This window comes from Mammaliicoccus sciuri (assembly GCF_002901825.1).
In the GTDB taxonomy this organism is placed as follows: Bacteria; Bacillota; Bacilli; order Staphylococcales; family Staphylococcaceae; genus Mammaliicoccus; species Mammaliicoccus sciuri.
Map to the genome: position 1 here is coordinate 1 of NZ_PPQD01000002.1, position 57,671 is coordinate 57,671.

Below are 57,671 nucleotides of genomic sequence, written 5' to 3' on the forward strand. Positions count from 1 at the left end.
ACCCGTGTTACCGCCGTGAAAGGGCGGTGTCTTAACCGCTTGACCAAGGGGCCTCTGTTTAACACAAGATTGATTATAGCATGACTAATATACAGAAGACAAGATTTTATTTTAAATTTTTTATATAATAAATATAGAAGTACTAAAAAGGGATGATAATATGGAACAAGCACAAGCTATTAGAAAAGGACATCGTAAATTACGTAAAGGAGAAATCCTCAAACGATTCATATTTATCACCATCGGCAGTATATTAATGGGGGTAGGGTTAGAATTATTTTTAGTTCCTAACAATCTACTAGATGGTGGCATTGTCGGTATCGCAATTATTTTGAGTCATCTCACCAATTTAAAGCTTGGAATATTTATCTTTCTACTAAATATTCCGTTTTTCTTTTTAGGATACAAGCAGATTGGTAAGACATTCACGATTTCTACAATTTACGCAATTACAATATTATCTATTACAACAGCCTACTTACATCATTTTGATCCTTTTATTAAAGAAGCGTTTTTAGTAACGATCTTTGGAGGCGCAATTATTGGTTTAGGTGTAGGCCTCGTAATACGATATGGAGGATCTTTAGATGGATCTGAAATCAGTGCTATCTTAATCAGCAGTAAAGCACCATTTTCAGTAGGCGAAATCGTCATGTTGATTAACTTCTTCATATTTACAGCTGCAGGATTTGTATTCACTTGGGAATCAGCGATGTTTTCCGTTATTGCTTATTTTATAGCTGCTAAGATGATTGATGTAACCGTTCAAGGATTTGATGAATCAAAAGCCGTATGGATCATCAGCGATACATATAGAGATATCGGAGAAGCCATCAATGACCGACTTGGTAGAGGTGTGACATATCTGAATGGAGAAGGCGCATATACAGGCGAAGATAAAAAAGTCGTATTCTGTGTCATCACACGATTAGAAGAATCCAAACTAAAAGATATCGTAACAGAAATAGATAACACCGCATTCCTATCAATTGGTGATGTGAGCGAAGTAAAAGGTGGACGCTTTAAGAAAAGAGAAATACATTAAATCACAGTAAAATGCATAAGAATTTATGATTTCAAAGTATAGATAGACGTCTATGATTGCGGACAGTCTTAATTAGGAAGCCTGATTAAGTTAGTGTCTAGAGCGCAGTTGGTAGACAAACTTGAAATGATAAGTTTTTATGCTTTTTTTGTTGGGGTGGATGTATGTGGTTGAGGATGTATGGGGAGAGTCGGGCGATGTATGAGGGACGACGGGTTAGGATTGAGTTGGGTCAAGGTGAGGTTGATTTAGGGTTCGCGGAAAATCTCATGGCTTTACTCAGGACTTAAGCTAAGACTTGTGTGATCTCTTGGCTTTATTCAGGCATTAAGCCATGACTTGGACGATCTCTTGGCTTTACTTAGGACTTAAGCTAAGACTTGGACGATCTCTTGGCTTTACTCAGGACTTAAGCTACGACTTGGACGATCTCTTGGCTTTATTGGGAAGTTAAGCTACGACTTGGATGATCTCTTGGCTTTACTTAGGACTTAAGCTAAGACTTGGATAATCTCTTGGCTTTACTCAGGACTTAAGCTACGACTTGGATGATCTCTTGGTTTTATTCAGGACTTAAGCTAAGACTTGGATGATCTCTTGGCTTTACTCAGGACTTAAGCTAAGACTTGGACGATCTCTTGGCTTTACTCAGGACTTAAGCTAAGACTTGGACGATCTCTTGGCTTTACTCGGGAGTTAAGCTATGACTTTGAACAGAACTCAAAAATATAAACCTTAATGAGTCTATTATATGTTTCATGTAGTCCCTTAATGACCTTTATTTTTTCTGATTGTTGCTTCCATATATATCGGTCAAGGCCTGTAACTTTTTTTGATAGGCTATACCTGCCTTTAACGTCTCATTTTCATTTCTAAGTCTTTCAAGTTCTTCGCGTTCATTTTCATTTAAAGGTAAATTTTTCTTATTTGATTTAGTTCGTTTTTTAGCCATAGTTCAAGCTCCTCCTTTTGTTTATTATCTTGTCTAAATTTTAAAACAGATAATTTAAATTCGCTAGTATAAACAGTATTTCTACTTTTTACACTCCCAAACAATCAATTATGTACATTTTTACATTGACATTTAACTCACATGTTCATCAATCTCGTGAGTTTATTCCGCCTTTAACTCACATCTGCCCCCAATCTCGTCCGTTTCCCTAAACACCCCCAACAACTCAACTCACTCCAAACCTTACAACACCTTTTCCCAATATGAAAAAACCAGCAGATACGCTACATATCTGCTGGTTTCTCTTTATTTATTAGTCCCATAAGTTTTCTAGTAGGTTTGTTTGGTTTCTATCTGGTCCTACTGAGAAGATAGAAATTTTAACGTTACATAATTCAGAGATGCGTTCTAAATAACGACGTGCGTTATCTGGTAATTCTTCTAGTGAACGGCATCCTGTAATGTCTTCTTCCCAACCTGGTAGTTCTTCAAAGATTGGTTTACAACGTTCTAATTCGTTTAAGTTTGCTGGATATTCAGTGATTTCAACACCATCAATTTCGTATGCTGTACAGATTTTAACTGTTTTTAATCCTGTTAATACGTCAATTGAGTTGATTGATAAATCTGTAATACCACTTACACGGCGTGAGTGACGTAGAACTACTGAGTCAAACCAACCTACACGACGTGGTCTTCCAGTTGTTGTACCGTATTCACGACCTACTTCACGGATATGGTGACCATCTTCATCAAATAATTCTGTTGGGAATGGACCGTCTCCTACACGAGATGTATAAGCTTTACATACACCAATTACTTTAGATACGTATGTTGGACCAACACCGCCACCTACTGTAACGTTACCTGCAATTGGATTACTTGAAGTAACGAATGGATATGTACCGTGGTCGATATCTAACATAACACCTTGAGCACCTTCGAATAATACTTTTTCATTGTTTACGAAAGCATCATCTAATAATTTAGCTGTGTCTGTTACATAATCTTTCAAACGTTGTCCTGCTGCATAGTAAGTTTCAAAAATTTCTTCAAAAGTGAAACCTTCAGCGTTGAACATTTTTTCGAATAATTCATTTTTATATTCAAGATTTTCTTTTAAGCGTTTTTCAAATGTTTCTTTATCTAATAAATCAGCCATACGGATACCGATACGTTGTGCTTTATCTACATAAGCTGGACCGATACCTTTTTTAGTTGTACCAATTTTGTTATCACCGCGTTTTTCTTCTTCTAATTCATCTTGTTTAAGATGATATGGTAAGATGACTTGCGCACGGTTTGAAATTCTTAAATTGTCTGTTGCAACTCCGCGTTCATTTAAAGCATCTAATTCTTTCAATAAAGCTACTGGATCAACAACTACACCGTTACCGATAACACTTGATTTCTCTTGATAAAAAATACCTGATGGTACTAAATGTAATTTATAAGTTTCCCCATCAAATTTAATTGTGTGACCTGCATTGTTACCACCTGAAAAACGTGCAATAACGTTTGCATCCTCTGCTAAGAAATCTGTGATTTTACCTTTACCTTCGTCTCCCCATTGCGTCCCAACGACTACGATTGATGACATGTGAGCACCTCCGCTTTTTCTCATTAACCATTAAGTATTCTATCAGTACTATCCTTAAATTGCAAACTAAAAACGAACATTGATTACGAGTGTTAAATTACAATTCTCATTCATACCGGAATTGCTAAAAAACACCTTAACCACAGTTTTTAAAAGGATTATAATTGTTTTATTCATTTTCAAAAACACAAACTTAAGCACATAAGTGTTACTTTACACAAAACAAAAGACGTACATTTTTGCTTAACATGCAATAAATGTACGTCTTTTAGCTCAAAAACTTTTTTTATCCAAATTCCATTCCAGCATGTTGATAGTCAATATCGGTGAATTTGTTATATTGTTTCATGAAGTGTAGTTTAACGGTTCCTGTTGGGCCGTTACGTTGTTTAGCGATAATGATTTCAATTTCACCATTCTCGTCTTGTGCACCCGCATCAACCGCTTCTCCGTCTTCATCTTCGCCACCTCTTGAATAATAGTCATCTCTATATAAGAAGGCAACGATATCTGCATCTTGCTCAATCGAACCAGATTCACGAATATCACTCATCATTGGTCTCTTATCTTGTCGTTGTTCAACACCACGAGATAACTGACTTAACGCAATAACAGGACATTCTAATTCTCTTGCGATTGCTTTAAGCATACGAGAAATTTCTGATACTTCTTGTTGTCTATTATCTGAGCTACGAGAACCACTACCTTGAATTAATTGTAAGTAGTCTATCATGATCATATCTAATCCATGTTCTTGTTTGAGCCTACGACACTTAGCACGAATATCCGTAATTCGGATACCTGGTGTATCATCAATAAATATTTTCGTTCTAGATAGTTTACCTACTGCAACTGTAAACCTGCTCCAGTCTTCCTCGGTCATTGAACCTGTACGTAATCTATTTGAATCTACATTTCCCGTACTACATATCATACGTGTAGCAAGTTGATCAGCACCCATCTCTAAAGAGAAAATGCCAACTGAATACAAATCTTGGTGTGTTGCAACTTGTTGTGCGATATTTAATGCGAAGGCAGTCTTACCTACTGATGGACGTGCCGCAATAATGATTAAATCATTTCGGTTAAACCCTGCTGTCATTTGGTCTAAATCTCGATAACCAGTTGGTATACCTGGTGTTTGTCCATTATTTTGATCGAGCTGTTCGGCATTATCAAACACAATACTTAATACATCTTTAATATCTTTGAAGCCTTCCGTACCTCTTGAAGCAGAAATCTCTAAAATTCTCTTTTCTGCATCTCCTAACAATGATTCTAAATCAAGTTCAGGATTATACCCATCTTCAGCAATACTATCCGCCACACGAATGAGTTGGCGTTTCACTGCATGTTTAAACACAATATCTATGTAGAAATGTATGTTTCTTGTTGTTGGGACATTATTTGCTAATTCTGCTAAATAGGCTGGACCGCCCGCTTCTTCTAATAATGATTCTGCTGCTAACTGATCCATCAATGTAACAGAGTCAATTTCTTTATTCTGTTCATTTAGCATTAACATCGCTCTAAATATGTGTTGATGATTTGCACGATAGAAAGCTTCAGGTATTAATGTTTCACCTGTTGAGTTAATCAGTTCAGGATCAATCAAGATTGCACCGATAACAGATTGTTCAGCCTCTATACTATGGGGCATTTGTTTTGGGTTCATCATATTATCCATACCATCCATACTGATTACTCCTTTCCATTTTTTAATAATTTTTATTATAACGCATTAAAATAGGTCGGTAAATCAAATACCGACCATTTTATTGATGCCTTTATTCTTCAACAACATGTACTTTTAATGTGCCAGAAACTTTGTTGTGTAGTTTAATTGGTACATTTGTATAACCTAAACTGTGAATGCCATTTGGTAAGTCCATTTTACGTTTATCAACTTTGATTTGGTGTTGTTTATCTAATGCTTGCGTAATTTGTTTCGTACTTACTGATCCAAATAATTTACCGCCTTCACCTGTTTTAGCCGGAATTTTAACTTCTAATTCTTTAAGTTTTTCCGCAAGTGCTTTAGCATCTTCTATTTCTTGTTGTTTGATTTCTTCTTGACGTTTGTTTTGTTGTTCTAATTGTTTTAGGTTTCCAGGTGTCGCTTCTACAGCATAATTATTTTTAATTAAATAGTTTTGGCCATATCCTACTGGTACGTCTTTCACTTCACCTTTTTTACCTTTACCTTTAACATCTTGTGTGAAAATAACTTTCATTATTCTTCCACTCCTTTTTCATCTGATTCAACAACCTGAATTAATGACTCGATTGCTTTTTCTACTGTTGTATTTTTAATTTGTGTTGCAGCATTGGATAAGTGGCCGCCTCCACCAAGCGCTTCCATCGTTAATTGTACGTTAACTTCTCCTAATGAACGGGCAGAAATACCAATTGTATCTTCTGACCTTCTTGCTACTACATAAGATGCTTCTACACCTTCTAAGCCAAGCAACTCATCTGCTGCTTGTGCAACTGTAACGGGGTGATACGTTTCATGATCTTCACCATGCGCAATTGCGACACCACCGTGGAATAATTTAACCGTCTTAATTAAGTCTGAACGTTTAATATACGTATCGATATCGTCTTTTAAGAAGTGCTGGCAAAGAATGGTATCTGCACCATGACTTCTTAAAAAGCTCGCAGCATCAAATGTTCTTGATCCTGTTCTTAATGTGAAATTACGTGTATCCACAATAATACCGGCTAACATAATCGTTGATTCGATTCTCGTTAAACGATGTTCTGTTGGTTGATATTCTAACAACTCTGTAACAAGCTCAGCTGTTGAACTTGCATAAGGTTCCATATAAACAAGTAATGGACTTGAGATGATACTTTCGCCTCGACGATGGTGGTCAATAACGACTTTTCTATTTGCTTTATTAAGCAAGTTCTCATCAATTACAAGTTCAGGTTTATGTGTATCCACGACAACGAGTGTTGTACGAGGTGTCATTTCATGCCAAGCTTCTTCTGATGTAATAAATCTTTCTTTCAAATCAGGCTTCTCGTCTATTTCAGCCATCACACGTTCTAATGTACTATCAATATCCGAATCGTTTAATACAATATATGACTCAAGATTATTCATCTTCGCAATACGTGATACACCGATTGCTGCACCGATTGCGTCCATATCTGGTGATTTATGACCCATAATGATCACTTTGTCGCCTTCAATTAAGATATCTCGTAACGCATGGGATATCACACGCGCACGTACTCTCGTTCTTTTTTCCATCGGGTCAGTCTTACCACCGTAGAATCTCACGTTACCATTACTATTTTTAATGGCTACTTGGTCACCACCACGGCCGAGTGCTAAGTCTAAACTTGATTGTGATAGTTCACCTAACTCAATTAAGTTCTCACTACCTTCACCAATACCGATACTCAGTGTTAATTGGTGACCGATGTCTCTTGTCTTATCTCTTAAATCATCTAATAAGTTAAATTTCAACGTTTCGATATCTTCTAATATACTCTTGTTTAATAACGCTATAAATTGATCAGCACTATAACGTTTAATAAACAATTGATAACGTGATGACCAGTCATCTATAACACTTGTAATCAGACTATTGATTTCTGAACGTTGAGAGTCATTCATGTTCTGTGTAATTTCATCAAAGTTATCTAAGAAAATAGTTGCTATGATTGGTTTTTCATTTTCATATAATTCATATACACGGGAAGATTCAGTAATATCAAACAGATAAATAGACTGTTCATCTTCAGTATAAGTGACTTTATATTTGTATGATCCTTCTTCAATCTCTACTTCTGAAGTATTTTCTAATCTTTTTAAGATATTCGGAAATACTTCGTTAATTGGTTCGTCTAAAACGTCTCGTTCTAATCGTTTATTAACAAAATTATTAATCCATTCGATATGGTCATTTTTGTCTAATAATATGACGCCTATTGGTAAGTCACTGACTGCACTTGTTTTACTTTTCGTAATTCTACCGGCTAAACTCCCAATATATAAATCTAATTTCAAAAAGCTCTGTCTAACAAAAAATATGCTTACTGCAATTAGAATTATCGTAGCAACCGTCGAAATAATCGCCCAAAATATTGAATTAAAAAAACTGAATACGACTAGCACCAAAGCTAATATCATCATAATAATGTACGGAAATATTAGGGCTTTTTTAACAGATTGACGGTTCATAAACTCACCTCAATTTACTTTTTTATACGTTGTTTCAAGTTAAACCAAATGTCCATTAATCCGAATAAGTACGCAAACGGTTTAAATATAAATGCCAATACAAAGATGATGACACCTACTATAATTGGTAATTTTTTAACTTTTACAAATAAATGGAACAACGATAATGCTTGTATAAATATAACCCATTCTAACACAAATTGTAAGTTAGTGACTATGCCATACGCCACTACATTATCTTTCGTTACAAACAAACTCACAAGTACTGTAATCACAAAAACGAATGCAACGCTCCTGTTAATTTGCCACATAAATAATGGTCTGAACACAGGTGTTGCGACTTTGAATTTTCTTAAAATCGGAAACGTCACAACTAAATTCACAAGCACTAATAAGAATACCCATAATACTATATACCCAGGAATGCTCGCTTGTAATATTTCTAATGAAACTTGTAAAGATTCTTCAATTTCAGTTGTTATATTACCACCCATTTGAAAATACGACACTAATACATCATGGTACTGATTAAAGAACTTGCTCGTTAAAGGTAAGTTTCCCGTAATTTGTAAAATTAACACACTACCTATCGTTAAAATACTCATAAATGTTGTCACTAAGTACAAAATACGTTCTTTAGATGTACGCTCAATAAGTAACTGCCCAATAAATACACTCATAAAAATAACAAGTGTCATGGCAGTTAATAAGAATACATGATTAAATAACACAGTTGCACATAACGTTATGACAACCGTCACAAAAAAGGACGGTTTAGAGCGATACCAAAGAATCGTTCCTGGTATCGTAATAAATGGTATGATCAATATTGCTAATAATGGTACAAAATTTATAATAGCGGCACTTAGAACTAGTATAAGTGTTGCTATGATTGTCGCTTTTATATCGACTTTAAAAGACAAATTTTTCACTTCCCAATCTAAATTAAACATCTTTCTCTATTTTACAGATTTTTATCCTTTAAAACAATGTAGGTGACTTTTAAGTTGATATCAGCGTGCTTTAAATTTATATAATTTTAAGAAATGATAAACGTTAGGTGCCCAATCTCCAAAATTCAATAAAAACCCATCATGGCCCACGTTGTCTGGCACATAGAAATGTCTATGATACTTAAAGAATCGACCTAAAGCTCTCACTTGGTCATCTGGATATAATAAATCATCCGCAAATCCTAATGTTAATATTTTCGTTTCTAGTTGAAGTAGACGTTCCTCAACATCATCTCGTCCTCTAAATATGTCGTGACTGTCTAAAACATCTAACAATGTTAAATAGCAGTCTTTGTTAAATACTTCTTTAAATTTATTGCCTTGATATTTTTGGTAGCTTACAACATCATCTGCAGAAAATCTTGATTCGTAATCTTTACTTGAACGATACGTTAAAAAGCCAAGTTGTCTTGCGATGCTTAAACCATCTTGTCCGTTCATATGAATGACTTGTCTTGCAATCTCATTAAACGCTCTACTATATGATGAAGTCTTCTCTGTAGCAGCTAATATGACTGCTTTTTTCACTTCAATCGAACCGTCATAAAGCATTTCTAACGTTTGCATACCACCTAAAGAGCCACCAATTAATACATCAATTTTTTCGTAGCCAAATTGTTTCAATCCTAATATGTTTGCTTTCGCAACATCTCTCATCGTCAAATGTTCCGGGAAATTTGGAGTATTCAATCTTGAACTTGATCCATAAGGACTGCCAATTACATTAAATGTTATAAATTGATAATCATTAATTGAAAGGTAACCGCCATCTATAATTTCACGCCACCAACCTGCATGCTCATCATCACCATATGTTAAATGGTTGCCTGTTAGCGCATGACAAACTACAACGAGTGGCTGGCCTTTATAACCCACATACTCATATTGAAGTTTCAAGTTATCAATCACTTCACCAGATTCTGTTTCAAAATGTCCAAGATCTACTATGCCTGTTTCTCGAGAAATAATCACATTAAAACCCCCCTCTTAATTAAATTGAAAGACTTCTTACTCGTCAAAGAAGTAAGAAGTCCTCATCATCCTTATTATGCGAGTATACTCGTTGGTAGTAGCACCGTATCTATTATGACCGGTTGCTGAAGTGTCGTCGGGCCAATTCCCTCAACTTCTCTGAATAAGCTTTGCTATGTAATTTATATTAAGAATACTAGAAATGAGCATTTCTTTCAATAAGTTAACGAATGAAATTAAAAGACTAATCTCACAATCGCCATAATAAACATACCAGCTATAACTGTAATCGTTAAACTTCTAAATATGAGTGCTATTAGAATTGTTGGTATCGCGACTATAATACTCTCAAAATTTAACGTAAACCCCGCATTGCCTTCTTGATTTAACATGCCTTCTAGTATTAATGCCGTAAAGAGACATACCGGCACATATTGTAACCACTTGATCACACTTTCAGGTAAGTCCGCTTTTGATAACAATACAAATGGAGAAACACGGATAATCCAAGTTAAAACAAAACAACTTATCGTAATTAAAATTAAATACATCGATATACTCATTTATCAAACACCACCCCTACGACAGAAGCAATAATTGTCGACACAATAATGGATAAATAAGTTGGCATAAATAATGTCAGAATAAGCATGCATACAATCGTTAATAGAATTAAATAAATATATACTAGAATTTTGCTTTTATGTATTGTTTCAAACTGAGCAATCAATAAAAATATAAACATCGCTGTCAAAGCATAATCTAGTCCAAACATTTCAGGTTTAGGTATTAAGTTTCCGATTAATCCGCCGATAATAGATGTCACAATCCATAATAAATATGCTGAAATGTTTAAACCATGCATCCAAATCGCATTGAGCGATTTCTCTTTCGCATATTTCGTAATCGCAACACCGAATGACTCATCCGTTACAAGTGTGCCTATTCCTATATTCGACCAAAAACCATTACCTTTAAATGCTGGAACTAAAGCCAAACTTTGAAGAAACATTCTTGAATTAACAAAAAATACCGTCAATAGAATTGCTGAAATAGGGGAATGAATGGCAACCAACGCACATATAATAAATTGAGCAGCACCTGCATAGACAAATATAGACAACAATGCAATTTCCAAAATAGATAAACCAGATGAAATACCGACGATACCAAAAGCTAATGCAACACTAAAGTATCCAAGCATAGTTGGTATACAATCTTTAACACCTTGAAGAAACAAACCTTTATTCGTAATACTCGTACTTGTCACAACGATGCCTCCAATCTACAGTTAAAGGTAAGTCTAACGTTTGTCTAACCTCAATCTTACTTACCTCTAAAGAATTTTAATATGTATTAGTTTTATCATACCTATATTACTTTATCAATAACACTTGATTAAATATTCGGAAAATAATTAATCAATTTGATACTGGATTAATCATTTGGGCTTAGATGGCCATAGATGATCTAGTCTTCGTGCGTTATGCCCTTATTTTGTACCTTAGCGCACGATATCTCTCAGTCTTCGTGCACTTATATTTATATCTCAAACCATATAAAAAACAGCAGAAATTCAATTGAATGAATTTCTACTGTTTGATTATCTATATAAATTATTCACTTAAACCGAATTCTGCACTTGCTTCGAATTTAACATCTCTACCGATCATCACGCCACCAGTTTCTAATGCTTGGTTAAATGATACGCCGTATTTTTCACGGTCGATTTTACCAGTTACTGCGAAACCTGTTACTGTTTCACCATTTAATGGGTTTTTACTTACGCCGTTGAAATCAACGTCAAATGTTTCTTCGTGTGTTACGCCAGCGATTGTTAAATCACCTGTAATTGAATCTTCACTGATTGATTTTGATTCAAATGTAATATTTGGATTTTCATCTGCACTAAAGAAGTCAGCTGATTTTAAGTGAGCGTCACGGTCAGCGTTTTTAGTATTGATTGAATCTGCTTTTATTGTAACTGTTGCTTTTAATGTAGAAAGGTCATTAATATCTCCTGATACTTCTACGTTATAATCTTCAAAAGTACCTTTAACGCGAGATACCATTAAATGTTTTACTGTAAATTCTAAACTACTGTGTGCTTTGTCGAAATTGAAATTAGTCATCTGTCAAAACTCCCTTTATTTATTTTGTATACTTAGTATATCAAATATAAAAAGTATATTCAAGCATTAAATCAAAAAAAGAGTAACCAATATATGATTACCCTTTTTGTGAGATTTAACTCACTTATAATTCAATTGTTTTTAAGCCGCCCATAAATGGTACTAATACTTCAGGTACAGTGATTGTACCGTCTTCATTTTGGTAGTTTTCAACGATTGCAGCAAATGTACGACCTACTGCTAATCCACTTCCGTTTAGTGTGTGTACGTATTCTGGTTTCGCATCTTTGCTTCGTTTAAATCTTATATTTGCTCTTCGTGCTTGGAAATCTGTCATATTTGAACATGAACTGATTTCTTTATAATCGTTGTAACTTGGTAGCCATACTTCTATATCATATGTTTTAGAACTTCCAAATCCAATATCCCCTGTACATAAGTTCACAGTTCTGTATGGTAATTCTAAAGCTTGTAAAATATTTTCAGCGTGTTGAGTTAATTCTTCTAGTGCTTTAAATGAATCTTCAGGTCTTTCATATCTCACCATTTCAACTTTATTAAATTGGTGTAATCTAATTAAACCCCTTGTATCTCTACCTGCTGATCCAGCTTCACTTCTGAAACATGCAGATTGCCCTGTAAATTTAATTGGGAATTGTTCATCTTGTAACACTTCATCACGATAGAAGTTTGTTAAAGGTACTTCAGCAGTTGGAATTGTATATAACCCTTCTTTTTCTACTTTAAATAAATCTTCTTCAAATTTAGGCAATTGGCTAGTACCAAACATAGAATCTGCGTTTACAAGTTGAGGCACCATCATTTCAGTATAACCATGTTGCGTTGTATGCATTGTTACCATGAAGTTCATAAGTGCTCTTTCAAGTTGTGCACCTTGACCTGTTAAGAATACGAAGCGTGCACCTGATACTTTAGCAGCTCTTTCAAAGTCTGCCATCTTAAGATTTTCAACTAAATCCCAGTGCGCTTTAGATTCAAAATCAAATTGACGTGGTGTACCCCATTTACGTACTTCTACATTATCATCTTCATCTTTACCGACTGGTGTTTCATCACTAATTAAATTGGGAATTCTTACTAATCTGTACGTAACATCTTCATTTAATTGATTTAAATTTTGGTCGATTTCTTTAATTTGATCGCCAACTTGACGCATTTCTAAAATAACATCGTCTGCATTTTCTTTATTGCGTTTCTTCTGCGCAATTTCACCGCTTACTTTATTACGACGTGATTTAAGTTCTTCTGTTTGAGCAATGAGTTCACGGCGTTTTTTGTCTAATTCTAAAATTTCATCGATGACCTTTGGATCGTCACCTCTTTTGGCTACTTTATCTTTAACAAATTCCGGTTCAGACCTAATTAATCTTATGTCTAACATAATATTTCCTCCCTCTTATACTATAATTGTTTAAGAAAAAAGCACCACGTTCCTCGTTGTTACACAAGGGACGTGGTGCTTACGCGTTGCCACCCTATTTAACAGTTATTAAAAACTGCACTCTAAGTCATATAACGGTTTCTACCGATTGTTCTTCTTAAAAGGATAGATTCGTTTAAGTTTCATGACTTGTTTACACCAACCACAAGCTCTCTATACATGTACGCTTAAATTACTTATTCCTAAACAATATAGTTATTAAATTAACATAAATATATCAAATTGATATCATATTTTCAAGCTATACTTATGATTCAGTCAAGAGACCTGCGTTTTCATAGACCTTTTTGCCGTTAATGATGACTGTTTCGGCATGATTTACACCGTAATGATATGGTAAATATTCATGGTTTGGAATATCCCATACAACTACATCAGCTTGATCGCCAACTTCAAGTGTACCTGCTTCTGCATCAATTGCTTTAGCTGCATTAACTGTAACAGCATTCCAAATTTCATTAGGCGTAAGCTTAAGCTTTAATGCCGCAATGCTCATTACAAGTTGAAGATTGTCCGTAACACAGCTACCTGGATTGAAGTCTGTCGCAATTGCAACAGCACCATTATGATCAATCATACCTCTTGCATCTGCATATTGATCTTTACCTAAATAGAACGTTGTGCCTGGCAATAATACAGCTACAGTGTCACTGTCTTTTAACGTTGCCTTATCTTCTTCACTAGAAGCTACGAGATGGTCTGCAGATATTGCACCTTCATCTATCGCTAACCCTAGTCCACCAAGTGGATCGATTTCATCAGCATGAATTTTAACTTTTAAACCTTTATCTTTAGCTGCTTGCATATAACGTCTTGATTCATCAATTGTGAACACACCTGTTTCACAGAAGATATCCGCGAAGTCAGCTTTATCTTTCACATCATCTAATAAATCAATCATTTCTTGTAAGAATGTTGAATTGTCTTTCGCATCTTTAGGCACAGCGTGTGGTCCTAAAAATGTATGTTTCATTCGAATCGGTAAGTCTTGCGCTAATTGATGTGCCACATTTAATTGTTTTAATTCAGTTGCTTTATCTAAACCGTAACCACTTTTAGCTTCTACAGTTGTCGTACCGAATTGAATCATTCTAATAATTTCTTTTTTAGATTTTTCGTATAGTGTTTCTTCACTTGATTCACGAGTCGCTTCAACCGTACTTAAAATACCGCCACCTTGTTTCAAGATATCAAGATAACTTACCCCTTGTTGTTTAAGTGCCATTTCATGTTCTCTAGATCCACCAAACACTAAGTGTGTATGTGCGTCTACTAAGCCTGGTGATACGACTTTATGAGTGGCATCAATGACTTCTTTAGCTTCAAATTCTTCAGTATGATCACCTGCATAAACGACTTTACCTTCATTTATAACAACTGTGCCATTCTTGATAATATTTAATTCATTTAAAGCTTTCCCTTTAAGAGGTCCGTCAGTCTTCTTCGGTAAAATTAATTCGCCTATATTTTGGATTATGATATCATTCATGGTTATCTTTCTCCTTTAACATTGGAATATCTACGTTTCTTTCTTTTGCAGTATCAATTGCAATGTCATACCCTGCATCAGCATGTCTTGCTACACCCATACCTGGATCAGTTGTTAATACTCTGCCTAGTCTTCTATCAGCACGTTCACTACCGTCTGCTACAACGACCATACCAGCGTGTAATGAGTATCCCATACCTACACCGCCACCATGGTGAACTGAAATCCAAGAACCACCTGCAGCTGTGTTTACAAGTGCATTTAAGATTGCCCAGTCACCTACAGCATCTGACCCGTCTTTCATTGATTCTGTTTCTCTGTTTGGTGATGCTACTGAACCTGAATCTAAGTGGTCACGTCCAATAACGATTGGTGCTGATATTTCACCTTTTCTAACAAGTTCATTTAATGCTAATCCCATTTTTGCACGTTCGCCATAACCAAGCCATGCAATTCTTGAAGGTAAACCTTGGAAAGCAATTTTTTCACTTGCCATATCTAACCAGCGCATTAATTTTTCGTCTTCAGGGAAGAGTTCGCGCATTAATTCGTCTGCTCTTTCAATATCTTTAGGGTCGCCACTTAAAGCAGCAAATCTAAATGGTCCTTTACCTTCACAGAATAATGGACGGATATATGCAGGTACAAATCCTGGGAAATCAAATGCATTTTCTAAACCTTCATCTAATGCTACTTGTCTAATATTATTACCATAGTCAAATGCAACAGCACCATTTTTTTGGAATAATAACATTGCTTCTACATGTTTTCTCATAGATGCTGAAGACAATTCTACGTATTTTTTAGGGTCACTTTCACGAAGTTTATCCGCTTCTTCAAGTGAATATCCTTCAGGCACATAACCGTTTAATGGATCATGTGCAGAAGTTTGGTCAGTCACGATATCAATTTTAAATCCCCTATTTAAGATTTCATGATGAATTTCAGCAGCATTACCTACTAAACCTATTGATAAAGGTTTACCCGCTTTTTTAGCTTCTTCTGCTTTTTCTAAAGCTTCATCTAATGAATCTGTCATAACATCGCAATATCTTGTTTCGATACGTTTTTCAATTCTAGACGGATCGACGTCTACACAGATAGCGACCCCACCATTCATCGTTACAGCTAATGGTTGCGCACCACCCATACCGCCTAATCCAGCTGTTAACGTAATCGTACCTTTTAATGATCCTCCAAAATGCTGGTTCGCACATTCAGCAAACGTCTCGTAAGTACCTTGAACAATACCTTGAGAACCGATATAAATCCAGCTACCAGCAGTCATTTGACCGTACATCATAAGCCCTTTTTTATCTAATTCATGGAAATGTTCCCAGTTAGCCCATTTAGGTACTAATACAGAGTTTGATAATAATACACGAGGTGCTTCTTCATGCGTTTTGAAAACAGCAACTGGCTTACCAGATTGAACAAGCATCGTTTCATCATTCTCTAATCTTCTTAACGTATCAACAATCGCGTCGAAACTTTCCCAGTTACGCGCAGCTTTACCAATACCACCATATACAACTAACTTCTCAGGATGTTCCGCAACCTCAGGATCAAGGTTGTTGTATAACATTCTTAGAACCGCTTCTTGTTCCCAACCTTTACACTCAATTTCTAAACCTTTTTTCGCTTTAATTGCTCTAGACATATCTCATTTCCCCTTTTCTAAAATATTAATAAACTAAATGGTATTGCAATTAATAAAGTAAGTGCAACACGGATAAACCAAATCACTACTAACTTCCATATTGGAATTTTGATATCTGTTGCTAAAATACAAGGTACCAAAGCAGAGAAGAATATAATTGCTGAGATACTTGTAATTGCTGTAACAAACTTCACTTCAATTGATGCTTTAACAACTAGAAGAGAAGGTAAAAACATTTCTATAATTGAAATCGTTGAAGCTTTTGCTAATAACGGTTTATCATCTATTGGAAAAATATAAATAAATGGATAAAATATATAACTTAGCCAATCAATAATAGGTGTGAAATTAGCTAATACTAAACCTAGAAATCCGATTGATAGGATAGAGGGTAGTATAGCCATTGTCATCTCTATACCATCTTTTAAATTGGTCATGATATTTTTAAATAATGTTAATGATTGGTGTGATTGTCTTTTTGCTTCTGCATAAGCTGTTTTAATATAACTACCTTGGACTTTTACTTCTTTTTGACCTTCTTGGTTATTGTAATATGCTTCCGATTCTCTTGAAATCGGTGGTAGATGTGCAGAAATTGCAGTCACAGCAAATGTAATAACTAATGTCGACCAAAAGAATAAATTCCACATATCCATTATATTTAGTGTCCTTGCGACAATTACCATAAATGTTGCTGACACTGTAGAAAATCCAGTCGCAATGATAACTGCTTCTTTCTTGTTATACATGCCATCTTTATACACTCTATTTGTGATCAATAAGCCTAATGAGTAACTTCCAACGAATGAAGCTACTGCATCAACAGCAGACTTTCCAGGTGTCTTAAATATTGGTCTCATAATAGGTTGCATAAAGACCCCAATAAATTCTAAGAGTCCATAACCTACTAAAAATGATAATGCAATGGCACCTACAGGAATCAATATACTTAGTGGTAACATTAACTTTTCAAATAAGAATGGCCCATAGTTAGGCTGAAATAATAGTTTCGGTCCTATATTAAAGACGTACATACACCCTATTATTGCACCGATGATTTTCACGACAACTAAAATAAAATCTGTCACTGACTTTTTAAAATCCATTCTTATGATAGGTAATATTGCGCCAATTAATATAATGATTAAAGCATAATAAGCAGTATATCCTCCTAATAATGAACGCAATGATAAATGTATATGGTCTACTAGTATCGTATTATTCTTACCAATCGTTATAGGAACAAAAAATAATATAATTCCTAATAAACTAAATACATAAAACCTCCACATATCCTTACCTTTGTTGTTTAGTTGTTGATTATTCATCACAACACCCCTTTGTTTGTTAAATGATTATCTTAAATATTCACAAACTTTCTCTATATCATGATGGAATACTCTATCTTGTGTTATTGAAGGAACAATCGCTCTTAATTCATCGTATTTCTCTTTTGTCTTAGGCGACAGTTTCTCTACCCCTTTAATTTCTACAGCTTGTAAAGCGATGATACACTCTATTGAAATGACTCTTCTTACATTTTGGATTATCTGATAAGCATGTCTAGCACCAATCGTTCCCATTGATACATGGTCTTCTTGGTTTGCAGATGATGGTATTGAATCAACGCTTGCTGGATGTGCTAATGTCTTATTCTCTGAAACGAGTGATGCTGCTGCATATTGCATAATCATAGCACCACTTTGTAATCCTGGCTCTGGACTTAAGAATGCTGGTAAGCCTCCATTGAGTTGTGGATTAACTAATCTTTCAAGTCTTCTTTCTGATACATTCGCTAACTCAGCGACACCTATTTTTAAGAAATCAACGGCAAATGCAATGGGTTGCCCGTGGAAGTTACCACCTGATATTACAAGAGTTTCATCATCATTATCAAAAATCAACGGATTATCATTAGCTGCATTCATTTCAAATTCTAATTTTTCTTTTACATAATTCAGTACTTGGAAGCTTGCACCGTGAATTTGAGGTATACATCTCAATGTGTATGCATCTTGCACGCGCACTTCACCTTGTTTAGTTGTTAATTTAGAACCTTCTAACCAATTTCTCATACGCTCTGCTACTTCAACTTGTTCGTTAAAGTTTCTTACGATATGCACATGTTCATCATATGCGTCTACAATACCGTTCAGTGCTTGATGCGTTAAAGCAGCAATCCATTCTGCATGATGCGCAATATTTTCAGCTTCAATATATGCAATCACACCTTGAGATGTCATAGCTTGTGTACCGTTTATAAGGGCTAATCCTTCTTTTGCTTGTAATGAGTGTGGCTCTAATCCTACTTCGTGTAAGACTTCTTTCGCATTTCTTGTTTCACCTTTATAATGGACATCTCCTTCGCCAATTAAGGCTAAAGCTAAATGAGATAATGGCGCTAAATCTCCTGAAGCACCTAATGATCCTTGCTCAGGTATGACAGGGATAATTCTTCGATTAATAAATTCTACAAGTAACGCTACAAGTTGCTCAGTAACACCTGAATGTCCTTTTAACATAGTATTTAACCTTAAAACCATCATGATTAATGACACATTATCAGGAAATGGTTTACCTGTACCACATGAATGAGAACGAATTAAATTGACTTGTAAATCGTTATATTTTTCTTGTTCTATTAGCACATCACTAAATAATCCGAAACCAGTCGTAATACCATAAATCGTTTCTTTATTTTTAATGATTTTTTCAACTGTTTCACGACTTTTTCTGACATTAACTAACGCCTCTTCTGAAATGGATATTTGACCATTTTCTTTTAAGAATTGTTTAATGTCTTGAATTGTTAACTCTTTACCATTCAATACTAAATTCACTGAAAGCACTCCTTTTTAGGACACAAAAAATACAACAAACCTAAATTTGTTGCACCTTTCTTCTATCTAGTATCTAATAGGTGTTTCTATGTCTTATATATGATTAATACCTAATCCAATTGTTTCATGCTCTTTACCTTTAATAGGTGCGCCGATTGTGCCATATAAACTTACAGCTATCCATTCACCTTCTGCTTTATCTTGGTAAGGATAACCTCTTACTATTGAAAATTTCAAACCAACCGTTCGCATAATTTCACCAATAGATAATTCACCTCTTGTAATACCATTCACCGCTTCTAAAATCGCATGGTATAACGCGTGTGTTTCTCTATACTGACTTTCCGAAATAATCCCTTGTCTTCTAGCTGCTGTTTCAACAGATGAAATAATTTTATTTAATGACATCGTACCAATTTTGCCTACAATAAATCGCATGTCATGACATTGAGGCATTAACTGCTTTGCTGTTTGTTCATCTGTGATTGTTAATAACGTAGCATACTTGCCAATTGATATTTGTTCAGTCATGTGAAAGCTCCTATCTTATCTAATAACTAATGTCTATATTTATTTTAAGTATACGCTTTCGGAAATTTTCTGACAATACTTTTTAGAACATCCATAACTCAGTGATTGATTAATATATTAGTCTGTTAAAGTAATTTCTTTGTGATCTTTTAGAAAATACACTGTTCAATTTCAACTTTAAGTGGCATAATAAATCGTACAATTATTTGAAGGTGGGTTAATATGAAGACTATTTCATCTGTCACAATTCCAAAAAGAGAACAAGAATCTCACAAAGGGGATTATGGTAGGATATTATTAATCGGAGGTAATGCTAATTTAGGTGGGGCTATTATTTTAGCAGCTAGGGCATGTGTTTTTAGTGGTAGTGGGCTTATAACCGTTTCTACACATTCATCAAATTTTGCTGCATTACATTCAAGATGTCCTGAAGCAATGGTTTCAGATATCACTGATTTAAAAAAGCTTTCTAAATTAATTGAGCAATCGGATTGTATATTAATTGGTCCAGGTCTCGGTTTAGATTTTAAAGGGAATAACACATTAACATTTCTATTTCAGAATATTCAGCCACACCAAACATTAATTATTGATGGAGATGCTATTACAATTTTAAGTAAGTTAAAGCATACTTTACCTGAATGTGAGATTATCTTTACACCTCATCAAAAAGAATGGGAAAGACTGAGTAATATCCCGATTGAAGAACAAACATATGAAAACAATAAAGAAGCGGTTGATGCTTTAAATGCAACAGTCGTATTGAAAAAACATGGTACTGAATTATTCTTTAAAGATCATGAATATAAATTATCTATCGGTACACCTGCTATGGCAACAGGTGGAATGGGAGATACGTTAGCAGGTATGATCACAAGTTTCGTTGGACAATTTGAGTTAGAAGAAGCGGTTATTAACGCAACTTATATTCACAGTTATATTGGTGAAAAGCTTTCTAAAGATATGTATATCGTACCGCCATCCAAACTTATAGATGAAATTCCATATGCTATGAAATCATTCGAAGCATAAATATTCAAAATAAAAAAGCATATCACGCTACTGATGATGATCAGTAAGATTGTGATATGCTTCTTTTATATATTATTCTTCGTTATTATCTTGTTCTTCGATGTCTTCATTCACACGTTCAATGAAGTCTTCTCTTAAATCTTCTTTACCATCTTGTGTTTCAGTTTCAACAACTTCAGTCTCTGTTGTTTCTTCTAACACACCTTCAACTGGTGATTCTGCAATTTCATTTTCGTCTGGTTCAACTTTAGCTACTGTTGCCACATGTTGATTATCACCTAAACGAATTAATCTTACACCTTGAGCACTTCTACCATTTTGAGAGATATCCGCTACGTGTAGTCTAATAATAACACCTGAATTTGTAACAATCATCAAGTCTTCGTCACCGTTGACAGTTGTGATACAAACAAGGTTACCATTCTTCTCAGTTAGAGTGGCAGTCTTAATACCTTTACCACCTCTATTAGAAATACGATATTGATCAGCTGAAGTACGTTTACCATAACCTTTTTCAGTTACGATAAGTATTTCATCTTGTTGATCTTCATCTGTTACATCTAATCCAATAACTTCATCATCTTCTCTTAATGTAATACCCTTCACGCCAGCTGCTGTTCTTCCTAATGGGCGTAATTTAGATTCATCAAAGCGTATCAATGATGCATGTTTCGTACCAATAATGATTTCTTTCGTACCATCCGTCAGTCTAACCGCAATAAGCTCGTCGCCTTCTTTAAAGTTGATTGCAATTTTACCGTTTTTGTTAATTCGTGAGAAATTAGATAATTTAGAACGTTTAACTGTACCATGTTTAGTAGCAAAGACTAAGTAATCTTCTTCACTTGATAAGTCTTTAACAGCTATCATTGTACTAATCATTTCATCTTTATCGATTTCTAAAGCATTAACGATTGGTAAGCCTTTAGATTGTCTAGACATTTCAGGAATTTCATAACCTTTAAGTTTGTATACACGACCTTTATTCGTAAAGAATAAGACATTATCATGTGTACTTAAAGTTACGAGTTGGCTAACAAAGTCATCTTCTATCGTATTCATACCTTGTACACCACGTCCACCTCTATTTTGTGAACGATATGTAGATACCGGTAATCGTTTAATATAGTTGTTATGACTTAATGAAATAACGATTTGTTCTTCTGGGATTAAGTCTTCATCTTCAATTTGATCAAGACCCGCTGCCGTAATTTCTGTACGACGCTCATCACCATATTTATCTCTTATTTCAGTAATTTCTTCTCGGATGATTTCTAGTAATTTTTCTTCATCACTTAAAATCTCTTTTAATTCTTCAATAAGTTTAAGTAAATCTTGATATTCTTTTTCGATTTTGCCGCGTTCTAAACCAGTTAAACGACGTAAACGCATATCTAAAATCGCTTGCGCTTGTCTTTCAGATAGGTTGAAACGATTTTGTAAACCTTCCATCGCTTCTGAGTCACTTTGTGATTCACGAATTAATGTAATGATTTCATCGATATGATCTAACGCAATTCTTAATCCTTCTAGAATATGCGCTCTATCTTGAGCTTTTTTCAAGTTATATTTCGTACGTCTTGTTACGACATCTTTTTGGTGTTCTAAATAATGATATAGAACTGCACGTAAGCCTAATAATTTAGGTTTACCATCAACTAGTGCAATCATATTCACACCAAATGATGTTTGTAATGGTGTTTGTTTATATAGATTGTTCAGAATAACATTAGCATTTGCATCTTTTCTAACTTCTATAACAATACGTACACCGACTTTTAAGCTTGTTTCATCTCTTAAGTCTGTAATACCTTCAATTTTCTTATCACGCGCTAATTCAGCAATTTTCTCGATTAATCTTGCTTTATTAACTTGGTAAGGTATTTCAGATACGACGATACGTTCCTTACCATTTTTCATAACTTCAATTTCAGAACGAGCTCTCATTAAGATTGATCCACGACCAGTTTCGTATGCACGTCTAATTCCGCTTCTACCCATAATTAAACCAGCTGTTGGGAAGTCAGGACCTTGAACGATATCCATTAACTCATTTGTTGTAATTTCTGGGTTATGACTAAGCGCTAATACGCCGTCTATAACTTCATTTAAGTTATGAGGTGGAATATTTGTTGCCATACCAACTGCGATACCTGATGTACCATTCACCAATAAATTAGGGAATCTTGCAGGTAAGACTACCGGCTCTCTTTCATTTCCATCGTAGTTGTCTTGGAAATCAATCGTATCTTTATTGATATCTCTTAATAATTCACTTGTGATTTTAGCCATACGTGCTTCTGTATAACGCATTGCAGCAGCACCATCACCATCCATAGAACCAAAGTTCCCTTGGCCATCTACTAATGGATATCTATAACTAAAGTCTTGTGCCATACGTACCATTGCTTCATAAATAGATGAGTCACCGTGTGGGTGATATTTACCCATTACGTCACCAACAATACGTGCAGACTTCTTGTAAGGTTTGTCTGAAGTCATACCTTGATCATTCATACCATATAAAATACGTCTATGAACTGGTTTTAAACCGTCTCTAACATCGGGTAATGCACGAGATACAATTACACTCATTGCATAGTCTAAGAATGATTCTTTCATTTCTTTACTGATGTTACGTTCACTAACTCTTGATTGTGGTATTTCAGCCATTAATCATATCCTCCTTAAATCGTAAATGATGCTTTATATATCTAACGTTGCGTATTCGGCATTTTCTTCAATAAATTGACGACGAAACTCAACAACATCTCCCATAAGCATTTCAAAAGTTTCGTCAGCTTCTATCGCATCTGTTAGTGTTACTTGAAGCATTGAACGATGTTCAGGATTCATTGTTGTTTCCCACAATTGATCAGCATTCATCTCTCCAAGACCTTTATAACGTGCTATAGACAATTTCGGCGTTGAGCTAAGTTCTTCTTTTAATTTATCTAATTCTCTATCGTTAAATACATAATATTTTTTCTTACCTTGTTCAACTTTGTATAAAGGTGGTTGTGCAATGTATACATAACCCGCTTCAATAAGCGGTCTCATAAATCTATAGAAGAATGTTAATAATAACGTTCTAATATGGGCACCATCGACATCGGCATCTGTCATGATAACTAATTTATGATATCTCGCTTTACTAATATCAAACTCTCCACCAATACCTGTTCCTAGTCCTGTAATCATGGCACGAATTTCGTTATTACCTAAAATTCTATCTAAACGTGCTTTTTCAACGTTTAAAATCTTACCACGTAACGGTAGAATCGCTTGTGTCTTAGAGTCACGACCTAATTTAGCAGAGCCCCCGGCAGAGTCACCCTCAACGATATATAATTCACATTCTTCAGGTTTCTTACTTGAACAGTCTGCAAGTTTACCAGGTAAGCTTGAAACTTCTAATGCAGATTTACGTCTTGTAACTTCTCTCGCTTTTTTAGCGGCAAGACGTGCTCTAGAAGCCATGACACCTTTATCAACAATAATTCTTGCCACGTTTGGATTCTCTAATAAAAATCGTTCAAAGAGTTCAGAGAATAATTTGTCAACGATTTGACGTACTTCTGAGTTACCTAATTTAGTCTTTGTTTGACCTTCGAATTGAGGATCACCGTGTTTAACAGATACAACAGCAGTCATACCTTCACGTACGTCTTCACCAGAAAGTTTTTCTTCTCCTTCTTTAAGAAGTTTATTCTTAATACCATAGCTGTTAATAACACGCGTTAATGCACGTTTAAATCCATCCTCATGCGTACCACCTTCATAAGTATGAATGTTGTTCGCATAAGTTAATAAATTTGTCGCAAAACCGTTATTATATTGAATTGCAATTTCAACTTCTACGTCATCTTTAGTATCGTGAATATAAATTGGCTCATCATATAGTACTTCTTTAGATTTATTTAACATTTCAACATAAGATTTAATACCGCCTTCATAGTGGTATGAATCTTCTTGAATGTTTTCGTCATCTCTTTCATCTCTCAAAGAAATTTGGATACCTTTATTTAAGAATGCTAATTCACGAATACGTTTTTGTAATGTTTCATAGTCATATTCAGTTGTTTCAGTAAAGATTTCACCGTCAGCTTTAAAGCGTATTGTTGTACCTGTATGATCTGTGTCACCAATGACTTTCAAATCAAATGCTGGTACACCTCTTTCATACGCTTGGTGATAAATTTTATTGTTAAGGTGAACGTAAACTTCTAAATTAGAAGATAACGCATTTACGACAGATGAACCTACACCGTGTAAACCACCAGATACTTTGTATCCGCCACCGCCAAATTTACCACCGGCATGAAGTACTGTTAAGATAACTTCTACAGCAGGACGTCCCATTTTCTCTTGTATATCAACAGGTATACCTCTACCGTTATCTGTTACTTTAATCCAATTGTCCTTTTCTATTACAAGTTCAACATGATCTGCATATCCAGCTAATGCTTCATCGATACTGTTATCTACAATTTCCCAAACGAGATGATGTAATCCTCTTGCAGATGTAGAACCTATATACATACCAGGGCGTTTACGGACTGCCTCTAAACCTTCTAATACTTGTATCTGATCTGCACCATAACTTGAAGCGTTATTTTGTTCTGACACGTATTTCCACCTTCACTTTCATCTACTCAATAATATTGCCTTTAGATACGTTAAATACCTTGGCATCTTTCATAATCTCATGCTCTATTCCATCAACAGATGTTGTTGTTACAAACGTTTGTACCTTCTCTTGAATTGTACTTAATAAATGGGTTTGTCGATTATCATCAAGTTCACTTAGCACATCGTCTAACAGTAGAATTGGATATTCACCAACAACTTGATTAATCAACTCAATCTCAGCAAGCTTTATGGATAATGCTGTCGTACGTTGCTGTCCTTGAGAACCATAAGTTTGTACATTCATATCATTAACATGAAAACTAATGTCGTCTCTATGCGGTCCAAACCGTGCACTTCCACGCTCAATCTCTTTATCCATTGAATCATTAAGCAACGAACAAAAAGCATTTTTAAGTCCAGATACATCTTGATATGTTTCTGACAGTTTAATATTCGGCTCGTATTGAACCTTTAAACTTTCTTTTTCGCTCGTAATGCCTTGATGAATCACTTCGGCAATCTTTTCTAATTCACGAATAAAGTGCGCACGTTTCAAAGTCACATTTGCTGCCGCTTCTGAAAATTGTTCATTGAATACTTCTAACATCGTTCGATCTTTCATTTTCCCAATTTGTAATTGTTTGAGGTAATGATTTTTTTGTTTAAGTAATCTTTGATAATTAGATAAATGATTTAAATAGACCGCAGACATCTGACCGAGTTCCATATCAATAAAACGTCGTCTGATTTGCGGGCTACCTTTTACAATATTTAAATCTTCTGGTGCGAACAACACCACATTTAAGTGACCAATATACTGCGTTAATCGGCTCTGTTCTAGATGATTAACTCTCGCCTTTTTGCCTTTTTTCGTAATGATTAAAGAAATAGGCATTGAGCCGTGGCGATAACTTAGTTCACCTTCTATTTTACCATACTCTTCACCAAACTGTATGAGTTCTTTATCATTCGAAGTCCTATGACTTTTAGCTAGTGCTAAAGTATAGATAGATTCTAATAAATTCGTCTTACCTTGCGCGTTCTCACCAATTAATATATTAACATTGGAATTAAAATCAAGTGTACATTTATCATAATTTCTATAATGAGTTAAAGTAAGTTTCTGTAATATCATAATCTATTCACTGAGATGGTTAATACGAAATTGACCTTCAGAAGGAATTTCGACTAAATCACCATCATGTAATTTTTTGCCACGACGAGTTTCACGTTCACCATTTATTAATACTTCTTCATCTTGGAGGAACCATTTAGCCTGACCACCCGTTCCAATGACGCCTTCATTTTTTAGGAATTGACCTAAAGTAATATCGTCTTTTACTGAGATATCTTGTACCACTATCTTCACTCCAATCTTAATTAGTCATCTCTATATTATACCTTTTTTTCACCAAAAAATCATGCTTTTACGCACAATTCATTTTAAGATAAATTAATCTTCAAAATATTTATATTCTAAGTGAAAAATTAAGTCCGGAACTTAAACATTATTTTCATAATAAAATCAAAAAAGTATAGCTAACGAGCATAGTGAGATACTATGGCGCCTGTTAGTTACACTTCACGCGACTTTTGTTACTATAGACGCCCTATCCTTAAACTTTCACACGAAAAAGCTGAGACAATGATCTTTGTCTCAGCTTTCTAAATATTTATATTACTTTATCTTTCTTTGTAAAAATTAAAATCAAACTGATTAACAGGAATGCTGTTCCTGCTAAAAATGGAATTGTGATGAAGCCAAATACATTAATATACTCTGATGAACATGGAACACCTTGTGTACATGGTTTGATTTCTGCAAATCCTGGTACTTTTTGCTCTAAGTAATGCCATGTGGATATCAATAGTCCAATGATTGATAACGGTAGGGCTATTTTTTTAACATTAAAATCATTTTGGAATGAGCCAATTCCGAGTATTAACACGAGTGGATACATACAGATTCTTTGATACCAGCACATTGTACATGGGACAAATTGTCGTATCTCACTAAAGTATAAACTACCTAACATAGCTACTAAAGCTATTACCCAGGAAATAAATAGTGCATATTGTTGCTTCAAATATATCACCTATTTTTATTTATTTTTCTTTTCTATAGCTTGATCGATTGCTTTAGAAACTTTGTCGTAATCCATTGGATCTGATAATACTTTACCATCTACTACAATTGTAGGTGTAACGTCTACATCGTATTTATTTGTTAAATCTGAATCATTTTTCATTTGTTTATAAGACTCTGAATTTCTATCTTTCACTAATTTCATGATTTGATCTTTTTTAGATTTATTAATATCTAATCCGTCTACTGCTTTTTGGACTACTTTAAGATCTAACCATTCGTCATCTGTTTCTGCATTGTGGTCATCTGGTTGTGCTTCAAATAATGCTCTATGGAAATCCCAATATGCATCAGGTGCGATTTTATAAACAGCATGTGCTGATGCACCACCAATTTCAGATCCTTCACCGTGGAATGGTGCGTTCACAAATCTATATTCCACTTTGTCTTTATCGATATAATCTTTTTCTATTTGATCCATGTAATTCGTTTCAAATGCTTTACATGCTGGACATTTAAAATCTCCAAATTCAACTATTTGAACTTTAGCTTTATCTTTTTTATGTGTTGGATTGTCTTTTGTCTCTTTTGATAAGTCTGTGGCTTTAACAGTTCTATCAAATAGACTATCTTCTTTGTTGTCACTTCCGCTTCCACCAAACACAACAAGCAATACGATACCTACGACAACAACAAGTATTGCTATCATTAAAAACATAATATTACTGTTACTATTTTTATTCGCCATATTAATCCCTCAATCTCTTTTGTTGATAATATAAATTTTATACTATCACTTAAAGAAATTCTATATCATTCAATAAAAATTCATTAAGGTTTTGTGACAAAATGGTGATTAATATTTTCGTAAAAATTATTTAGTAATTTTTAATGCATTTTTTAAATTTTTGATAACGCCTTTTTCATAAGTGAGCACGCTACCACGATACGTTTTCGCTGCAAACACCAGTAGAATGATACATGTAACGATTGAAATGACAATTCCTAAAAGTAAATGCCATTCAGGTGTTGATTCTGATGTAGTTCTTAATAACATGACCATTGGTGATAACATCGGAATGAAGCTTGTCACTTTTACAAGCATTGTATCTGGGTTTGAAATACTAAATATCGCAATATAGAATGCTGCTAATGAAATAAATGTAACTGGCATCATAGATTGAGCAAGATCTTCTATACGACTCGTTAATGCCCCTAGAATAGCCGCTAATGAAATATAGGATACAACACCCAAAATTAAGTAAACTGCGCCATAAATAATGATTCTCGTCGTCTCAGGGCCATATTCAACTCCAGCTGACTCAAATAATCCTTTCAAATCAAATGCGAATATACTAATTACAATCGCAAGTATGATAAAGAATATTTGTGTAAAGGCTACTGCAATGATTGCGAGTATTTTCGCGGATACATGAATCGACGGTTTCACACTTGTAACGATCATTTCAATCACACGTGTTGTTTTTTCAGTCGCAATTTCTGAACCGATTTGGTTAGCGTAATTGATTGTGATAAAGAATGATAAGAAAATGATGATGTAAACAACAGCTGAGTTTAATGCTTGAACTTTCGGATTAACATCACTAGATTGTTTTTCATCATTCGATTTAATTTCTTCTGTCTTCACATCACTTGGTGTATTTAACGTTTTCAAATCTTTTTCTGATAGATTTAATTTTTGTGCTGTTAATGATGATTGCATTTGGCTAAGCGTTGATTGTAAGGTCATTTTCTCACTTTCACTTACATTGCCTTTTTCATAAATTGTGCCATCTACTTTTTCACCATTCACGTTTACTTGAATTAAACGTTTATACTTTTCGTCTTTAACACCTTTTTTACCTTTTTCGAGTGAAACTTTTTCTACTTTTTCAATATCATCGTTTTGTTTATATTGCTTTTCTAATACTTTATAGATCATATCGTTATCTGTTTGTATCGCAACAACTTTACTATCGTTATCAAAGAAATCAATAATTTTGTCGATGTTACTTAATGCAAAGATTAAAATCATAAAAATTGCAGTCATGATGATAAATGATTTACTTTTCACTTTTTGTATATACGTTAAATTAAATGTCGGCCAGAATTTATTCATGCTTATCACCTACCTTAGCTATAAAGATATCGTTTAGAGATGGTTCTGCAACTTGGAATCGTTTGAGGTAACCTAACTTCGTCACATTTTGATAAATACTTTCTGCATGTTTTTCATCAGAAATTGTGATTTTAACGCCTTTTTTAGTCGTTTTAAATGCTTCTACACCTTCAAAGTCTTTTAAGAATCCTAAATCGTAGTCACCTTCGATAAATACATCTTTCTTACCAAAGTCATCTTTAACTTGATCAAGAGAACCAGCAACGACTGCTTTACCTTTATTCATAATGCAAATATAGTCACAAAGTTCTTCTACATGTTCCATTCTATGTGAGCTGAATATAATCGTTGTGCCTTGTTCTTTTAAATCTTTAACAGCAGCTTTAAGCAATTCAACATTGACTGGATCAAGTCCACTAAATGGTTCATCAAGAATTAATAATTCAGGTTTATGAATGATTGCAGCAATCAGTTGTACTTTTTGTTGATTACCTTTCGATAATGCTTCGATCTTTTTTTCTTTATTTTCAAATGCATCAAATCGTTTCAACCAATAATCTAATGCTTCTGAAATATCTTTTCTTTTCATGCCTTTTAGTTCAGCTAAATATTGCACTTGCTCCCAAACTTTTAATTTTGGATGCAATCCTCTTTCTTCAGGTAAATAACCAATCGTATTGGTCATATTATAGTCAATTGGCTTGTCGTTAAATGTCACAACTCCAGTTGTCTTTGGTAATAAACCTAAAATCATACGAAATGTTGTCGTTTTACCTGCACCATTTCCGCCTAAAAATCCATACATCGTACCTTTAGGAACTTCCAAATTAACATCATGTACAGCCGTAAAGTCATTGAATTTTTTGGAAACATCTTTAATTAGTAATGTCATAATGTTTACTCCTTTTCTTTAGATTCTATTTCTGAAATATCTATATTCTCGTCTTCTTCGAAAATAAATAATTCATCTATAGATACTTCGAACACTTGAGAAAGCTTATGTGCTAGTACTAACGTGGGATTGAATTTGTAACGCTCAATAGAATTGATTGTTTGTCTAGACACTTTAACCAATCGAGAGAGTTCACTTTGTGTCATGTTTTTCTGTGTGCGATATTCATAAACTTTGTTTTTCAATTCATCACTTCCTGTCAAGTTAACTTTACAATATATGAATTTTTACACCGTGTCAAGTAAACTTGACACAAAAAAATAGCTGAGACCCAAATTAGGTCCCAGCCATTACATGTTTATTAATATGTTCTGATTGGTAAGATAAGTTGTACGACAGTTTCGTCGTCTTTAGGTTTAAGAATAAACGGTCTCATTGTACCAAAGAATTCTACTTGTACTTCATCGTTGTCGATAGCTTTTAATGCATCCATCATGTATTTAGAGTTAAATGAGATTTTTAATGATTCACCTTCAACATTGTCTGTAGATACATCTTCTTTAACTGTACCGATTTCTGGTGAAGTAGATGATAATTCAACTTTATCAACATCCGTAGATAATTTAATGACGTTGTTACCACCCTCACGTGCTAATAGCGATGCACGATCTATTGCATGATAGAACTCACTATTATCTAAGATGATTTTAGTTTCATAGTTCTCTGGGAATAGTCTTGTTGTATCTGGATAGTTCCCTTCAAGTAATCTTGAAATAAAGTTAATGTGACCAACTTTAAATAATACTTGGTTACTTGCAAAGAAGATATTGATGTCTTCCTCAGAATCAGAAACGATTTTGTTTAATTCAGATAAAGCTTTACCTGGGATAATAACATTTTTATCATCGATTTCTTCGTCTTCTAATTTTAATTTTCTTAATGCAAGTCTGTGTGAATCTGTTGCAGTACAGATTAGTTCATTGTTTTGAATAAGCCAGTTAACACCTGTTAATACAGGGCGTGTTTCTGACGTGGACACTGCAAAGTTCGTTTGTGCGATAATGTTCTTTAATACTTTAATTGGTAATTTAATTGCATCGTCTTCAGATACTTGCGGTAATAATGGATATTGATCTGGATCTAAGCCACTTACGTTAAATTCAGAATGTCCTGATGTGATCAGTGTTTTAAATTGATCATTAGTTGATAAATTAACGGTTTTACCTGGTAATTTTTTAACGATATCTACAAAGAAACGTCCTGGAAGTACTACAGAACCTTTTTCTTCAATATCTACAATTTTTTCACCATCAATATTTTGATTTATTGTTATTTCTATTGATATTTCAGAGTCTGATCCTGTTAAGATGATGCCTTTATCTGTAGCATCTATCTTGATTCCTGTAAGTATCGGTAATGTAGTTCTTGGTGAAATTGCTTTTAATGTATCATTCAATTGATTAAGAAAGTAATCTCGTTGAATTGTAAATTTCATAACTTATAAAACTCCTTCCAGTCGTTATATATTTAATTATATATCTTTTAAAATCATAGTAATAGTCATAGGGGCTGTGGATTGGTGGATAACTCGCCTTAAATGGTGATATAAAAGTTATTCACATGTTGATAAACTGTGTATGAATGTGCACAACTTATCAACATTATCCACGAATTTGTTTTTCCAGTTGTTCTAAATCATTTTTGAGTTCTGGGTTATTTTCTAAATCTTTTTTAATTTTATCATGTGCATGGATGACAGTTGTATGATCTCGTCCACCAAATTCTTCACCAATTTTAGGTAATGAAAAATCAGTAAGTTCTCTTGATAGATACATAGCGATTTGTCTCGGATATGCAATTGATTTTGTACGTTTCTTAGCAGCAAAGTCTTCGATTCTAACGTTATACATTTTACCAACAGCTTGTTGAATGTCTTGAATCGTGATTTTAGTAGATCTTGGTGATGAAATAATATCTTTAAGTGCTTCTGCTACTAAATCTGTATTAATCGGTTTATTTCTAAGTTTGGAGTACGCTAATACTCTCGTTAAAGCACCTTCTAATTCACGTATATTGGATTGAATTGAATTAGCGATATAAGTTAAAGCTTCAACAGGTATATCTAAGTTTTCTTCTTCGATTTTCTTTTGTAAAATAGCCATTCTCGTCTCAAAGTCAGGAGGCGTAATATCTACTATTAATCCCCATTCGAAACGTGTTCTTAAACGATCTTCTAAAGTTGGAATTTCTTTAGGCGGACGGTCACTTGAGATGACGATTTGCTTTTTATTTTGATGTAAATCATTAAAAGTATGGAAGAATTCTTCTTGCGTTTGTTCTTTCTTTTGAATGAATTGAATGTCATCTATTAAGAGCACATCGATGTTTCGATACTTGTCTCTAAAGCTTTCCGTATCGTTCATACGTATAGACTTAATAAATTCATTTGTGAATTTTTCGCTAGATGTATATAGAACGTTAGCATTTGGATTTTGTTCAAGCACATAATGACCAATTGCATGCATTAAATGTGTCTTTCCTAAACCGACGCCTCCATATATGAAAAGCGGATTATAAGCATTGGCTGGTTCTTCGGCTACTGCTAGTGAAGCAGCGTGCGGGAACTGGTTACCAGGTCCAATAACGAATGTATCAAAAGTGTTATTACTGTTCAGCTGACTATTTGTAACTTCTTCATATGCTTCAGTTTCTTTAGGTTTTTCTGGCTGTTCAGTGAAATCTTCACTTTGTAAATCTTCTTCTGATATAAATTTAACTTGAACTTTGTCTCCAATCACTTCATATATAAAGTTTGTGACGTGTTCATGATATTTATTGGTTAACCACTCAGCGACAAAAGGACTTTGTGCAACAACTATTGCGCGCTTACTATCAATTTGATGTAAGTAAGTCCCTTTGAACCATGTATTATAACCAGCAGAAGCGATTTGATCTTCAGCAATAGATAACACTTGCTCCCAAATTTCTTCTTTTGAATTCATAAAAGTCCTCTTTCTCATTTAAATTTATTGAGTTATACACATAAAATAAGATTGTTGATAAAGAAAATCACAGGTTGTGAATTATTATCCACAACTTACACACAAACGGTGGATAACTACACTTTATAATTCTCTTGTCCACAATCTTTACACGTAAATATTTATGAAATAATCACAGTAATATCAATGCTTTGTATAACTTATCCACACAATTATACTTTTAAACAAATCGAGTTGTCAAATACCTGTGAATATGTGCAGTTTGATGAGATTGTACTGTGAATAAGAATATATCTTAATCAATTTATCCACAAAAAGTTGGTTATGCATTGTGAATAAGTGGATAACTTAATAAATAGAAGTTGTAAATTTCTTCTTGATTTTTAAAATCTGATTTGTTATAGTTTAGTAGTTATTGAAATTGTGACAAATCACACGTATGGTATAAATAATTTTGAAACTAATCTTCTGATATATATAAATGAATATCATACAAATGATAATCTAATGTAGAATTAGATGTTAAGAATAATTAATGGAGGTGTTCTTAAATGGTAAAACGTACGTATCAACCAAATAAACGTAAACATAGTAAAGTACACGGTTTCCGTGCACGCATGAGTTCTAAAAACGGCCGTAAAGTATTAGCTCGCCGTCGTCGTAAAGGTAGAAAAGTATTATCAGCTTAAGATCACTGAAGAGCAGTGGTCTTTTTTTTGTTTTAATTGAAGGAATTGTTTTGTATAATAAACAATAATTAAGTGATGTATTGTGGAGTGGATGTTTGTGGAAAAGGCTTATCGAATTAAGAAAAATAATGATTTTCAAAGAATTTATAAAAAAGGTAAGTCAGTCGCTAATAGACAATTTGTTATTTACACAGCTGAAAATGATCTTGATCACTTTAGATTAGGTATAAGTGTTTCAAAGAAAATGGGTAATGCTGTTACAAGAAATAGAATTAAAAGGTCCATTAGAGAATGTTTTAAGAATCATAAAGAAAATATTATTCCTAAAGACATCATTGTTATCGCTCGAAACCAAGCTGTTGATTTAAAAGTCATTGAAACACAGAAGAGTCTAGAGCATGTATTGAAGATTGCTAAAGTTTTTAATAAACGTATTCCCTAAGTATTGATATATTACTAGGAGGTTGCAGCATGCTTAAATCGCGCTATGAAGGACAATCAGTAGAACAAGCACTACAACAAGGTTTAGAAGATTTGAATGTTCAAGAACAACAAGTAAGAATTGATGTTATTAATGAAGGTAAAAAAGGTATTTTTGGATTTATGAAACAAGATGCACAAATTGAACTAACTGTAATCGATCCAGAACTTAAACAGTTTGAATCAATTGAAGCATTAAAAAATCGTCACGAGTCGGTCGAAGAGGACGATAGCCCATTAACAGATGAAGTGACACATCAAGAAGACACAATAATAGAAGAAAAAGATATTCAGTCAGAAACAGGCATACGTGAAGATCGCAATCAGAAAAAAGATTCATTAAATGAAGTGGCACAAAACACTTTAGATTATGTACTTAATATCATAAGAGAAATGGATATTGATGTAGATGGTTCATATGAAATTAAGTCTAATACAATTTATATTAATATGACTTCCAACAATGCTGCTTATATAATAGGTAAGCGTGGTCAAATTTTAAACGCCTTACAAATAGTAGGTCAAAATTATATGCATCAATTTGTTAAAGGTTATTATACGCTTATATTAGATATCGAATCATATCGAGAAAAACGTAAAGAAACGTTAGAAAAATTGGCGCTTAATATGGCTAAGAAAGCAACTCAGACAAAGAGACCGGTTAAATTAGAACCTATGCCAAACTTTGAACGTAAAATTATGCATCAAGCAGTCAGTAAAATTGAAAATATCGAAACATACTCTGAAGGAAGAGAACCACATCGATATTTAGTCATTAAGAATAAATAAAAATAGTCGGAGTGAGTCATCTCGCTCCGCATTTTTTCGAACAATATATTCGAAAAATATTACAAAACCATTTACAATCAATAGAATAGTTATCAATGGTGGAGGAGAATATCATGGATTTAGATACAATTACAAGTATCTCAACGCCTATGGGTGAAGGTGCAATAGCAATCGTACGATTAAGTGGTCCGGATGCCTTAAATATTGCTAATCGTATATATAAAGGTAAGAAACAAATTACTGAAGTGGCATCACATACAATTAATTATGGTCATATTATTGATTCTGAGACTGATGAAGTCGTAGAAGAAGTCATGGTTGCTGTTATGAAAGCACCAAAGACTTTTACGAGAGAAGACATCGTTGAAATAAATTGTCATGGTGGTTTAGTAACAGTTAATCGTGTACTTGAGTTAACGTTATCTAATGGTGCTAGAATGGCAGAACCAGGTGAGTTTACGAAACGAGCATTCTTACACGGACGTATTGACTTGTCTCAAGCAGAAGCGGTTATGGATTTCATCCGTTCTAAGACGGAACGCGCATCGAAGGTAGCCTTAGGTCAGATGGAAGGACGTCTAAGTAGTCTTATTAAAGGCTTAAGACAGTCCATATTAGAAATACTTGCTCAAGTAGAAGTGAATATTGATTATCCTGAATACGATGACGTAGAAGAAGCTACGACTAAATTCTTATTAAAAGAATCAAGGCATATTGAAAATGAAATCGATCAATTATTAAGAACTGGCCAGCAAGGTAAAATTATGCGCGAAGGTCTATCAACAGTCATTGTTGGGAAACCAAACGTAGGTAAAAGTTCTATGCTTAACAACTTGATTCAAGATAATAAAGCGATTGTTACTGAAGTAGCTGGTACAACAAGAGATGTATTAGAAGAATACGTCAATGTTCGTGGTGTACCATTAAGATTAGTGGATACTGCAGGTATTCGTGAAACAGAAGACATCGTAGAAAAAATAGGTGTAGAAAGATCAAGAAAAGCTTTATCAGAAGCAGATTTAATTTTATTTGTTCTTAATTATAATGAAGCATTAACGGAAAATGACTATCAGCTATTTGATGTCATTAAGGATGAAGATGTGATTGTGATTATAAACAAAATGGACTTAGAACAGAAGTTAGATATTGATGAATTAAAAGCAATGATAGGTGACCATCCTTTAGTTCAAACTTCTATGGTTGAACAACAAGGTATTGAAGAACTTGAACAGAAGATTTCAGAGTTATTCTTTGGTGGACAAGTACAAGCACAAGATATGACATATGTCTCAAATTCAAGACATATAGCATTATTAAAAGACGCTAAGACATCTATAAATGATGCAATTCAATCTGCTGAAGACGGTGTACCTATAGATATCGTACAAATAGATTTAATCAAAACTTGGGAATTGCTCGGTGAAGTAATTGGTGAAGAAGCAAGTGATTCACTAATTGACCAACTGTTTAGTCAATTCTGTCTCGGAAAATAAAAAGGAGGAAAAATTTTGACACAAAAATATGACGTTATTGTTGTCGGCGCTGGACATGCAGGTGTGGAAGCTGGTTTAGCTTCTGCAAGACGTGGTGCAAAAACACTAATGCTTACAATTAACCTTGATAGTGTAGCATTTATGCCATGTAATCCATCAGTTGGTGGTCCAGCTAAAGGAATTGTTGTAAGAGAAATCGATGCGCTTGGTGGTCAAATGGCTAAGACTATCGATAAGACACACATTCAAATGCGTATGTTAAACACTGGTAAAGGTCCAGCTGTAAGAGCATTACGTGCACAAGCAGATAAAGTATTGTATCAAGAAGAAATGAAACGTGTGATTGAAGATGAACCAAATCTTGATATTATGCAAGGTATGGTTGAACGTTTAATTATAGAAGATAATAAAGTTAAAGGTGTAGAAATGGTTATCGGCTCAACTTATGAAGCGGATGCTGTTGTATTAACGACAGGTACATTTTTACGTGGTGAAATTATTTTAGGTAACTTGAAATATTCAAGTGGACCAAACCACCAAATGCCATCTATTAAATTAGCTGAACACTTGAAAGAATTAGGCTTTGATATCGTGAGATTCAAGACTGGTACGCCTCCACGTGTTAATGGTAATACAATAGATTACAGCAAAACAGAAATTCAACCAGGTGATGAAGTAGGACGTGCGTTCAGTTATGAAACGACAGAATACATTTTAGATCAATTACCTTGTTGGTTAACATATACAAATGAACAAACGCATAAAGTTATCGACGATAATTTACATTTATCTGCTATGTACTCAGGTATGATTAAAGGTACAGGTCCAAGATATTGTCCTTCAATTGAAGATAAATTTGTTAGATTCAATGATAAACCAAGACACCAATTGTTCTTAGAGCCAGAAGGACGTAAGACACAAGAAGTATACGTACAAGGTCTATCAACAAGTTTACCTGAACATGTTCAACGTAAAATGTTAGAAACAATTCCAGGACTTGAAAAAGCAGACATGATGCGTGCCGGTTACGCAATTGAATATGATGCAATTGTGCCAACACAATTATGGCCAACACTTGAAACGAAAGTCGTTACAAACTTATTTACTGCGGGTCAAATCAATGGTACTTCAGGATATGAAGAAGCGGCAGGACAAGGTTTAATGGCAGGTATCAACGCTGCTGGTAAAGTATTAGGTAAAGAAGACGTTATATTACGTCGTTCAGATGCTTATATCGGTGTGTTAATTGATGATTTAGTTACAAAAGGTACGAACGAACCATACCGTTTATTAACTTCTAGAGCAGAACATCGTCTATTATTAAGACATGATAATGCAGACTTAAGACTGACAGATATCGGTTATGAAATTGGTATGATTTCTGAAGAACGTTACGCTAAATTTAATCAAAAACGTGAAGCAATTTCAGCTGAACAAGAAAGATTAAGAGGTATTCGTATTAAACCGAATGCACATACACAAAGTGTTATCGAAAGTCGCGGTGGAACAGCGCTTAAAGACGGTATATTAGCTTTAGATCTATTACGTAGACCAGAAATGGATTACGCAGCTATTATGGAAATCTTACAAGAAACTTCACCAGTAGATGAAGACGTACAAGAACAAGTAGAAATTCAAACGAAATACGAAGGTTATATCCAAAAATCATTAGCACAAGTTGAAAAAATGAAACGTATGGAAGATAAAAAAATTCCTGAAAATATCGATTATGATGCAATCAATAGTTTAGCGACTGAAGCACGTCAAAAACTTAAAGAAGTTAAGCCACTTGATATTGCACAAGCTTCTCGTATTTCAGGTGTAAACCCTGCAGATATTTCGATTTTACTTGTGTACATTGAACAAGGTAAAATTCAGAAGGTGAACTAACATGAATGAACAAACTTTTATTGATACGTTAAAAGATTCAGGTATAACATTATCAGATAAACAAATTAGTCAATTTGAAACATACTTTGAGATGTTAGTAGAGTGGAACGAAAAAATTAACTTAACAGCAGTTACTGAAAAAGAAGAAGTGTACTTGAAACACTTCTTTGATTCAGTGACACCAAGCTTTTATATAGATTTTAATGAAATTGAAACGATCTGTGATGTAGGGGCAGGCGCTGGATTTCCGAGTATCCCTTTAAAAATCGTATATCCACGCTTGCAAATTACGATAGTAGATTCATTAAATAAAAGAATTAAATTTTTAAATGAATTAGCTGCATCATTAGACTTAGATAAAGTAAACTTTGTACATGATAGAGCAGAAACATTCGGTAAATCACAACAGTACCGAGAAAGCTTTGATCTTGTAACTGCAAGAGCAGTAGCACGATTATCTGTATTAAGTGAATTATGTCTACCTTTAGTGAAAAAGGGCGGTCAATTTGTAGCATTAAAAGGCTCACAAGGTAATGAAGAGTTAGAAGATGCACAATTTGCAATTTCTGTATTAGGTGGAGAAGTAAAAACAGTAAATGAATTTACGCTACCTCTTGAAGAAAGTATGAGACAGATCATTACGATAGATAAATTAAGACAAACACCTAAGAAGTATCCAAGAAAGCCAGGAACACCAAACAAAGAACCTTTAACAAAATAATTCCTGGGAAATATGTATGAACGAAAGTAGGTATATTGAGATGAAAAAGCCTTTTTCTAAATTATTTGGACTTAAAGACAAAGAATTAGAACACATAGAAGAAGCACGAGCTGAAGGTAATGTGGCAGTCATATCAACAGAAAGAATAGTGCCAAACCGTTATCAACCGAGAAAAGTATTCGATGAATCTAAAATTAAAGAACTCGCACAATCTATAAAAGAACATGGATTATTACAACCTATTGTTGTTCGTCCAATTGAAGAAGGTATGTATGAAATCATAGCAGGTGAGCGAAGATTTCGTGCAATGAAATATAACGATTTACCAGAAACTGAAGTTATTATTAAACCATTAAATGACAAAGAAACAGCAGCCGTTGCACTAATTGAAAATATACAAAGAGAAAATTTATCAGCTATAGAAGAAGCGGAAGCCTATAAGAAATTGCTGGATTTAGAAGATATTACACAACATGATTTAGCAGTTAGTATGGGTAAGAGCCAATCATTTATAGCCAATAAATTAAGACTGCTCAAATTATCAGAACCTATTATTATTTCATTACAAAAAGGTGAAATAACAGAAAGACATGCAAGAGCATTGTTAGGTTTAGATGATGAAGGGCAGCAAGAAGTCTTAACATCCATACAATCTCAGAACTTAAACGTCAAACAAACAGAAGATCGCGTTAAGAAAATACGCGGCTCTGAAAAAGTAAAAGCAAAACAATTTCAATTCGAACAAGACATCACAGAAGCACTAGATTCACTCGGACAAAGCATTAAAAATGTTGAAAAAGAGGGTATTAAAATCAAGCGAATTGATGAAGAACATAAAGACTTCTATGAAATTACGATTAAAGTTTATAAGAAGAAATAATATATAAAGTTTGGGACATTATATAATATCCCAAACTCTTTTTTATGTTTACATATAGAATTTCTGTAAATTTCCGATATATTATTGTTATTTGTAAAAAAGTCATTTATACTTTTCTGTAAACGTTTTCATTTAAAAGGGGGATTTTAATGATTACATTTTTAGTTTCTATCGTTTTATTAGTTATAGGTTATTTTACATATGGCAAGTATATTGAAAAAATGTTTGGTGTTAAGGATGAACGTCCGACGCCTGCTCATGATCAAAGGGATAATATTGATTTTGTTCCGATGTCGACAAATAAGAACTCATTGATTCAATTGTTAAATATTGCAGGGGTTGGACCGATATTTGGACCGATTATGGGTGCTTTATATGGACCAGTTGCTTTTATTTGGATTGTATTAGGGTCTATATTTGCTGGTGCTGTTCATGATTATTTAACAGGTATGATTTCTATCCGTAATAAGGGGGCTCATTTACCTGAATTAGCTGGTAAGTTCTTAGGTAATGTGATGAGACATCTCGTAAACGTCTTTACACTATTACTATTGTTATTAACAGGTACGGTATTTGTTACGAGTCCGGCATTACTATTACATTCTTTAATGGATGGTAGAGTGGCTTTAGGTATTATTATTTTTGTTATTTTCTTATATTATTTCTTATCAACAGTGCTACCTATCGACAAAATTATTGGTAAAGTTTATCCGATATTTGGTTTCATCTTGATGATTTCTGCAGTAGGAATCTTTGTACGATTAATTATGACTGGTGCAGAAATTCCGGAACTAACTTTGAAAAATATGCATCCTGATTCGGCGCCAATTTTTCCTTTATTATTCTTTACGATTACTTGTGGTGCTTTATCTGGTTTCCATGCGACACAATCACCGATTATTTCTAGAACGACGAATAATGAGAAAAATGGTCGTAAAATATTCTACGGTATGATGATTGCTGAAGGTATTATTGCGATGATTTGGGCTGCGGCTGCTATGAGTTTATTTGGTGGCTATGGTGGTCTACAAGAAGTGTTAGCGAAAGGTGAAGCGGCGCTTGTAGTGAGTGAGGCTTCTACTATGTTATTAGGTTCTGTATTTGGAACATTAGCGATTCTAGGTGTTATTGTATTACCAATAACAAGTGGTGATACTTCGTTTAGAAGTGCGAGAATGATTTTAGCTGATTATTTTAATTTCGGTCAGAAAAAAGTAATGAATCGCTTCGCAATTGCGATACCTATGTTTGTTATTAGTTTTATTTTAACGAGAGTAGACTTCACAATACTTTGGAGATACTTCTCTTGGGCAAACCAAACAACAGCTGTTATCGCTCTATGGATAGGCGCTATGTATTTATTACTATCTAAAAAGAATTTCTATGTCGCTTTAATACCTGCTTTATTTATGACATGGAATATATTCACGTATATATTAAGCCAACCAATTGGATTTGGGATGGATTTATCACTTAGTTATTGGTTGTCAGCTGGTTTGACGATTTTATGGTCTATGTATTTCTATTATTTATATCGTAAAAACAGTGAAAATGCGATAGAAATAGATTATCAAATCGGTGGATCACCCGTATCTAAATATTAAACAGTAAAAGCACCTTTCGATCTCCATCGAAAGGTGCTTTTTATATATTTAATATAGGGAAGGTAGTCTGCCATACGATACTCGCTCAAAAATATCATATGGCAGTGCTATTATTTAGGGGTAATAGCAAATGCGCGGACAGGGAATCCGGGTGCATTTTTAGGTTTAGGGCTAATGGCTAATATAACTGAACCACGAGTTGGTAGTTCGTCTAATCCGGTTAACAGTTCTATTTGAAAAGTATCTAAACCAAGTACGTATCGTTCACCGACAATGTCATTATTTTTACGGATGTCTACTGAAGCATCAGTATCAAATGTTTCATGTCCGATTGACTTGATCTTTCTCTCTTCAAACAAGTATTTAAGTGCGTCTAATGACCATCCTGGGAGATGTTCATGACCATCATTGTCTTTGTTCTCAAATTGCTCTTTATCTGGCCATTTCTTTGACCAGTCACTTCTAAATGCGACAAACGTTCCACTTTCAATTGGTCCATTTTCAGATTCCCATTGAAGAATGTGTTCTTTAGTTAGTCTGAAATCTGAATCTTGGGCTACTTCTTTTGAGAAATCTAACACGATTAAAGGTAAGACTGTTTCTTGTAAACCGAGTTCATGTAAATATCGTTTATGTTCTACAAAATGTATAGGTGCATCTATATGCGTGCCATATTGTGTAGGAAATTGCCATGATTGGGCAAAGAAACCGTCATCTTTAACTTTATATAATGTTTTTGTTTCTGCATTTTCAAAAGCTGAAAAATGTGGAGATTCTGAATCAAATGTATGCGTTAAATCTACCCATTTATATTCTTTCAGTTGATTTAGCGAGTTCCATAATGGATATGACATAACATCACCTCATTTATTAGTTAGGTTGTTTAACTGTATTGTCTTGACGTAATTTTTCTACTGAATTTACTAATACAGTTAAAGCTTGTTTTACTTCTTCTTCTTGTCTTGTCTTCAATCCGCAATCAGGGTTTACCCAGAATAGAGAACGGTCAATTTCTTGAAGTGCTCTATCGATTGCAACTGTAATTTCTTCTTCTGTAGGTATACGAGGGCTATGAATATCATATACACCTAAACCGATACCTAAGTCATATGTGATATCTTCAAAATCTTTGATTAAGTCACCATGACTTCTTGAAGTTTCGATTGAGATAACATCAGCATCTAATGATTTGATTGCATGGATGATTTGACCAAATTGTGAGTAGCACATATGTGTATGAATTTGTGTTGAATCTTGTACTGAAGAAGTTGATAATCTGAATGAATGTACAGCTTTATTTAAATAATCTTCATGGTATTCAGAACGTAAAGGTAAGCCTTCGCGCAATGCAGGTTCGTCTACTTGGATGACTTTAATACCCGCTTCTTCAAGTGCTAGAACTTCTTCATTAATGGCTAATGCGATTTGATCTTGAACTTCGCTACGTGGGATATCCACACGTTCGAATGACCAGTTTAAGATTGTAACTGGACCTGTAAGCATACCTTTAACAGGTTTGTCAGTTAAACTTTGAGCATATAATGTCTCTTTAACTGTTAATGGTGCTGTCCATTTAACATCTCCGTAAATGATTGGTGGCTTAACGGCACGAGAACCATATGATTGAACCCAACCAAACTTAGTTACTAAGAATCCGTTTAGCTTTTCACCGAAGAATTCAACCATGTCATTACGTTCAAATTCACCGTGTACTAATACGTCTAATCCAATTTCTTCTTGAATTTCAATCCAACGTTTAATTTCATTTTGTACGAATTCTTCGTATTTTTCATCTGAAATACGATTGTTTTTCCAATCAGCACGGTATTTACGTACTTCTCTTGATTGAGGGAATGAACCAATCGTTGTTGTTGGTAAGTCTGGTAAATTTAATACTTGATCTTGTAAGACTTTTCTTTCTTTAAATGGTGTTGTACGTTCTGATTTAACTGAATCATAGTCATATTCTAGTTGTTTGAATGATTGACTTTCAAAGCGTTCATATTGCGCTTTTAATTCGTTATATAAAGTGTCATCATTTTCGTTAAATAATTGTTTTAAAGCATATAGTTCGTCTAATTTTTCAGTCGCAAAGCTTAAACCTTCACGAACTGAGTCGTCTAATGTTTCTTCTTCTAAAGTAACTGGTACATGTAATAATGAAGAAGATGGTTGAATAACTAATTCATCTGTATAAGATTGTAATGTTTCGATTAAAGCTTTCTTCTCTTCAATATTAGTTGACCAAACATTTCTACCATCAACGATACCAGCGAATAAAGCTTTTTCTTTAGGGAATAAGCCATCCTTGATTTGTTGTAAGTTAAAGCCATTGTCATGTACAAAATCTAAACCGAAACCATAGACTGGTAGTTGACCAATAAAGTTTAAATCTACGCGTTCGAAATATGTTTGTAAGACAAGTTTCGCAGCAGGTGCCGCTTCGTTAAAGAATTCATATGCTTCTTTCGTAATATCTTGAAGATCAGCTGCACCGTCTGTTACTAGAATTGGCTCATCTACTTGGATGTATTCAGCGCCAGCATTAGTTAATTGCTCGAATACTTCTTTATATAATGGTAAAAGTGTTCTTACTTTTTCGTCGAAACTTTGGTCGCCACCTTTAGATAATGCTACGTATGTAACAGGTCCAAGAATAACTGGATGAGATGTTACACCAACTTCTTTAGAAAAGTTGAATTTCTCAAGTAACACATTGTTATTTAATTGAGGTGACACGTTGTCCCATTCAGGTACGATGTAGTGGTAGTTTGTGTTGAACCATTTGATTAACGCACTTGCAACATGATCTTTGTTACCACGTGCAATATCGAATAATAAATCGTCATCTACAGGACGTCCTTGGAAACGTTCTGGAATAATGTTAAATAGTAATGATGTATCTAACACGTGGTCATATAGTGAGAAATCACCAGTAGGGATATGATCAACATGATGGTCTTTCTGAATTGTTAAAATTTCTTTGTGTAAATCCTGCAACGTTTGATCTAATTCGGCTTTATCTATTTTTTTAGCCCAGTAACTTTCGATGGCTTTTTTCCATTCTCTTTTCTTACCTAGTCTTGGGAATCCTAAATTTGATGTTTTAATTGTCATAATATTGCCTCCTTGGTTTGTGTTCCAGTTTTTAGTTGTGAATAATTTGCTAATTCAACTGTTAAATCATATTTTAAAAATGGTGTAACTAAGTACAAGCCATTAAAATATTGGTGTACTGCATCAATCAATTGTTTACTCAAATTAATACTGAGCTCTCTTGTTGCATCTCTGTCATCTTTGACTTTTTCAAAGGCGTTTAGCACCGTATCTGATAGTTTAATACCAGGTACTTCGTTGTGTAAGAAGAGTGCGTTATTGTAATTCGTAATTGGCATAATACCAATGAAAATCGGCGCTTCTATATGTTTAGTTGCTTCATATATTTCTTTAACTCTTTCAGGTTCATAAATCGGTTGTGTAATAAAGTATTCCATTCCAGATTCAATCTTTTTTTCTAATCTTTTGACTGCTGGCTCTAGTCGTCTTACATTTGGATTGAATGCACCTGCAACAGAGAAGTTCGTATTGCTTCTCAATGTGTCTCCATCGGCGTTTATACCTTGATTAAACTGAGTAATGATTTCAGCTAATCCGCTAGAATTAACGTCGAATACACTTGTTGCGCCAGGGAAGTTACCCACTTTAGAGGGGTCGCCCGTAATCGTTAAGATGTCATTAATACCAAGTAATGAAAGGCCCATTAGGTGAGATTGCAAGCCGATTAAGTTTCTATCACGGCAAGCTAAGTGTACGAGTGGTCTAATTTTATATTTTTGTTTAATGACACTTGCTGCGGCAATGTTAGAAATTCTTACACTCGCTAATGAATTATCAGCAAGCGTGACCGCATCTACACCTGCATCTTCAAGGGCTTGTATCCCATCGAAAAATTTATTCGTATCTAAATGTTTAGGTGTGTCTAATTCAACAATAACGGCTGGTCTTTGTTGAACAAGCTCTTTAATACTAGGTTCTTCTTTATTTTGCTTTTTGTACTGTTTTGTTTCGATTGGTATAACATTTTTATGCTTGATAGGCTTTAAATCTTTGACGACATTCTTTATTTTTTTAATATGTTCCGGTGTAGTACCACAACATCCACCTATTAATCTGACGCCTTGGTTAACGAGCTCTTTAGCTGCATCTGAAAAGTAATCTGAGTTGTTATTGTATTTCAAGTCGTTGTCTTCTAAATCCAGTAAACTTGCATTTGGATAACATGAAAGGTAAGCATGATCAGGTAAGTCAATATGTTTAAATGTCTTAATCATATGGTATGGACCGTGATGACAATTTAAACCAACGACATCTGCACCGGCGTTCACTAATGTTTCTAATGCATCTGGTATAGGTGTGCCATTTCTCAAATAATTTGTATTACTAGCTGTTAGTTGAGCAATAATCGGAATGTCGTATCTTGCTTTTGTATCTTTTAAGACAGCAAGTAATTCTTCTAAATCGTAGTATGTTTCAAATAAAATACCATCTACACCTTCATTAACAAGTGTTTCAATTTGAATCTCTGTGTGATATTGAATAGCTTCAATTGATAAGTTACTCTTTTTGATATTACGAAAACCGCCTACCGTACCTAGAATAAACGTATGGTCGTTGCTCGCTCTTTTAGCAATTTGAACAGCTTCTCGATGAATTTCTTTTACGCGATGTTCTAAATTAAAATCTTGAAGCTTCTCAAAATTTGCACCATACGTGTTTGTTTGAATAATATCTGCACCAGCTTCAATATATGAACGGTGAATTTGTTCTATCTTGTTAGGATGTGTCAAATTATAACTTTCTGGGCAAGTATCCAATCCTTCAGAGTAGAGGATGGTTCCAATTGCTCCGTCAGCTAATAAAATTTGGTTCTTTAACGCTTCTTTTAGACTCATATGTAGCCTCCTTTAATGCCCAATCGATATCTGTAATCAATTCTTTGACATCTTCTAAGCCGACTGACAATCTAAATAATCCGTTAGTGATACCACGTTTAGCTCTCACTTCTTCAGGGATGGCTGCGTGACTCATTGTAGCTGGGTGAGAAAGAATCGTTTCTACACCACCTAAGCTTACAGATACAAGTGGGATATTAAGATGGTCAACAAATGCTTGTGCTTTTGATTCATCTTTAAGTCTGAATCCGAGCACGGCACCGCCATTTTTAGCTTGTCTTAAATGTGTGTCATTTGTGATTGGATAATAGACTGTTTCAATTGCTTCATTATCGATTAAATATCTATAAATTTGTTCTGTGTTATAAACAGATTGTTTAAATCTAATTGGTAATGTCTTTAAATGTTTAGCAAGTGTCCAAGAATCATAAACACTTAATCCTGAACCTGTACCATTTTGAATAAGGTAAATTTCATTTTTAAGTTCTGGGTCATTCACGACTACTGCTCCAGCTATGAGGTCACTGTGACCACCTAAGAATTTTGTAGCTGAATGAACGACGATGTCAGCACCTAGTTTCAATGGTGATTGTCCTAACGGTGTCATAAATGTATTATCGACAGCTAATAGTGCGTCGTGTTTACGTGCAATTTGGCTAACTCCATCAATATCTGTCACTTTAAAGAGTGGGTTAGAAGGTGTTTCAACATAGATCAATTTCGTATTATCTTGAACAGCTTCTTTGATATTTTGTAAGTCTGTTTGATCGACAGTTGTAAATTCTATTTCAAATTTCTTAAGAATTTGTTCAGTTAGTCTGAACGTTCCGCCGTAAACATCATCTGGAAGAATCACGTGGTCTCCTGGTTTCAATGTTAAGAAGACAGCTGTTATTGCAGCAATTCCTGAACTAAATGCAAATCCGTAATTACCGCCTTCTAAATCTGCTAACTTTTCTTCAAGTAACTTTCTATTAGGGTTACCACTGCGTGCATAGTCAAATTCTTGATTGCCCCCTAAAGTTTCTTGATGGTAAGTCGATGAATAGTATAATGGTTGATTGCTTGATAAGTGCTCGTTACCTCTAGTGGAATCCAATATTAAAGACGTTTCTTTTGAATAGCTCATATTGACACTCCTTCTTTTCTTGAATTTTTTAAGGCTTGTAGTATGTCTTCGTAAATATCTTCGTAATCTTCTATTCCAATAGATAAACGGAGTAAATATTCATCAATACCGCGTTTATCTTTTTCTTCATCTGCCATATCTACATGTGTTTGTGTATATGGGAAAGTGATAAATGTTTCAGTACCGCCAAGACTTTCAGCAAATATACATAATTTAATATTTTGTAAGAAGCTATCAACGCTATATGCATTGTTTAAACGGATACTTAACATTCCGGTTTGACCTGAGTAAAGGACTTCATCAATGCTTTCAACAGATTGTAGTGAATGTGCTAACTTTTGAGCATTTTCAGTAGAACGGTCAAGTCGTAAATGTAATGTCTTTAAGCCTCTCAGTAATAAATAACTATCGAATGGTGAAAGGGTTGCACCGATCATATTATGAAATTGGCCAAGCACTTCACCTAAGTAGTCATCTGATACAGTGACAATGCCAGCTAACACATCATTATGACCACTTATGTACTTTGTAGCAGAATGTAAGACGATGTCAGCACCGTCTTTTAAAGGTGTTGATAAGTATGGTGTTAAGAACGTGTTATCTATAATCGTTAATATATTTCTTGCTTGTGCAATTTCATATAAAGGATTTAAATCTACTGAGAACATTAACGGATTTGATATGGGTTCAATAAAGAATGCACGTGTATGTTCATTAATAGATGCGTTTACTTCATCAATATTTGAAAAGTCTATGTACTTAAATTTGATGTTGTATTGTTTTTCATAAAATTCAAATAATCTAAATGTGCCACCATATAAGTCGAATGACACTAAGATTTCATCATTTGGTTTAAATAAGTTACAAACTAATTGGATACTAGCCATACCACTTGATGTTGCAAATGAGTATTTACCACCTTCAAGTTTGGCAAATGCATCTTCAAAGTTTGAGCGAGTTGGATTTTTTGTTCTTGTATAATCAAAACCAGTCGAACAACCTAATTTTTCATGTTGATAGGCTGTAGAAAGATAAATTGGGTTTGTAGTAGCCCCAGTATGGTCTTTAGTTAATGAAATTTGAGCGAGTTGAGTAGATTTCATAATAGCCTTCCTCCCTAATGAATTTAAAAATAAAAATAAAAAAAGCTTCCGTCCTTTAAACCCGAAATAAATCGGATGTAAAGGACGAAAGCTTAGCTCGCGGTACCACCTTTGTTCGCAATGACATTACTGACATTACCTCTATAAGTACGAGTCTCTTACAAGAAGATATAATGGCAGTAAAATTGGTGAACAAATTCCAGTACGCCATCATCGCTAAAGAGACTTTAATACTGTATCGCTATAACGGGCGATCCCGTTGACACCTCAATATCGATGCCACCACTCCAAGGCCATTTTCAATCTTTCTTTCAATGTCCCCTTTCAGCAAATGGGAACTCTCTGATGATTGCAGTGTAAGATTTACTTTCCTTTTTATCGTGATTTTATTTGTTTTCGTTGTTGATATATTACACAATACTATGCGTATATTTTTTTGTCAACAACTTTTCTGAATATTTTAATTTATCGCTCAACTTTTCTTTTGTGCATATCCCTTTCAAAATTGTTATAATCTAATTTGGATGTTTTACGTGAAACATACGAGAATAAATAACGTGGTGATGAAATGAAAGAAAGAAATCAAGCATTAACAGATAAGATTTCTTATAACCATAGTCATGATAAAATTGTTGAACTTCCTTTAGAAAAATTAAGAAGGAATCCGTATCAACCGAGAGATTATTTTGATGAAGAAGCTTTGAGAGATTTAACTCAGTCTATTTCACAGCATGGTGTGTTGCAACCTATCGTCGTAAGAGAAACGATAAAAGGTTACGACATCGTAGTAGGTGAAAGAAGATTTAGAGCAAGTCAATTAGCTAACAAAGATTCAGTACCGGCAATCATTAAAAATTTAACCGATGAAGAAATGTTAGAACTTGCTATTATAGAGAATCTTCAACGTGAAAATTTAAAACCTCTAGAAGAAGCAAAAAGTTATGCGACGATGATGGAAGAACTGAACTTAAAACAACAAGACGTAGCAGATAGATTAGGGAAATCAAGATCATACATTGCAAATGTCTTAAGGTTGCTCAACTTACCACCAAGTGTAAAAAATTTAATCAACGAAGAAAAAATATCAAGTGCACATGGTAGAACATTACTTGGTTTAGATAAGAAACATCAATTAGATCAAGTGGCTAAAAAAGTTGTAAAAGAACATATGAGTGTTAGAGCATTAGAAGAATATATTAAACAGTTAAATGCTCATGGCCAAGACAAGAAAAAGAAATCCAAACAACCGAAACCTAATTTCTTAGTTAAACATGAATATCAATTAAAAGAAAAGTTTGGAACGAATATTGATATTTCTAAGACTAAAAAAGTAGGTAAAATTTCTCTTGAATTTAATTCTGAAGATGAATATAAGAGAATATTAGAATTATTGTTAGAAGAATAAGAGGTGTAAAAGTGAATAAGATTATGAACATCATCCATAAATTGATAGACCCATTTATGGATCCAGAAAATTGGCAGAAGTGGATAGAACAAATATTAATCGGTATATTCTACATTGTATTAGCTTACATCATTATTAAAGTACTTCACAAAGTTGTAGAGAAATTCTTTACAACGAAATACGGAACTAAGAGGGTAGGGAAGTCTAACAAGCGTGCTAAAACAATGGTTAACTTACTACAAAATGTTATTTCCTATGTCGTATGGTTTATAGTTGCGACAACGATTTTAAGCAATTTAGGCATAAGAGTTGAAAGTATTATTGCTGGTGCCGGTGTTGTAGGGTTAGCAATTGGTTTCGGCGCACAAACTTTAGTGAAAGATGTCATTACGGGCTTCTTTATTATTTTCGAAAATCAATTTGATGTTGGCGATTATGTAAAAATTAATACAACAGGTACCACTGTTGCGGAAGGTACTGTACAATCAATAGGAATGAGATCTACAAGAATATTATCATTTGCTGGTGATTTAACAATACTTCCTAATGGTACAATGAATGAGATTGTAAACTTCTCAATTCATAATGGTATGGCTATCGTAGAAATCCCTGTATCTATTAAAGAAGATTTAGATGAAGTTGAAAGTAAGTTAAATGAATTTTTACCAACAGTTAAAGAAAGATATGAAATATTCATTAAAGATCCTGAAATTTTAGGTGTAGAAACTGTGACGGCAGGGGAAGCAACGATTAAAATAGCAGGTGAAACAGAACCAAATGAACATGCATCGGGTGCAAGAATCTTAAGAAGAGAAGTGAAATCTTTCTTCGATAAAGAAGGTATTCAAGCGCCAATTCCAACAATGGTTTCTTATAATCCAAATAACATTCAATAATCATCTAATCGGGAGGCAAAAATATGATCAAATCATATGAGTTAAATGATATCGTTGAAATGAAAAAACAACACGCATGTGGGTATAATAGATTTAAAATTATAAGACTCGGTGCAGATGTTAGAATAAAGTGTGAAGAATGTTCTCGAAGTATCATGCTACCAAGACAAGAGTTTAATAAAAAAATTAAAAAAATATTAGTAAAAGGACAAGGTGAATAAAATATGGCATTAACAGCTGGCATAGTAGGATTACCAAACGTAGGTAAATCAACATTATTTAACGCAATTACGAAAGCAGGAGCACTTGCAGCGAACTATCCTTTCGCAACAATCGATCCTAACGTAGGGATTGTAGAAGTACCAGACCATCGTTTACAAGAATTAACGAAATTAGTAAAACCTAAGAAAACTGTACCAACAGCATTCGAATTTACAGATATTGCAGGTATCGTTAAAGGTGCATCTAAAGGTGAAGGATTAGGAAATAAATTCTTATCACATATCCGTGAAGTAGATGCGATTTGCCAAGTCGTACGTGCATTTGTTGATGAAAATGTAACACACGTATCAGGAAAAGTAGATCCAATCGATGATATTGAAGTTATTAATATGGAATTAGTATTAGCTGACTTAGAATCAGTAGAAAAACGCTATGAAAGAGTAGCAAAAATGGCAAAACAAAAAGATAAAGATGCAGTGGCTGAAGAAAAAGTATTAGCAAAAATTAAAGAAACATTAGAAAACAATAACCCAGTAAGAAGTTTAGAATTCACACCAGAAGAAAAAGCAATCGTGAAACATTTAAGCTTACTTACTTCTAAACCAATGTTATATGTAGCAAACGTAGCAGAAGATGAAGTAGCAAGTCCAGAAGATAACGAATACGTACAAAAAATCGAAGAATACGCAAGTAACGAAGGTTCACAAGTTATCGTTATTTCAGCAAAAATCGAAGAAGAATTAGCAACATTAGATGACGAAGACCGCGAAATGTTCTTAGAAGATTTAGGCGTAGAAGAAGCAGGATTAGACAAATTAATCCGCGCATCATATAACTTATTAGGATTAGCAACATACTTTACAGCAGGTGAACAAGAAGTAAGAGCATGGACATTTAAAGAAGGCATGACAGCACCACAATGTGCAGGAATCATCCATACAGACTTCGAAAGAGGCTTCATAAGAGCAGAAACCGTAAGTTATGACGATTTATTAGCAAATAACGGTATGAACGGTGCTAAAGAAGCGGGTAAAGTAAGATTAGAAGGTAAAGAATACCTTATGAAAGACGGAGACGTTGTACACTTTAGATTTAATGTGTAAGATGGAGGCCAGTAGTGTTTATGCACTATTGGCTTTTTCTGTGATATCATTGAGAAAATGATTGTAAAAAGTAATACTCTATGCTATAATTCTTGATTGTGAGTAATGAAAATTATTCCTTGCTTAATACTGAGTTATTAGGCCGCATAGACCACAAGGAGGTGTAAATTGATGAGAACATATGAAGTAATGTACGTAGTACGTCCAAATATCGAAGACGAAGCTAGAAAAGCTGTCGTTGAGCGTTTTAAAGGAATCTTATCTTCAAACGGTTCAGAAATCATCGAAGAAAAGGATTGGGGTAAACGTCGTTTAGCTTATGAAATCCAAGACTTCACAGAAGGTTTCTACAACATCGTTAGAGTTAAGTCTGAAAATGACGAAGCTATCAGTGAATTTGATCGTTTAGCAAAAATCTCTGATGATATCATTCGTCACATCGTAGTACGCGAAGAAGAAAAATAATTTAACTTATAAAATGGGGGAGATTAAATGATTAATCGTGTTGTATTAGTCGGTCGATTAACTAAAGATCCGGAATACAGAGTAACACCCTCAGGCGTTCAAGTTGCTACTTTTACTTTAGCTATTAATCGTACTTATACGAATCAGCAAGGTGAAAGAGAAGCTGACTTTATCAACTGTGTTGTATTTAGACGTCCCGCAGAGAATGTAAACAATTACTTATCTAAAGGTAGTCTGGCAGGAGTTGAAGGTCGTCTACAATCTCGTAGCTACGAGAACCAAGAAGGTCGTCGTGTTTATGTAACTGAAGTTGTTTGTGATAGTGTTCAATTCCTTGAACCAAAAGGCGCAAATCAACGTCAATCTGGTAATGATAATCAATCATATAACCAAAATAATAACGAATTCCAAAATTATGGACAAGACTTTGGTGGTAACCAACAACAAGGACAAAAAGCACCTTCAAATCAACAGTCAAATAATCAACAATCAAGTAATCCATTTGCAAACGCTAATGGTCCAATTGATATCAGTGATGATGATTTGCCGTTCTAATAGTTGATTGAAACGAATATAAATTGATAAACATTTAACGAGAAGGGAGGAACACAATCATGGCAGGTGGACCAAGAAGAGGTGGTCGTCGTCGTAAAAAAGTTTGTTACTTCACAGCAAACGGTATTACACATATCGACTACAAAGATACAGATTTACTTAAAAAGTTTATCTCAGAAAGAGGTAAAATCTTACCACGTCGTGTAACAGGTACTTCAGCAAAATACCAACGTATGCTTACTGTAGCTATCAAACGTTCACGTCACATGGCTTTATTACCATACGTTAAAGAGGAACAATAATATATAACGTATAGCAAAACCCTTTAGCAATCAGGCTAGAGGGTTTTTTTGTGTTTGGATTTATAGAAAAGTTGTTATTTATAATGACAACGATATTATTGTAAATAATTTGGAATTATTAAAAGTATAAATAGTATAAACATTACTAGTGCGCTGAAGTAAATAGACTTCTTATTTCTTATATATACTTTAGATATTGTTTCACAAATTAATAATTGAGTTAAAAAACTAAATACAAACAAGAATAATAAACTAAAGATTAGTCTTAATAAATTAATATTTGTAAAATTAAAAGAAATAATCATAAACATTGTCAGAAATAAAAAGGCTGTATAAATAAAGTACTGGAAAAGAATGTGTGTTCTATCTAATAATCTTCTAATAATTTCAAAGTCAAAGATATATTTTAGTAAAAATATGTTTACTGAAATAGAGAAAACAAACTGTATATATAGCAAAGCGGTTAAATTATTAAAAAAAGATGTCTTTTGATCCAAGAAAGTCGTTATTATAGATAATAATAAAATGAGAAATACGATGAATAAATTTATTTTTCTATACATTAAAAAGCTCCAATATATTAATTGATTTTTACTACGTTTTGAAAGCTATCAGGTGCATCTTTCTTATTGTTTATAATATCAATATAATCAAGTATAACATCTTCCCCTATACCTGTGGTGTATACTAAGTATGATTCATTATCATAAATTTTTCCTAGATGATTATTAATAAAATCTTGCATAATTTGGTATCCATCTTAAGTATCGTCATTAGTTATTTTTTTGAGAATGTCTGTTTTTAGTGAATGTTCTATATCTAAACACATAGGTAATAATATGTAACGTAATCTCATATCTAAAGTCGCAAGATCTGATAATGCAGAAAATTCGAAATTATAATTTCCACTATCATCTTTAGGTACATTTTTTCTGAATGAAGATAATTTAAATAAGTACGTATTATATTTCAATATTTCTTTAGCTTCATCCTCTTTTATTTCGTTAAATAAAATACCTAATGATTTTAATTTTTTAATTTGCTCTTCAAAGCTCAATTTTGGTTTTCTTTTCATACATAACTCCTTATCCTTTATATCTGGCCATCTTTTGATCGTTTATATTGATTAGATTATATAATAATAATCCAGCATTTCATATATCATGTTATGTTGGCTTTTTCTTTATTTCTGTAGTTGTTTTCAATGCATCTCATTTCATTCATTGTAAAAATACAATATAATAATGAATAATAGAATTTATAGGATGTGTGTTTATGAAGGCTATTTATGACCTTATTAAAAGTGATGCGGATATGATTTATATTTTAGAGGTTGTAGAAAGCCTGAATTTAAATGATTCGTGGGTTAGCGCGGGTTTTATAAGAAATAAAATTTGGGATACGATTTATGGTTATACAGATAAGACACCATATAATGATGTTGATGTTATATTTTATAATGCTGACTGTCTAGATGAATTTATTGAGAAGCGATATGAACAGCAATTAAGAGATATTGATTCTAGCATACCTTGGTCAGTAAAAAATCAAGCGAGAATGCATTTGAAAAATGATTTTAATCAATATATTGATTCGAAGGATGCTGTGGATCATTATACAGAAGCGCCAACAGCTATTTGTGCTAGGATAAAAAATGGTGAGTTAGAAGTACATTATAACTACAGTGTTCAAGACTTGTTTAACGGTATTGTTTCACCAACTCAATATTTTAATCATGACTCTGGTAGATATGACGTTTATTTGGATAGAATTAATCGAAAACAATGGCATAAGCAATGGCCAAATTTAAAATTTGATAATTAGAATTTAAGTAAAGATTTAATTCTTAAAGGATGTGTTCTTAATGACAATCGAAGGATTAATTGAAAAATATAAAAATACATTACCTGATGAACAAATAACTGAAGAAGATTTTAAATTAATGATGTCCAATATTGGAAATCTTAATGCCAATATTCGTGAAGATAATTTTGATTTAATTGCGCGTTTAATTATAAGTGGGAAATTGGAAGATTATCAAATGCTACAGTTACTTGAGCATTGTGAATTTGTTTTAAAAAGTGTTAACGAAAGTGATACTGAACATCTTGTGCTGGATAGAAGTTTCAGTGCACTTATTATCGGAATCATTGTTGAATCTTTAGAAGAACATGAACAGTTACCTCAGGATATTTACGAGAAGATTATAAACATAGCGATTAAATACATGGATAAGGAATCTGATGTTAGAGGATATGTACAAGGGACAGGATGGATGCATAGTGTTGCGCATGGATCAGATTTACTTGCAACATGTGTTAGATCTAAAAATTATTCAAGTGACTGTAATAAAGTGATCTTAAAGGTCATCTCTAAAAAACTTTATCAGTTAAATACTGATTTATCTTGCTATATAGATGATGAAGATGAGCGACAAGCATTTATCATTGAAGCATTACTTGAAAAAGGACTTACAGATCAAGAATTAAGTAATTGGATAAGCGAGTTATTCGTGACAGTTAATCAAACAGATTTAAATCAATCTGAAGAAGTATATTTAAGTTATTTTAGAATAAGGAAAAATATAAAAGATTTCTTGAAGACATTGTATTTTAGACTAAAATTTAATCAAAAATGTCAGGTAACCCAAGATAAAATAGAAGAAATCCTTAATAAGTTATACTTAGAATTAACACAACAAGGAGAATAAAAATGGGGATAAAATTTTATGTAGCAGGTAGTTTTGGAAATAAGAATGTTGTAAATAAACTTATAAAGAGCTTAGAACAACACGGCTTACAAAATACTTATAATTGGACGCTGAATGATAAAGCAATTAATAAAGAGGATTTAAGAAAAATTGGTCAATCTGAAGCGGATGCAGTAAAAAATTCAGATATACTGTTAGCTATATTGCCCGGAGGTAAAGGGACACATACAGAAATAGGTATTGCAATAGGACATAATAAACCTATTCTATTATTAGCACAAAATGAAAAAATATTTGAAGCTGACAATGCAGTTACATTTTATTTCCTGGAAAATGTTTATCGAAAGCAACTTGATAGGGTTAATGTATATGAAGAAGTTGTAGGTATTATTGAATCTGTGAAATAATATGGTCATGATTTAAATATAAATAAAGGATGGTGTTTCATGAAGTCGGTTAGTGTATATCATTATGATGCATTTAGTTTAGAAGCGAATAAAGGAAATCCTGCTGGTGTGGTATTAGATAGTGAAGGATTAACAGATGAAGATATGCAAGAAGTTGCGAAACAAATTGGATTTAATGAAACAGCATTCCCTTTAAAATCAAGCCGTGCTGATTTTAGG

The 57,671-nt window shown here is 33.8% G+C and carries 54 protein-coding genes, 1 pseudogene, 1 riboswitch and 2 other annotated features (1 of these 58 running past the window's edge); of the genes and pseudogenes, 21 read left to right on the forward strand and 34 right to left on the reverse strand.

Going from position 1 to position 57,671, the window contains the following annotated elements:
• Nucleotides 1-160: 160 nt before the first annotated feature.
• Nucleotides 161-1,045 carry a YitT family protein gene (locus tag CD035_RS00275; protein WP_048542842.1) on the forward strand — a complete coding sequence of 295 codons (885 nt, stop codon included), beginning with the start codon at nucleotides 161-163 and terminating at the stop codon, nucleotides 1,043-1,045.
• Nucleotides 1,046-1,823: 778 nt separating this feature from the next.
• Here CD035_RS00275 and CD035_RS13830 read toward each other — a convergent pair.
• The 16 genes from CD035_RS13830 to hutP form a co-directional block, all read right to left on the reverse strand.
• Nucleotides 1,824-1,997 carry a hypothetical protein gene (locus tag CD035_RS13830; RefSeq protein ID WP_048542846.1) on the reverse strand — a complete coding sequence of 58 codons (174 nt, stop codon included), beginning with the start codon at nucleotides 1,995-1,997 and terminating at the stop codon, nucleotides 1,824-1,826.
• A 313-nt stretch (nucleotides 1,998-2,310) separates the two neighbouring features.
• Entirely contained in the window at nucleotides 2,311-3,597 is a 1,287-nt protein-coding gene (locus CD035_RS00280; RefSeq protein WP_048542847.1) for an adenylosuccinate synthase, read from the reverse strand.
• Between the two features lie 286 nt (nucleotides 3,598-3,883).
• Nucleotides 3,884-5,284: a replicative DNA helicase gene (gene dnaB / locus CD035_RS00285; protein WP_025906258.1), complete on the reverse strand. Its 1,401-nt coding sequence runs from the start codon at nucleotides 5,282-5,284 to the stop codon at nucleotides 3,884-3,886.
• 100 nt (nucleotides 5,285-5,384) lie between these two features.
• Nucleotides 5,385-5,831, reverse strand: a complete 447-nt coding sequence (rplI, locus tag CD035_RS00290) for a 50S ribosomal protein L9 (protein ID WP_048542849.1) — start codon at nucleotides 5,829-5,831, stop codon at nucleotides 5,385-5,387.
• A complete protein-coding gene (locus CD035_RS00295; protein WP_048542851.1) occupies nucleotides 5,831-7,795 on the reverse strand; it encodes a DHH family phosphoesterase in 1,965 nt (654 codons plus the stop codon). The genes rplI and CD035_RS00295 overlap by 1 nt, the downstream gene beginning before the upstream one ends.
• 14 nt (nucleotides 7,796-7,809) lie before the next feature.
• A complete protein-coding gene (locus CD035_RS00300; RefSeq protein WP_229412487.1) occupies nucleotides 7,810-8,727 on the reverse strand; it encodes a DUF2232 domain-containing protein in 918 nt (305 codons plus the stop codon).
• Between the two features lie 81 nt (nucleotides 8,728-8,808).
• On the reverse strand, nucleotides 8,809-9,777 hold the full coding sequence (metX, locus tag CD035_RS00305; RefSeq protein WP_048542933.1) for a homoserine O-acetyltransferase MetX: 969 nt from the start codon (nucleotides 9,775-9,777) through the stop codon (nucleotides 8,809-8,811).
• 71 nt (nucleotides 9,778-9,848) lie between these two features.
• A riboswitch (SAM riboswitch) is annotated at nucleotides 9,849-9,950 on the reverse strand.
• Nucleotides 9,951-10,016: 66 nt separating this feature from the next.
• Entirely contained in the window at nucleotides 10,017-10,343 is a 327-nt protein-coding gene (locus CD035_RS00310) for an AzlD domain-containing protein (RefSeq protein WP_048542854.1), read from the reverse strand.
• Nucleotides 10,340-10,984, reverse strand: a complete 645-nt coding sequence (locus CD035_RS00315) for an AzlC family ABC transporter permease (RefSeq protein WP_048542935.1) — start codon at nucleotides 10,982-10,984, stop codon at nucleotides 10,340-10,342. Before CD035_RS00315 ends, CD035_RS00310 begins: the two co-directional genes overlap by 4 nt.
• Nucleotides 10,985-11,396: 412 nt before the next feature.
• A complete protein-coding gene (locus tag CD035_RS00320) occupies nucleotides 11,397-11,912 on the reverse strand; it encodes a YceI family protein (RefSeq protein WP_048542856.1) in 516 nt (171 codons plus the stop codon).
• Nucleotides 11,913-12,036: 124 nt separating this feature from the next.
• A complete protein-coding gene (gene serS, locus CD035_RS00325) occupies nucleotides 12,037-13,314 on the reverse strand; it encodes a serine--tRNA ligase (RefSeq protein ID WP_048542858.1) in 1,278 nt (425 codons plus the stop codon).
• Between the two features lie 63 nt (nucleotides 13,315-13,377).
• Nucleotides 13,378-13,573, reverse strand: a binding site (T-box leader).
• 48 nt (nucleotides 13,574-13,621) lie between these two features.
• Entirely contained in the window at nucleotides 13,622-14,863 is a 1,242-nt protein-coding gene (gene hutI / locus CD035_RS00330; RefSeq protein ID WP_048542860.1) for an imidazolonepropionase, read from the reverse strand.
• Complete coding sequence (gene hutU, locus CD035_RS00335) at nucleotides 14,856-16,523, reverse strand: urocanate hydratase (RefSeq protein WP_048542862.1); 1,668 nt, start codon at nucleotides 16,521-16,523, stop codon at nucleotides 14,856-14,858. The genes hutI and hutU overlap by 8 nt, the downstream gene beginning before the upstream one ends.
• A 17-nt stretch (nucleotides 16,524-16,540) precedes the next feature.
• The gene (locus CD035_RS00340) at nucleotides 16,541-17,851 is read right to left on the reverse strand and encodes a YjiH family protein (RefSeq protein ID WP_048542865.1); all 1,311 of its coding nucleotides are present in this window, start codon (nucleotides 17,849-17,851) and stop codon (nucleotides 16,541-16,543) included.
• A gap of 27 nt (nucleotides 17,852-17,878) precedes the next feature.
• Complete coding sequence (gene hutH, locus CD035_RS00345) at nucleotides 17,879-19,363, reverse strand: histidine ammonia-lyase (RefSeq protein ID WP_048542867.1); 1,485 nt, start codon at nucleotides 19,361-19,363, stop codon at nucleotides 17,879-17,881.
• A gap of 93 nt (nucleotides 19,364-19,456) precedes the next feature.
• Nucleotides 19,457-19,894 (reverse strand): hut operon transcriptional regulator HutP, encoded by a 438-nt coding sequence (hutP, locus tag CD035_RS00350; protein WP_048542869.1) that lies wholly within the window; start codon nucleotides 19,892-19,894, stop codon nucleotides 19,457-19,459.
• 222 nt (nucleotides 19,895-20,116) lie between these two features.
• Between hutP and CD035_RS00355 the strand changes: the two genes are divergently transcribed.
• The gene (locus CD035_RS00355) at nucleotides 20,117-20,926 is read left to right on the forward strand and encodes an NAD(P)H-hydrate dehydratase (protein WP_048542870.1); all 810 of its coding nucleotides are present in this window, start codon (nucleotides 20,117-20,119) and stop codon (nucleotides 20,924-20,926) included.
• Between the two features lie 72 nt (nucleotides 20,927-20,998).
• On the opposite strand, the gene gyrA is transcribed toward CD035_RS00355, so the two are convergent.
• The 11 genes from gyrA to dnaA all read right to left on the reverse strand — a co-directional run bounded on the left by gyrA (nucleotide 20,999) and on the right by dnaA (nucleotide 33,657).
• Nucleotides 20,999-23,599, reverse strand: coding sequence for a DNA gyrase subunit A (gene gyrA, locus CD035_RS00360; protein ID WP_048542873.1), 2,601 nt, complete (start codon nucleotides 23,597-23,599; stop codon nucleotides 20,999-21,001).
• A gap of 33 nt (nucleotides 23,600-23,632) precedes the next feature.
• On the reverse strand, nucleotides 23,633-25,555 hold the full coding sequence (gene gyrB / locus CD035_RS00365) for a DNA topoisomerase (ATP-hydrolyzing) subunit B (protein ID WP_025906237.1): 1,923 nt from the start codon (nucleotides 25,553-25,555) through the stop codon (nucleotides 23,633-23,635).
• 22 nt (nucleotides 25,556-25,577) lie between these two features.
• Nucleotides 25,578-26,693 (reverse strand): DNA replication/repair protein RecF, encoded by a 1,116-nt coding sequence (gene recF, locus CD035_RS00370; RefSeq protein WP_048542875.1) that lies wholly within the window; start codon nucleotides 26,691-26,693, stop codon nucleotides 25,578-25,580.
• A gap of 3 nt (nucleotides 26,694-26,696) precedes the next feature.
• A complete protein-coding gene (yaaA, locus tag CD035_RS00375) occupies nucleotides 26,697-26,927 on the reverse strand; it encodes a S4 domain-containing protein YaaA (RefSeq protein ID WP_269750679.1) in 231 nt (76 codons plus the stop codon).
• A 304-nt stretch (nucleotides 26,928-27,231) separates the two neighbouring features.
• Nucleotides 27,232-27,645, reverse strand: a complete 414-nt coding sequence (locus tag CD035_RS00380) for a disulfide oxidoreductase (RefSeq protein WP_048542877.1) — start codon at nucleotides 27,643-27,645, stop codon at nucleotides 27,232-27,234.
• A gap of 15 nt (nucleotides 27,646-27,660) precedes the next feature.
• Complete coding sequence (locus CD035_RS00385; protein ID WP_048542879.1) at nucleotides 27,661-28,392, reverse strand: DsbA family protein; 732 nt, start codon at nucleotides 28,390-28,392, stop codon at nucleotides 27,661-27,663.
• A gap of 126 nt (nucleotides 28,393-28,518) precedes the next feature.
• Nucleotides 28,519-29,763: an ABC transporter permease gene (locus CD035_RS00390; protein ID WP_048542881.1), complete on the reverse strand. Its 1,245-nt coding sequence runs from the start codon at nucleotides 29,761-29,763 to the stop codon at nucleotides 28,519-28,521.
• The gene (locus CD035_RS00395) at nucleotides 29,756-30,655 is read right to left on the reverse strand and encodes an ABC transporter ATP-binding protein (protein ID WP_048542882.1); all 900 of its coding nucleotides are present in this window, start codon (nucleotides 30,653-30,655) and stop codon (nucleotides 29,756-29,758) included. Before CD035_RS00395 ends, CD035_RS00390 begins: the two co-directional genes overlap by 8 nt.
• A 5-nt stretch (nucleotides 30,656-30,660) precedes the next feature.
• Nucleotides 30,661-30,900, reverse strand: coding sequence for a helix-turn-helix transcriptional regulator (locus CD035_RS00400; protein WP_048542884.1), 240 nt, complete (start codon nucleotides 30,898-30,900; stop codon nucleotides 30,661-30,663).
• A gap of 116 nt (nucleotides 30,901-31,016) precedes the next feature.
• A complete protein-coding gene (gene dnaN / locus CD035_RS00405; RefSeq protein WP_037589476.1) occupies nucleotides 31,017-32,150 on the reverse strand; it encodes a DNA polymerase III subunit beta in 1,134 nt (377 codons plus the stop codon).
• 166 nt (nucleotides 32,151-32,316) lie between these two features.
• Nucleotides 32,317-33,657: a chromosomal replication initiator protein DnaA gene (dnaA, locus tag CD035_RS00410; RefSeq protein WP_048542887.1), complete on the reverse strand. Its 1,341-nt coding sequence runs from the start codon at nucleotides 33,655-33,657 to the stop codon at nucleotides 32,317-32,319.
• 551 nt (nucleotides 33,658-34,208) lie between these two features.
• Between dnaA and rpmH the strand changes: the two genes are divergently transcribed.
• The 8 genes from rpmH to CD035_RS00450 all read left to right on the forward strand — a co-directional run bounded on the left by rpmH (nucleotide 34,209) and on the right by CD035_RS00450 (nucleotide 42,203).
• The gene (rpmH, locus tag CD035_RS00415; RefSeq protein ID WP_016999186.1) at nucleotides 34,209-34,346 is read left to right on the forward strand and encodes a 50S ribosomal protein L34; all 138 of its coding nucleotides are present in this window, start codon (nucleotides 34,209-34,211) and stop codon (nucleotides 34,344-34,346) included.
• A gap of 97 nt (nucleotides 34,347-34,443) precedes the next feature.
• Nucleotides 34,444-34,788: a ribonuclease P protein component gene (rnpA, locus tag CD035_RS00420; RefSeq protein WP_025906220.1), complete on the forward strand. Its 345-nt coding sequence runs from the start codon at nucleotides 34,444-34,446 to the stop codon at nucleotides 34,786-34,788.
• Between the two features lie 29 nt (nucleotides 34,789-34,817).
• Complete coding sequence (gene jag / locus CD035_RS00425; protein ID WP_048542889.1) at nucleotides 34,818-35,615, forward strand: RNA-binding cell elongation regulator Jag/EloR; 798 nt, start codon at nucleotides 34,818-34,820, stop codon at nucleotides 35,613-35,615.
• 113 nt (nucleotides 35,616-35,728) lie between these two features.
• Nucleotides 35,729-37,108, forward strand: a complete 1,380-nt coding sequence (gene mnmE, locus CD035_RS00430; RefSeq protein ID WP_048542890.1) for a tRNA uridine-5-carboxymethylaminomethyl(34) synthesis GTPase MnmE — start codon at nucleotides 35,729-35,731, stop codon at nucleotides 37,106-37,108.
• A 15-nt stretch (nucleotides 37,109-37,123) separates the two neighbouring features.
• Nucleotides 37,124-38,998 carry a tRNA uridine-5-carboxymethylaminomethyl(34) synthesis enzyme MnmG gene (gene mnmG / locus CD035_RS00435; protein ID WP_048542892.1) on the forward strand — a complete coding sequence of 625 codons (1,875 nt, stop codon included), beginning with the start codon at nucleotides 37,124-37,126 and terminating at the stop codon, nucleotides 38,996-38,998.
• 1 nt (nucleotide 38,999) lies between these two features.
• Nucleotides 39,000-39,719 carry a 16S rRNA (guanine(527)-N(7))-methyltransferase RsmG gene (gene rsmG / locus CD035_RS00440; RefSeq protein ID WP_048542894.1) on the forward strand — a complete coding sequence of 240 codons (720 nt, stop codon included), beginning with the start codon at nucleotides 39,000-39,002 and terminating at the stop codon, nucleotides 39,717-39,719.
• 40 nt (nucleotides 39,720-39,759) lie between these two features.
• Nucleotides 39,760-40,599: a nucleoid occlusion protein gene (gene noc, locus CD035_RS00445; RefSeq protein WP_048542895.1), complete on the forward strand. Its 840-nt coding sequence runs from the start codon at nucleotides 39,760-39,762 to the stop codon at nucleotides 40,597-40,599.
• 149 nt (nucleotides 40,600-40,748) lie between these two features.
• Nucleotides 40,749-42,203, forward strand: coding sequence for a carbon starvation CstA family protein (locus CD035_RS00450; RefSeq protein WP_048542897.1), 1,455 nt, complete (start codon nucleotides 40,749-40,751; stop codon nucleotides 42,201-42,203).
• Between the two features lie 110 nt (nucleotides 42,204-42,313).
• On the opposite strand, the gene CD035_RS00455 is transcribed toward CD035_RS00450, so the two are convergent.
• From CD035_RS00455 to CD035_RS00475, 5 genes are read right to left on the reverse strand one after another with little or no spacing between them, the layout of a single operon-like run.
• Nucleotides 42,314-43,057 (reverse strand): cyclase family protein, encoded by a 744-nt coding sequence (locus CD035_RS00455; RefSeq protein ID WP_048542899.1) that lies wholly within the window; start codon nucleotides 43,055-43,057, stop codon nucleotides 42,314-42,316.
• 16 nt (nucleotides 43,058-43,073) lie between these two features.
• On the reverse strand, nucleotides 43,074-45,323 hold the full coding sequence (gene metE, locus CD035_RS00460) for a 5-methyltetrahydropteroyltriglutamate--homocysteine S-methyltransferase (protein ID WP_103354149.1): 2,250 nt from the start codon (nucleotides 45,321-45,323) through the stop codon (nucleotides 43,074-43,076).
• Nucleotides 45,317-47,155, reverse strand: coding sequence for a bifunctional homocysteine S-methyltransferase/methylenetetrahydrofolate reductase (locus tag CD035_RS00465; RefSeq protein WP_048542903.1), 1,839 nt, complete (start codon nucleotides 47,153-47,155; stop codon nucleotides 45,317-45,319). Before CD035_RS00465 ends, metE begins: the two co-directional genes overlap by 7 nt.
• Complete coding sequence (metC, locus tag CD035_RS00470; RefSeq protein ID WP_048542905.1) at nucleotides 47,112-48,284, reverse strand: cystathionine beta-lyase MetC; 1,173 nt, start codon at nucleotides 48,282-48,284, stop codon at nucleotides 47,112-47,114. The genes CD035_RS00465 and metC overlap by 44 nt, the downstream gene beginning before the upstream one ends.
• On the reverse strand, nucleotides 48,281-49,387 hold the full coding sequence (locus CD035_RS00475) for a PLP-dependent transferase (RefSeq protein WP_048542907.1): 1,107 nt from the start codon (nucleotides 49,385-49,387) through the stop codon (nucleotides 48,281-48,283). Before CD035_RS00475 ends, metC begins: the two co-directional genes overlap by 4 nt.
• A 77-nt stretch (nucleotides 49,388-49,464) precedes the next feature.
• Nucleotides 49,465-49,775 (reverse strand) — a binding site (T-box leader).
• Nucleotides 49,776-49,955: 180 nt separating this feature from the next.
• On the opposite strand from CD035_RS00475, the gene CD035_RS00480 reads away from it, so the two are divergent.
• From CD035_RS00480 to rpsR, 7 genes are all read left to right on the forward strand, one after another.
• Nucleotides 49,956-50,792: a ParB/RepB/Spo0J family partition protein gene (locus tag CD035_RS00480; protein ID WP_048542910.1), complete on the forward strand. Its 837-nt coding sequence runs from the start codon at nucleotides 49,956-49,958 to the stop codon at nucleotides 50,790-50,792.
• An 11-nt stretch (nucleotides 50,793-50,803) separates the two neighbouring features.
• On the forward strand, nucleotides 50,804-51,688 hold the full coding sequence (locus CD035_RS00485; protein ID WP_049320694.1) for a mechanosensitive ion channel family protein: 885 nt from the start codon (nucleotides 50,804-50,806) through the stop codon (nucleotides 51,686-51,688).
• 23 nt (nucleotides 51,689-51,711) lie between these two features.
• Entirely contained in the window at nucleotides 51,712-51,909 is a 198-nt protein-coding gene (locus CD035_RS00490; protein ID WP_025906204.1) for a DUF951 domain-containing protein, read from the forward strand.
• A 3-nt stretch (nucleotides 51,910-51,912) separates the two neighbouring features.
• Complete coding sequence (gene ychF, locus CD035_RS00495; RefSeq protein WP_048542912.1) at nucleotides 51,913-53,013, forward strand: redox-regulated ATPase YchF; 1,101 nt, start codon at nucleotides 51,913-51,915, stop codon at nucleotides 53,011-53,013.
• 171 nt (nucleotides 53,014-53,184) lie between these two features.
• Nucleotides 53,185-53,478 (forward strand): 30S ribosomal protein S6, encoded by a 294-nt coding sequence (gene rpsF / locus CD035_RS00500; RefSeq protein ID WP_025906202.1) that lies wholly within the window; start codon nucleotides 53,185-53,187, stop codon nucleotides 53,476-53,478.
• A 27-nt stretch (nucleotides 53,479-53,505) separates the two neighbouring features.
• On the forward strand, nucleotides 53,506-54,033 hold the full coding sequence (ssb, locus tag CD035_RS00505; RefSeq protein ID WP_025906200.1) for a single-stranded DNA-binding protein: 528 nt from the start codon (nucleotides 53,506-53,508) through the stop codon (nucleotides 54,031-54,033).
• A gap of 59 nt (nucleotides 54,034-54,092) precedes the next feature.
• Nucleotides 54,093-54,335, forward strand: coding sequence for a 30S ribosomal protein S18 (gene rpsR, locus CD035_RS00510; protein WP_025906198.1), 243 nt, complete (start codon nucleotides 54,093-54,095; stop codon nucleotides 54,333-54,335).
• A 580-nt stretch (nucleotides 54,336-54,915) separates the two neighbouring features.
• On the opposite strand, the gene CD035_RS13995 is transcribed toward rpsR, so the two are convergent.
• Nucleotides 54,916-55,080, reverse strand: coding sequence for a hypothetical protein (locus CD035_RS13995; protein WP_158259168.1), 165 nt, complete (start codon nucleotides 55,078-55,080; stop codon nucleotides 54,916-54,918).
• 18 nt (nucleotides 55,081-55,098) lie between these two features.
• Nucleotides 55,099-55,410, reverse strand: a pseudogene (locus tag CD035_RS00515) (Abi family protein); the annotation flags it as partial.
• Between the two features lie 200 nt (nucleotides 55,411-55,610).
• Between CD035_RS00515 and CD035_RS00520 the strand changes: the two are divergent.
• The 4 genes in view from CD035_RS00520 to CD035_RS00535 are tightly spaced (at most 40 nt apart) and all read left to right on the forward strand, a layout consistent with a single transcriptional unit that may run on beyond the window.
• Nucleotides 55,611-56,159 (forward strand): nucleotidyltransferase family protein, encoded by a 549-nt coding sequence (locus tag CD035_RS00520; protein ID WP_048542914.1) that lies wholly within the window; start codon nucleotides 55,611-55,613, stop codon nucleotides 56,157-56,159.
• A 40-nt stretch (nucleotides 56,160-56,199) separates the two neighbouring features.
• Nucleotides 56,200-57,045, forward strand: a complete 846-nt coding sequence (locus CD035_RS00525) for a DUF2785 domain-containing protein (protein ID WP_048542916.1) — start codon at nucleotides 56,200-56,202, stop codon at nucleotides 57,043-57,045.
• A gap of 2 nt (nucleotides 57,046-57,047) precedes the next feature.
• Nucleotides 57,048-57,452, forward strand: coding sequence for a nucleoside 2-deoxyribosyltransferase (locus CD035_RS00530; RefSeq protein ID WP_053076886.1), 405 nt, complete (start codon nucleotides 57,048-57,050; stop codon nucleotides 57,450-57,452).
• A gap of 39 nt (nucleotides 57,453-57,491) precedes the next feature.
• Nucleotides 57,492-57,671 carry the 5' end (the start) of a PhzF family phenazine biosynthesis isomerase gene (locus tag CD035_RS00535; RefSeq protein ID WP_048542918.1) on the forward strand. 711 nt of this gene lie beyond the right edge of the window, so 180 of the gene's 891 nt are visible here — the first part of the coding sequence; the start codon lies at nucleotides 57,492-57,494; the stop codon falls past the right edge of the window.

Bases quoted from the DNA above. Each gene is read 5' to 3' on its own strand.
- CD035_RS00525 (WP_048542916.1), top strand. From the start codon at position 56,200: ATGACAATCGAAGGATTAATTGAAAAATATAAAAATACATTACCTGAT.
- serS (WP_048542858.1), bottom strand. From the start codon at position 13,314: ATGTTAGACATAAGATTAATTAGGTCTGAACCGGAATTTGTTAAAGAT.
- hutI (WP_048542860.1), bottom strand. From the start codon at position 14,863: ATGAATGATATCATAATCCAAAATATAGGCGAATTAATTTTACCGAAG.
- gyrA (WP_048542873.1), bottom strand. From the start codon at position 23,599: ATGGCTGAAATACCACAATCAAGAGTTAGTGAACGTAACATCAGTAAA.
- rplI (WP_048542849.1), bottom strand. From the start codon at position 5,831: ATGAAAGTTATTTTCACACAAGATGTTAAAGGTAAAGGTAAAAAAGGT.
- dnaA (WP_048542887.1), bottom strand. From the start codon at position 33,657: ATGAATTCAAAAGAAGAAATTTGGGAGCAAGTGTTATCTATTGCTGAA.
- recF (WP_048542875.1), bottom strand. From the start codon at position 26,693: ATGATATTACAGAAACTTACTTTAACTCATTATAGAAATTATGATAAA.
- CD035_RS13830 (WP_048542846.1), bottom strand. From the start codon at position 1,997: ATGGCTAAAAAACGAACTAAATCAAATAAGAAAAATTTACCTTTAAAT.
- CD035_RS00295 (WP_048542851.1), bottom strand. From the start codon at position 7,795: ATGAACCGTCAATCTGTTAAAAAAGCCCTAATATTTCCGTACATTATT.
- hutP (WP_048542869.1), bottom strand. From the start codon at position 19,894: ATGACTGAACAAATATCAATTGGCAAGTATGCTACGTTATTAACAATC.
- noc (WP_048542895.1), top strand. From the start codon at position 39,760: ATGAAAAAGCCTTTTTCTAAATTATTTGGACTTAAAGACAAAGAATTA.
- CD035_RS00520 (WP_048542914.1), top strand. From the start codon at position 55,611: ATGAAGGCTATTTATGACCTTATTAAAAGTGATGCGGATATGATTTAT.
- CD035_RS00450 (WP_048542897.1), top strand. From the start codon at position 40,749: ATGATTACATTTTTAGTTTCTATCGTTTTATTAGTTATAGGTTATTTT.
- CD035_RS00355 (WP_048542870.1), top strand. From the start codon at position 20,117: ATGAAGACTATTTCATCTGTCACAATTCCAAAAAGAGAACAAGAATCT.
- mnmE (WP_048542890.1), top strand. From the start codon at position 35,729: ATGGATTTAGATACAATTACAAGTATCTCAACGCCTATGGGTGAAGGT.
- dnaN (WP_037589476.1), bottom strand. From the start codon at position 32,150: ATGAAATTTACAATTCAACGAGATTACTTTCTTAATCAATTGAATGAT.
- CD035_RS13995 (WP_158259168.1), bottom strand. From the start codon at position 55,080: ATGCAAGATTTTATTAATAATCATCTAGGAAAAATTTATGATAATGAA.
- CD035_RS00275 (WP_048542842.1), top strand. From the start codon at position 161: ATGGAACAAGCACAAGCTATTAGAAAAGGACATCGTAAATTACGTAAA.
- CD035_RS00530 (WP_053076886.1), top strand. From the start codon at position 57,048: ATGGGGATAAAATTTTATGTAGCAGGTAGTTTTGGAAATAAGAATGTT.
- CD035_RS00475 (WP_048542907.1), bottom strand. From the start codon at position 49,387: ATGAAATCTACTCAACTCGCTCAAATTTCATTAACTAAAGACCATACT.
- CD035_RS00455 (WP_048542899.1), bottom strand. From the start codon at position 43,057: ATGTCATATCCATTATGGAACTCGCTAAATCAACTGAAAGAATATAAA.
- CD035_RS00480 (WP_048542910.1), top strand. From the start codon at position 49,956: ATGAAAGAAAGAAATCAAGCATTAACAGATAAGATTTCTTATAACCAT.
- jag (WP_048542889.1), top strand. From the start codon at position 34,818: ATGCTTAAATCGCGCTATGAAGGACAATCAGTAGAACAAGCACTACAA.
- metC (WP_048542905.1), bottom strand. From the start codon at position 48,284: ATGAGCTATTCAAAAGAAACGTCTTTAATATTGGATTCCACTAGAGGT.
- CD035_RS00395 (WP_048542882.1), bottom strand. From the start codon at position 30,655: ATGACATTACTAATTAAAGATGTTTCCAAAAAATTCAATGACTTTACG.
- CD035_RS00310 (WP_048542854.1), bottom strand. From the start codon at position 10,343: ATGAGTATATCGATGTATTTAATTTTAATTACGATAAGTTGTTTTGTT.
- CD035_RS00340 (WP_048542865.1), bottom strand. From the start codon at position 17,851: ATGAATAATCAACAACTAAACAACAAAGGTAAGGATATGTGGAGGTTT.
- rpsR (WP_025906198.1), top strand. From the start codon at position 54,093: ATGGCAGGTGGACCAAGAAGAGGTGGTCGTCGTCGTAAAAAAGTTTGT.
- ychF (WP_048542912.1), top strand. From the start codon at position 51,913: ATGGCATTAACAGCTGGCATAGTAGGATTACCAAACGTAGGTAAATCA.
- CD035_RS00385 (WP_048542879.1), bottom strand. From the start codon at position 28,392: ATGGCGAATAAAAATAGTAACAGTAATATTATGTTTTTAATGATAGCA.
- rsmG (WP_048542894.1), top strand. From the start codon at position 39,000: ATGAATGAACAAACTTTTATTGATACGTTAAAAGATTCAGGTATAACA.
- rpmH (WP_016999186.1), top strand. From the start codon at position 34,209: ATGGTAAAACGTACGTATCAACCAAATAAACGTAAACATAGTAAAGTA.
- CD035_RS00315 (WP_048542935.1), bottom strand. From the start codon at position 10,984: ATGCTTGGATACTTTAGTGTTGCATTAGCTTTTGGTATCGTCGGTATT.
- rpsF (WP_025906202.1), top strand. From the start codon at position 53,185: ATGAGAACATATGAAGTAATGTACGTAGTACGTCCAAATATCGAAGAC.
- CD035_RS00390 (WP_048542881.1), bottom strand. From the start codon at position 29,763: ATGAATAAATTCTGGCCGACATTTAATTTAACGTATATACAAAAAGTG.
- dnaB (WP_025906258.1), bottom strand. From the start codon at position 5,284: ATGGATAATATGATGAACCCAAAACAAATGCCCCATAGTATAGAGGCT.
- CD035_RS00320 (WP_048542856.1), bottom strand. From the start codon at position 11,912: ATGACTAATTTCAATTTCGACAAAGCACACAGTAGTTTAGAATTTACA.
- hutU (WP_048542862.1), bottom strand. From the start codon at position 16,523: ATGTCTAGAGCAATTAAAGCGAAAAAAGGTTTAGAAATTGAGTGTAAA.
- CD035_RS00490 (WP_025906204.1), top strand. From the start codon at position 51,712: ATGATCAAATCATATGAGTTAAATGATATCGTTGAAATGAAAAAACAA.
- CD035_RS00465 (WP_048542903.1), bottom strand. From the start codon at position 47,155: ATGAGTCTAAAAGAAGCGTTAAAGAACCAAATTTTATTAGCTGACGGA.
- ssb (WP_025906200.1), top strand. From the start codon at position 53,506: ATGATTAATCGTGTTGTATTAGTCGGTCGATTAACTAAAGATCCGGAA.
- CD035_RS00280 (WP_048542847.1), bottom strand. From the start codon at position 3,597: ATGTCATCAATCGTAGTCGTTGGGACGCAATGGGGAGACGAAGGTAAA.